Genomic DNA, 56,709 nt, shown 5'->3' on the forward strand with positions numbered 1-56,709 from the left:
GCCGTGAACGTCAGCAGCAGGTGGACCGTGTAGAGCAGGAGCGTGCGCCGCCATGCGCGCTCGATGACGCTGCCGACTTCGCCGCGCGCGACGCTCCGGCCCCACGCCAGCGCCACCGACAGGCCGGCGATGAAGACGAAGGCCTCCGCCGAATCGGAAAAGCCGAAATTGCGCGGCGTGATATGTTCAAAAACATTGCCCGGTATGTGGTTGATGAAGATGACGATCAACACCAGCCCGCGCCAGAAATCGATGGCATTGACCCGTCCACTGCCCCCGCTGCGACCGGTTCTGGCTGAATGAGACAATAGATCACCCTCCGCTTCGTCATGGAATGCAGGCAAACGGCTATGGCCGCCATGTAGCCGGATTATTCTGAAACTCAAACGCGGCCAAACGAAGAGTGTTCCATCCAAGGCCGTTCACACGTGTGCGAGCGCACACGGCGGCGCCACCTTTACGAGGCGTCAGTGTCCGACGGTGCGGGAGAACAGGTTGATGACGAACACCCCCGCGATGATGAGCCCCAGTCCGATGAGCGCCGGAGCGTCGAGCCGCTGCTGGAAGGCCACGAGCCCGATGACGGAGATGAGTATGATGCCGACGCCGCTCCAGATGGCATAGGCGATGCCCACGGGAATGGTCTTGAGCGTCAGCGACAGGAAGTAGAAGGCCGCGGCATAGCCCAGGGCCGTCACGACGCTCGGCAGGAGGCGGGTGAAGCCTTCCGACGCCTTCAGCGCCGAGGTCGCGATCACCTCGCAGATGATCGCGATGCCGAGATAGATATGGCCGGTGCTCATGAAAAACCGCTCATGCAGGACGATGAAAAGCCGAACCGGGGCCCGTCAGGGAATGATCAGTGTGCCGGCGCCGTGGTCCGTATAGAGTTCGAGCAGCACCGAATGCGGCACCTTGCCGTCGAGGATGACCACGCCCTCGACGCCCTGCTCCAGCGCGTAGATGCAGGTCTCGACCTTCGGAATCATGCCCCCGGTGATGGTGCCGTCGGCGATGAGGCGACGGCAGTCGTCGATCGTGAGCTGGGGCAGCAACTGCTTGTTCTTGTCGAGGACGCCGGGCACGTCGGTGAGCAGCAGCAGGCGCTTGGCGCGCATGGCGCCCGCGATCGCCCCCGCGAACGTGTCGGCGTTGATGTTGTAGGTCGCTCCGTCGTCGCCCGGCGCCACGGGCGCGAGCACGGGAATGAGCTCCGCTCCGAGCACCGCATCGAGCACGGCGCGGTTGACGCGCTGGGGCTCGCCGACGAAGCCGAGATCGACCGCCGTTTCCGTCTGCGTCTCGGCATCGACCACGCTGCGCGACACCTTGCGCGCGGTGACCATGTTGCCGTCCTTGCCGCAAAGGCCGATGGCCCGCCCGCCTTCGGCCGCGATCGTGCCGACGAGCTGCTTGTTGATCGAGCCCGCGAGCACCATTTCGACCACCTCGATGGTGGCCTGGTCCGTGACGCGCAGGCCGGCCTGGAATTCCGAGGTGATCCCGAGCCGTTTCAGCATGCTGCCGATCTGCGGGCCGCCGCCGTGGACGACGACGGGGCGCACGCCCGATTGCTCCAGCAGCACGACGTCCTCGGCGAAGTCTTCCGACGCGGCGGCATCGCCCATGGCATGGCCGCCGTACTTGATCACGACGACCTGCCGGTCGTAGCGCTGCATGTGGGGCAGCGCCTGCACGAGGATTTCAGCCTGGGTGAAGACATCCGGGAAGTCGGGGGGAGAGCGGTCGGTCATGTCGGTCTGCTGCCTGCATAAGATAAGATTCACGAGATCCATCCCACGCCGTTCTACAGGACAAGCCGGCCGATGTCGTCCGCGATTTTTCGATCGGCGGATGTCATCTGCGGATATCAGGGCAGCGCGGCGGAATTCCGTTTCGCGGGAATGAGCGCGGCGACGGCGATGGCGAGCCAGCCGGTCAGCAGCAGCGTTCCGCCGGTCGGCGCGGCCATGGGAAACAGCGTCCTGCCCTCGATGGCGCGCAGCGCCAGCTCGCCGGAAAACAGCGCCACGCCGGCGAAGGCGAGCCAGCCGCCGATGCGCCCGACCCCGGCATGCGCCAGCCCGGCGCGCACGAGAAGCGGCACGCCGATCAGCACCGGCGCGTGAAACAGCAGGAAATGCGCGGCGGTATCGAGCCCGCTTCCCGGCCCCGTCACATGGGTGGCCGCCGCCGCGGCCGCCGTTCCCAGAAATCCGAAAACCGCCCCCAGCACGATCAGCGCGCGGTCCATTTCCTGCCTCCCTGAAAGCATGTCGACGACATGTTTATCGCGCGAGCAAAACGCGCCGGGAACTGCGACAAACGGTCTTACCGAACGATGACGGTACAGGAGAAGGGCCTTGCGTCAGCGGATCATCGGCTTTCCGACCGGCAGGACGTCGTAGCCGAAAACATCGAGAAAGATCGCATGCGCCATGACATAGAGCGCGAGAGCGGCGCAAACCATCAGCTCGTAACCGGCAATGACATTGAAGACCGGTGCGCCGAAATGCCCGACGACGAGCAGGATGAAACCGATCAGCAGCGTGATGAAGACGAGTCCGAGCCCGGTGCTGATGCGCATGGCGCCTATCGTCATGATCGCGGTATAGATCGTCCAGACGACGAGGAACCAGCCCACGTCCGAGGCGCTGACCGGAAAGAGATCCATCGCACTGGCAATCTGGATAAAGCTGAAAGCGATCCAGAAGGCGCCATAGGACGTAAAGGCGCTGTAGCCGAAATTGTTGCCGGTCTTCGCTTCCTGCAAACCGGCGATGAGCTGCGCCAGACCGCCGAACACGATGCCGAGCCCGATGACCGGACCGAGCGATACCCATCCGACATTGTGGAATTGCAGAAGCAACGTGGTCATGCCGAAGCCGGCAAGACCGACGACGGCCGGATTGCCATGCTTGTTCACATCAGGCGTGGCGACAGGCGCGGCTGCGACAGGCGGAGACTGTGGAGCGAGGGTCATATTCATCGGCTGTCCATGGAATTGGTTGGGTCGGAAAGGCGGCAGTTCCAGTCCGGGAAGTATACCGGGTCGTGGTGACGGTTTAATTTTGGGGATTCTCGAAGCGGAGCCAATCAAGTCCATTGCCGGCTTCCGGAGGCAGGCGACGGATTGCTATTCACTTCGGGATGATCAATGGGAAGGGACGAAAAGTCTTGTGCCCCGAGGGCGAAAGACAAGCGCGGCCTGCCTTCCGGAGGCTCGGGATCGCTCCTGAATGACACAAGTCATCCAGTCTTCCGGCCGGGAATCTTTTTCCCCTGGGCCGCATATCTTCCCGAGCGGGAAATTGCAGCAGGCCACATGGCTTGCAGGCCATGTGGCTTTCAGCGTATCTGCCCGCCGACGCCACGCAATGCGGCCTCGCACGATGAGATGCCGGATATCGAAAATGTCTACAGATCGAGTATCCGCAGGATAAGCGGCTCCGGCCAGGGGACCGAAATCAGCAGCTCGATACCACCGAAAATCATGATCCACGTGACAGCGATATAGAGAACGATGGTGAGCAGGCTGGCCCTGGCCATGAAGCGAAGATAGGCGAAGACGAAGATGACCATGCTGGCCTGGAAGCCGATGAGGGCAAAGCCGGCAATGAGGGACACCAGCCAAAGGATGGCGGCGTTGGACCGCTCGACGACCTTGGAGCGATCCACATCTTCAGGCAGCCCCAGATCGAGCACGCCCGTGGGAGCAAATCTGACGTTCAGATAGGGAATTTTGGCAATCGCGATCTCCAGGACCGAAAGGACGAGCGCCACGGAAAGAATCCAGGTCGGGAAGATCGCGGAGCGCGTCGGCCAGGGCCGGTCCGGGAAAAGAATCGTCAGCAGCGCCGCCGCGAAGAAGGCGAACATCGCCCATGACATCATTTTCGGAGAGATCCAGAGCGGTATCTTCTTGAGCAGGTCCGTCTTCATGTCGCTGATCCCCCTCAACCGTTTCCTGCCTGAGACGCCTCTTCTCTCGCGCGTTCGCGGCGGTCCGACCGGAAGCCGAAGACGAAGGCCAGGACGATAATCGCCGCAATGACGAGCACGGCGGGCCGCGTGATCCAATCGAAGCCAAATCGCCCGGTCGACAGGAAGTAGTACTGCTCGAGGATGGGTCCGAGAACCACGGCGAGCACGAGCGCTGGCCGGGACCACCCGCCGACCTTCATGCTCCAGCCCAGTATGGAGAACCCCAGCAGGAACAGCAGGTCCATATAGTCCCAGTTCTGCTGGAACGAGGCGAACACGCACACGACGAGGATCGCTGGCACGATGAAATGAGCCGGGACGGCGGCGACCTTGCCGAAGAAGCGGATCAGGCCGATGCAGAGCAATCCGCCCACGATGCTGGAGGCGATCAGGGCCAGCACGATCAGGAGCGTGACGTCGAGATTGCGGGTGAGCATCTGCGGTCCGGGGATAATGTCGTGGAACAGCATGCCCCCCATGAACACGGCCATTGCCGGGCTTCCGGGAATCCCGAATGCGAGCGTCGGAATGAGCCCGCCGGCGCGCATGCTGCTGCTGGCCGTCTCAGGCGCAATCACCCCCCGCACGTCGCCTTTGCCGAACGTCTTCCTGGCATCGCGTTCCGACGTGAGCGCATGGCCGTAGGCAAACCAGTCGACGACCGAGTTGCCGAGGCCCGGAATGACCCCCACGGCGATGCCGACGAACGACGTCCTGATGGCGAGGAACCAGTGACTCGCGACATCCTTGATCGAGGACGTAAGCCGCGACCAGAAACGCTCCCTCTGCTGCTTGCCATGAGGGGAGATCGATGTGCCCTTCACATAGATCTCGATGATCTCGGGAATGGCGAAGAGCCCGAGAGCGAGGGGGATGAACGGCACGCCCTGCGCCAGATAGAAATTGTCGAAGGTCCATCTCAGGTGGGCCGTCTGCGGGCCCACTCCGACCATGGAGATGACCAGGCCGAGCGCCGCGGCCAGGAACCCCCGGATCATGCTGCCCTTGCTGAGCGCGGCAACCATCGTGATGCCGAGCAGACCGAGCATGAAGAATTCGGGTGAGCCGAAGGACAGCACGAAGGGTCGCAGAATCGGCAGGCTGGCGAACAGGATGATGCCGCCGATGATGCCGCCGAACGTGGCCGCGGCGAAGCCGGCCCCCAGCGCACGGTTGCCTTCGCCCCTCTTGGTCATGGGGTAGCCATCGATGATGGTTGCCTGGGACCCCGCGCTGCCGGGTACGCCCATGAGTATCGACGGAAAGATGTCGCTGATGGAAATCGCCGTGAACAGGCCGACCATCATGATGATGGCGACCGAAGAATCCAGATGAAACGTGAACGGCAGCAGAAGCGCCAGGCCGGCGACGCCACCCAGTCCCGGCACGACACCGAAAAACAGGCCAAGAAGGACGCCGCCGGTCAGCGCCACGATATTCATTGGCTCGACAAGCATGGCCATTGCGGCGATCAGTGCTTCGAACATGGCATTCCCCGCTGACCCCGTATCCGCCGGTGGGCGGACGGGAGGTGCTTCTGGGCTGGCGCGGCGGATGTCCGCTTGAAATCATGCCGCCGCTCTATCCCATTGTTGACGCATCGGATCTTTCGAAAAGTGCATACACTTTCCGGTCTGATGCCCCTAACGGTCGAGGCCGGCTTTCTGCCACCAGCTCAGATAGGCTTCGCGAAGCTCCGGAGACATGTTGGCGATCCGGCGGCTCGCAGCGGTTGCGGTCTCGGCATCGACGATATGCGAGGGCGCGCCGTTCACCTCCGTCGAGCTCAGGAATGCCGGGTCGTTGAGGGTTTTCCAGACCGCATCGGCAAGCACGGCGACAATTTCCCGGGGGGTTTCAGGGGCCGTGTACAATGAGAAGAAGACCGTGTTGGCCATGTCGGCAATATCCAGAGCCTCGGCCAGAAGGCCGCTCACCGGCTCGCGGCCGAGCTGCGCATACACTTCCTGGAACGTCGGAACGTCCGGCGTCTGGGGATCGCGCACGATCTTGCCGTCGACTTGCAATCCGGTCTGCCAGAGCGCGACGATGTTGCCCGCGTCGATCTCGGGTTGAATCTGCTGAGTGAATGCGGGTTCGTTCTCGCTGAAGACATCGGCCTCGCCGCGGAAGATCGCGAGCCGGGCTTCGGATGCGCCGCCTGGATACAGAACCCCCCGGAACGTGCTGTCGAGTACCTGCAGCCGGGCCAGCATGTCGAATGTCGGAATGCTGGAGATGTCACGCAGGCCGACGAAGAACTCCTTCCCCCTGTTGCCGACGAGCGCTTCCGGAGACGGAACGCTGCCGACGTTCGAATAGACGACGGCACCGCCGCCGATGCCCCCAAGGGCATCCATCTTGTGCATGTCGTGCTCGGCGCCGACGATATCGGCCAGAACCTGCCGGAACGCCGTCCCGCCCTGGAACAGCAGGGTCAGGCCATTGGGCTTCGCGGTCCGGTAGAAGTTGTTGAGGCCCGTGACGCCTCCGCCGCCGCCCACGTTCTGGATGACGACATTGGGGTTGCCCGGCACATTCTTCCCCAGGATATTGCCGAGCTGGCGTGCATTCAGATCCGTTGCGGAACCGGCACCCGAGGGGACGATGATGGTGATCGTCTGTCCCTTGAAATGGTTCTGTGCGTCGAATTCCGCCTGAGCGGCCGACATTCCTCCCAACGCAGCCACAGAGAACATTATTGTTGCCGACAGCGCTTTCCAGCTTATGAACATCTGGCTTCCCCTTTTTTATATGTATGAACCGATCAACGGCGTAGTGATTGTTTCATTGAATTTCGAAGACTCCTTCCACTTCTACGCATTGACCGCGCGGAAGCTCGAACACGCCGATCGCCGACCGTGCATGCACCCCGTCTTCGCCCCACAGGGAGGCAAAGACGTCCGATGCACCATCGATGACGCTGAACTGATCGTGGAAGCCCGGCGCCGATTTCACGAAGCCCAGCAGCTTTACGACGCGTGTTATGCGATCCAGGCTTCCGGTCTGATCCGCGATCGACCGCAAGATCGCCAGGGCGCACCCCTGCGCGGCGTATCGAGCCTGGTCGACGGAAACCGTCGTTCCGACCGCCCCCTCTATCCTGTAACCGCCGAATTCGGGCGGCGTGTGCCCCGAAACGAAGAGCAGGTTTCCGGTGCGCACCGCTCCCCGGCGGTTGCCGCTCGCCCACGCGCGAGGCGGCGGCAGCGCAAGGCCCAATGCCTGAAGCTTGTCCTCGATAGTCATGCCGACCTCTCCATCTTCATTGGATGTCCGCTCCCGGAGCGCATGCGCGCTGGCCTCATGTCAGTTCAAGGATGTCCAGCCCGTTCTCGCGATCGATCGTCAGAACGAGCCCGCGCTCATCCACGAAGACATCGTTGGTCTGCGGCGCCTTGCAGCCATCGGCGGGGTTCGGGAGGAACGATGCCACTTCCTTGGGCCGGTCCGGATTGGAGATGTCGACGACCCTGAGCCCTGCTGAGAACCACGCGCAGAATAGCAGGTTATCCGGGCCGATGCGTTCCTGGAACTGGTGCAGCCCCGGTCCGTAGACTTCGTGGCCGTAACGGCCGTTCTCGTCGAGATGCGCTCTCGCCCATGGTGCATCGAAGTCCGTGACGTGGAACTGGGCGATGGGCTTGATATTGCCGTAGTCGCTGACGTCGACAACCCACAGGAAGGCATGGGGCTGTCCGTTGTCGTGCGGGTGTTCCTCGTCCGCGATCACTGCGATGTCCCGTCCGCCGATCTTGTGGGGAACCTTGAGGAATGTGTGCGTGGGTTCGGGGTAGGGCGGATGATAGGTGAATACCCCCACCGTGCGCGGCTCGCCGATGTTCGAGATATCGATGATGCGCGCGCCGCCGTACCAGCAGCCCGCCCATAGCTCGTCGCCGTGGCGCAGGGCATGGTGCAGCCGATGCCGCAGGCCGTCCCAATGCGGCGTTTCGCCACCGGCGATGTGCTGGCCGGGCATCCACCAGCGCGAAACTTCCTCGGGCGCCTCCGGGCTGGACAGGTCGTAGGTGACCAGGATGTTACCCCGGAAGCCCGCCATTTCGGTGCTGATGTAGGCATACCGCTCGCACACGTCGAAACGATGGACGCCCACCCCTCCCGTGGGCTGATGGGTCAGCAGGCGGGGGCTTGTCTTGTCGCTGATGTCGTAGATCCGGAAACCCCCGTCGGGATATCCGCGCCTGGCGACCTCGCGCAGTTCCTCCAGCCGTGTGACCGGGGCGTTGAGCAGGGCGGCCAGCTCGGCGTCGGTCGGATTGCGTCCGTGCTCGGCGATGAAGGCGGCCTGTCTGGCCTCGAGATCAAATCCTTTCCGCAGAAAGTGCCGATCGTGCATTTCCATGTTGCAGATCATCAGATCGCCGACGACCCTCACCTTGTGGGTATGGGAGCGGCTGTTGTCCAGCGTGATCTGTCCGACAACCCGGGGATTGGCCGGATCGCGGATGTCGATGATCGACGTGCCGGTCGGAGGGCTCAGATGCCCGACATAGGCATATCCCCCCGCGACCGTCACCTGACCGCCGCCGGGGATATCCAGCCGCGAGACGCGGCGCATTCTGTTCTGCTGCTCCAAGGGCCCACTCGCCTCCTAAACGTGACCGTAGCGCGCGAGAGCCTCAGCGAGGGACATGCCGCCGTTGAGGCTTTTGCGGATTTCGACTTCCTTGCGGGTCAGGGCTTCAGACCGCGCGAGAACTTCTTCAACGATGGTCGCCGGGATCACGAGGGCGCCGTCTTCGTCGGCGAGGATGAAGTCGCCCGGCTCCACCTTGACCCGCGAGATGGTCGCGCCGCGCACGAACACCGGGCACTGCCATCCGTTGACCTTCCAGCGCGTGATGGACTGAATCGGTGTGCGGTAGCGCGCGAAGACCGGAAACTTGCGCTCGCCGATCCAGCGCACATCGCGGATGCCGCCGTCCACGAGGGCGCCGACGCAGCCGCGCTCCTGCATGCCGATGGCGATCAGTTCGCCGAAATAGCAGATCCCTTCGCCATCGCCCGACCAGACGGAAACGTCACCGTCTTCGAGGCCCGCGCAGGCCTGCATCTTCTCGGCGTCCCCGCCGAGCGGGAACGGGCTGTGCTGGCCGCGGATCGTGTACGCCCAACCCGCAACCTTCCCGGCATCCGCCGGATGGGGCAGGAAATCGGAGGCCAGTCCCTGATCGAAATAGCCCATCTCGTCGAGCACGTCGCCGACATTCGAGGTATCGACAGCCAGAAAACGTTCGCGAATATGTTGCTTGGTAATCTTGTCCATTATGCTCCCCGGATGATCATGAGCGACGTGGGCTAGATCGACGGAATGTATTGTCTGCTTTCCTGTCGCGTCTTCATGCGAAGTGGAGACCGGTTCGCATGAAGAAAACGCACCAAACCTAAGAGTTAGAACGTTTCCATGAAACGATGAGAGGTTCTAGGTGCCCACGCGAAGCGGGGCATTCATCTTGCGCAGGGCCGCGACCACGGAGAGCGCCGTGATGCGTCCGGTCTTCGGATTTTCGGTGGGAATGTTCTCGATCGACAGCTTCAGTTTGGCCGAGTCCGAGTCCACCTCGATATCGTGATAGTTGCGATTGAGATTGGGGTCCGCCCAGATTTCGAGTTCCGTGCGGTCGGGCCCGATACCGGCCAGGGAGAGCGCGACGGCGACGTTGAGATTGGCGGGAAAGCCTATCGCCGCTTCCCGCGGTGTTCCCTTGAAGACGCGCACGGGTTCCGTAATCGAGCTGATGTCGATGCCGTTCTTGACGAGATGGGGCGCGCCGAGCAGGCCGCGTACCGGCTTGCGCGTCAGCATCCGTACCGAATGGATCGTCCCCTCGGCGGCGGCCGTCACGGCATCCAGGCCAAGGAGAGCGCCCGTCGGGACGATGATCTGGCCACCTTTGCGGCGCGCGAGATCGACCATCTGCATATTGCTCAGCAGCGCTCCCGAGCTCAGCACAAGCGCCTTCTTGCCCGCGCGCAGGAACGGCTCCACAACCTGGGTGAAAATGGCGGACGGCGCACATTCGACAACGAGATCGGCAAGCGCCTCGAGTTCGCCGACGGGAACGAACGCGATATCGCTTTTGAGATGGGAGAAGCGTTCACGCGCCGCATCGAGATCCCGCGCCGATATGGCCGAGAGAACGCAGCCGGGCACGCCGGCGTCCAGCGCCTCGATGAGAGCTCCGCCGGCAGCACCCGCCCCGGCAACCGCTACCCTGATTTCCGCATTATTGTTTCGCACATGTGTCATGCGCATCCTCTGACATAAGGAACTGTCCACAATGCCTGGGACAAGTTTCTCCGCCCCAGACTCCGCTCAGGTTAAAGAGCGGAAACGCTACCCGACAAACGATTTGTCTGAGCGCCATGCATGATGTTAGATCATGCATGGGAGGGTTTCATGGCTGCTCGCGACCACCTGCCTTCGCTCAACCTTCTGCGCGGCTTCGAGGCTGCGGCCCGGCATCTGTCGTTCACAAGGGCGGCGGATGAGCTGAACGTCACCCAGGGCGCGATCAGCAGGCAGATTCGTGAACTCGAGCTGTTCTTCGGAAAGCCCTTGTTTGTGCGCATGACGCGCAAGATCGCGCTTACCCGCGACGGGGAGACATTCTTCGAGCACGTCCGCTCTGCCCTGGACAAGATCGACGAAGCCACGCTGGTGATCCTTCACCGGCCCGCGCACCGCCATATCAAGCTCAATATCCTGCCGACGCTGTCGACGCATTGGCTGATGCCGCGGTTGTCCCAGTTCACCAAGGACTACCCCGGGGTGGAGGTGACGCTGGTGTCGTCGATCGATCCCGTCAACCTTGCCGACCGGGAGGCTGATATCGCCATCCGGGTCGGGCCGCTGCCGGGGCAAACCTATGACAGGCTCCGGCCGCGCATTTCGCTGAACATGGTTACGCACTGGTCCGGCGTTGTCAGCGACGAGCTGTTTCCCGATATTCTCGTCCCGGTATGCGCGCCGCAGCTTCTCAGGGGACGGTCACGGATGGCGCCGCAGGAACTGGTCGACCTGCCCCTCATCCAGACGACGACCCGTCCCCATGCCTGGGTTGACTGGTTCGCCGCCCATGATCTTCCGACCGGCAACATCGACTATGCGATGGAGTTCGGGCATTTCTTCATGACCCTTGATGCTGCGCGCCAGGGCATCGGCGTCGCGATCATTCCCACCGTTATTTTCGCCAGCTATGCTCATCGCGCGGACCTCGTGATTCCGCTTGGTCTGGAGTATGTGAAAGGCACGCCCAGTGCCGGCACATACCAGATGCTGACTTTCGCCGATGAGCTCGGGCGCCCGGAAGTGCAGAGCTTCCGGGCGTGGATACGCCGGCAGGCCGAGCTGCTGATGCGTCATTCCGAGGCCATTTTTGCCTGACCGGCAGCGCCCGGTCGGGTCTCCGTCCAACCCTTCTGAGGAAAACGAGATGCTTCGACTGTCCAATCCAGCCCTTGAGCGCATGCGCCGTGATGAGCCTGCGCTCGGCATGATCGTCCGGCTGTCGCGCACGGCCGAAATCGCCAAGGTAGCTGCCGCGAGCGGGCACGATTTCATCTTCATCGATGCGCAGCACGGCCCGTTCTCGCTCGAAACGATATGCGACATCGCGCAAGCCGCCACTGCCCATGGCGTGGCGGGGCTTGTCCGGGTTCGCGGCAGCGACGATCCCGACATCGGCCGGATACTGGACACGGGCGCGGCGGGAATTGTCGTTCCCGACGTGGAGACGGCGGAGCAGGCGCGGGACGCTGTCAATGCGGCCCGCTTTACGCCCCTTGGCCGGCGCTCGGTGTCGGCATCCTATGCCGCATTCGATTTTCGTGCCGTGCCCGGGAGCGAGGCAACACGGGCATTGAACGAGGCGACGCTGGTCGTCTGCATGATCGAAACCCTGAAAGGCATGGAGAATATCGAAGCGATCGCTGCCGTCGACGGCGTGGACGTGCTGCATCTCGGCGCCAACGATCTCCTCGCCGATATGGGACTGCACGGCCAGTTCGACGCTCCGCAATTTGCCACGCTCAAGAACCGTTTCCTTGACGTATGCAAAGCCCACGCCAAATGGAGCGGATTTGGCGGCGACAAGGATGTTGAACGGCAGAAGGATGCCATCGCAAAGGGGGTGCGCTTCGTGACCACTCACACCGATCTCGGCTTTCTGGTTGCCGCCGCTTCCGCAAAAATAGCCGAACTTAAGTGCTCCTAACAAAACCACCTGATCAGCAGGTTCTACGAACGCACCTCGATCATCGCCACCACGAATCTCGCCTTCGGCGATGCCAAAATGACGACGGCTTTGCTCGACAGGCTGACCCGCCACTGCGAGATCGTCGAGATCCGAAACGGATTCCTGGCGCTTCAGGAGCCGCTCCCAAAGCTGAAGCAGGTCCCCCCATTGTCGTCCGGATCGGTCCCTGGCTGGAAGATCGGCAGTTCGACGACCGGTTCGGCTCCGCCGTAGTTCCGATATCGACGACGGCAGACGGCAGCGCCGGCTCGACGACTTTGGCGGCATAATCCCTTGCTGCTGTCGCGCCAGAGCGTTCCACGCCCAGAGCGACGAGGCTCTGCGTCAGCGCATGGTCGAGGGCCGCGACGGGAAGCCGCGCGCCATGACCGTCCACTGGATGCCCGGAATTCGCCGAGGCTGCGGGGATCGCTGCTGCTGACTGGGTGAGCCTGAGCAGATGTCGTCGGTTCAAGGGACAAATGATGGCCGGCACGGCTCACCATCGATAGGTCAGCCTTGCGGTGACCTCACGCCCAGCCCCGTAGAGGCAATACCCGCTGTAGGTACAGGCGGAAACATAGCGCTTGTCGAACAGGTTCGATGCGTTCACGCTGAGCCTGACCCCTTCCCATTTTTTATCCAGAGCGCCGAATTCGCAGAAGGGACTTCGATCGTGTTGCTGATATCGTAGGTTTTGCTGACATAGCGAGCGCCGACACTTATACGGGGGCCGCTTAAGGGCCCTTCCGCAAACGCGTAATCGGTCCACAGCGAAGCTGCGTGCCTTGGTGTGCCGTACGGCACATTGCCGACGTCATTGTTCTCGCTCTTGGTAATCTCCGCGTGAGTGTAGGTATACCCACCGACCAGGCTCAGGTTGTCCCAGACCTTCGCCACGGCGGAAACTTCGATGCCGCGAGACCGGATTTCACCTGTCTGCGTATTGAATCCGCTCGGAACGCCGGGCCGTGGCCTTGCCCCTGAAAGTTGGTCCGGTGTGAGAGTTAGAGTTTCGGCTATTTTGGGCTTTGAAGGGAGCACGGAATGGCACGGAAGGACTACACGGCCGAGCAGGTCATCGGGATGTTGCGGGAGGCGGAAATGCGACTTTCGCAAGGCGAGAAGACGGGTGCGATCTGCCGCAGTCTCGGGATATCGGAGCAGAGCTATTACCGCTGGCGTCGTGAGTATGGCGGTCTGAAGGTGACACAGGCAGCACGCCTGAAGGCCCTGGAGAAAGAGAACACCCGCCTCAGGAAGGCGGTATCCAACTTGACGCTGGATGCCCTGATCCTGAAAGAGGTCATTGAGGGAAAGCACTGAGCCCTTCGCGACGATGTGCTGGCGTTGCTGACCGATCTGTTCGCCCGGCATGGTCCGCCAGCGTATATCCGATCGGACAATGGCGCAGAATTCACCGCAGCCGCTGTCCGGGCCTGGCTTGGCCGCATCGGCGTGAAGACGCTCTACATTGAGCCCGGATCACCTTGGGAGAACGGATACTGCGAAAGCTTCGGCGGCAAGCTGCGCGACGAACTGCTCAACGGCGAAATCTTCTACACATTGAAGGAGGCGCAAATCCTGATCGAGAACTGGCGTCGGCATTACAACACTAGCAGGCCACACAGCTCGCTCGGCTATATCCCGCCAGCACCGGAAGCCATCTTGCTTCGCCCCGAGGGCCGGCTCTCTCTCCTCAGGTCAGCCAATCTCGGCGACCACAATCGCCGGGACTCTAACCTATCCGGTGAACCTCCCTCGTGGGGCAGGCCAATGGCGCTCAATGCCGCCGCCGCCGGGTTGGGCGTTGCCATAGCGGATGTGGTTCTGGCAGAGCAAGCCATCTGCGACGGACATCTGATCATCCCGATTCGCCGGGCGGTGCCCACAGGTGTTTCCTATTTTCTTGTCCGCAGACCCGTGTTGAAGCGTCGGCGACAGGTGCGTGTCGTCGAGGAATGGCTGATGGAAGAGATTGGTCAGGCCAGATCCGTTGTCGCCGGTTTTGCCAACGAAAAGCGGACTGATCTTCGGCGCGCGACAATATCGGCTGCGGTCCGCATCGGATCATAGCCCGCCGTTCAACCCAGAGTGATGACGACGTTCACGCGAAAATGGCAGTGAACTTCGGCAGCACATTTTTCATGCGGAGCGAAAGGGTGCTTCTCTACTTTGCCCCACCAGCGGCTTCCATAATGGCGTGCCGGTTAGTGAAGCACCTTCACTAACCGGCCGCGGTGCTCGGCCGGATCAAGTTTTCATGCAGCTTGGGATCGCACTTGTAGAATTTCGCCGCCATATGTCTCAGGGAGTGGAAAGCCTTCGCCATCCTGCAAGATGTCGGACATATCCGGAGGTCGACCGGGCGCGCCAGCGGGACCTGATCACATTCGGTGGACAGAGCTATAGGGTATCCAGCGTCAAGCCAGAGGGGGCAGGGCTTATCGCGGGTTGTCCCACGGCTGTCCGAAGTCAGATAGCCCCGCAGTTGCCCAGCGGAGGCCGGTGGCGGGCGCTTGCGGTTTCGGCCCCCCCCCCGGAAAGATGGTAACGGTCGCCGGTGAGGCGCGCGCAGGCCGATGCTCCGCTGATCGAGTCCCGCGCCATGGCACACTGAACGCATGATTTGCCGGACTGTCTATGCTATTAAATGAATGAATGAGCAATCTGCGCAAAATTGCACGGATCACTGTCATGAAATTCGCCATAGTGGCGGTGATCATCGGCGGCTATGCAATTTGGGTGTGGACTACTCGCTAGATTGGCCGGAGTTTCCACTCAAGTCGACCCGAAACTCCGCACGTTTTCCCATGCGCGCGGGGTTACCGGGGACGAAATGGATAGCCGTATCGCACGCCTGGTAGCGGAAAGGCGCCGCGCGCATGGATTGGAGGCTTGAGTTCGGCGAGGACGTCGAGCGCGATTCCGCACTGATTTTCGACCATCTTTTCGAAAGCTATGTCGTCCTCGGAGAGGGCATTGAGAAGGCCCTGGCGAACGCCGAACAGCGACTGCTGGATATACGTGCCGACGCCGACCGCATCTGATAGCCCTCTTGCACGGTGAGAAGCACGACGACTTGCTGCCGAGATTGCGCCAGCTGGCCGTTAAGTGGGTTATATTCTGACGGTGCATGATGCGATCGGCCCCAAGGCTGCCCTCCCTGGCCTCTTTCAGATGCTTAAGCGCGTCACACGCAAGAGCAAGGCGCCATGTCCACCGTCGTCTGGTCCAAAATCCTCTAGATGACAGCCTCTTCCAGAAATGGTTCGTTGAGGGGAATGCGCTCGTAACGGAACGGGGTCAGATCCAGTGTCCGGAAGCCGCCCTCGACGATCAGCTCCGCGACCGCGCGGCCGACCGCCGGCGACTGCTGCAGCCCGTGCCCTGAGAACCCGTTGGCGAACATGAAGTTCGTCACGTCTGGGTGAAAGCCGACGATGCCGTTGTGGTCGAGCATGTTGTACTCGTAATGACCCGTCCAGCTCTGCATCACGCGCAGCGCGTCAAAGGCCGGAATGCGGTGCCACAGCGCCGGCCAGATGCGCTCGTCGAATTCCTGATAACGGGTGTCGAAATCGTCGTAGTCGGCAGGCCCGTCGTCGAGGGGGGTGTTGCCCGTCAGGAACAACTCGCCCTCCGGCCGCACGAACGCACCGGACAGGTCGATGACGTTCGGCATGCGGCCGGGGATAGGCGTGGTGCTGGCGAACACGAAGCTGTAGCGCTTGTGCGGCGCGACGGGAATCGACAGGCCGGCCATGGCAGCGACCTGCTGGGCGCGTGGCCCGGCTGCGTTGACAAGAACACCGCACGCAATGCTCTCGCCTGTCGAAAGCCGCGCGGCGGTCACGCGTCCGCTATTCAGTTCGAGGCCGGTGACCGCGTTGTCGATGTACTCGATACCGCTTGCACGCGCGGCCCGGCGCAGGCCGTTCAGCAGCCCCATGGAATCGAACCAGCCCTCCGCGCGCGACCCCCATGAGCCGCCGGCGAGGTCCTCGACATTGAGCCAGGGGAAGCGATCCTTCAGCGGGCCGGGTTCCAGGAAGAGGGTATGAGCGCCAAGACTGCGCTGCAGTTCGACGCGCTCGCGTGCCGCCTGCTCTCCCTCGGGAGAAATGCAGTAGAGATAGCCATATTCCTTGAAGCCGAGGTCGGGTGCCGGCTCATCCTTGTAGAACGGTGCCATCCGCTCCGTGAACCCGCTGATGAACTCGACGCCGAACTGGCTGATCTTCACGTTGATCGGATTGGAGAACTGCTGGCGAATCGCGCTGGTCGACAGCGCGGTCGACGAGAACTCGTAGGAACTGTCGCGCTCGACGACGAGGACGGAAGCGCGCTCTCCGAGCTTCTGGCTGAGCCAGTACGCGATTGAGGAACCGACGACGGCGCCGCCGACGATGACGATATCGTAAGACATACGGGAAGGGGATTTATAGGGAGGGATGGCCATCGCCGCAACTTTCAGAAAGAAAAGGATGCGATCAGATTGTCCGCGCTGCGCGCGAGAAGGCCGAGGTCGGAGCCGACCGCAACCATGGTGAAGCCGTCGCAGAGATAACGGTCGGCATCGGCCTTGGCCGGCGCGAGTATTCCGCTCGCCTTGCCTGCATCGGCGGCAGCCTGCCGGACCGAGGCGATGGCGTGCTGCACGTGGTCTGCGCCGGGATTGCCCATGGCGCCCATGTTGGTCGAAAGATCGCCCGGCCCGACGAAGAGCGCATCTACACCCTCGATGGCGGCAATTTCGCGCGCGTTGGCAACGCCGGTCTCGCACTCGATCTGCACGGCCAGAAGCCGGTTCTCGGATGCATTCCGATGATAGCCGGCGATGCGGCCGAACTGATTGGCACGATGCCCGACGGAGAAGCCGCGAGAGCCGCCGGGGGCATAGGTCATGGCCGCAACGATGTCGCGCGCCTGGGCTGCGGTGCGCACGTTGGGCACCATCAGGCTGCGCGCACCGATGTCCATGAACTGCTTGACGAGGATCGGGTCGTCCGACGGCAGCCGGACCGCCGCTTCGCATGGAAAGGCGGCGGCGACCTGAAGCTGCACCATGATGCTGCGCAGGTCGTTGGGGCCGTGCTCGCCGTCGACGAGCAGCCAGCCTGCGCCGGATCCGGCCATCACCTCGGTCGTCAGTCCCGACGCCAGGGAACACCACAGCCCGATGCAGGGCTTGCCTGCGCGCAGCGCTGCCTTCAGCACGTTCGGACGTTCTTGCACTTTTGCTGTCTCCGTGTCGCGAACCCGATTGCAATTTGTATGATGTCATATATCATACTTGGACACACTGCAATAGTGGTCACCGCATTCGAAAAAGGACAATCGCAGTGCAAATCGGTTTCATCGGACTGGGTGTCATGGGAGCGCCGATGGCGCGTAACCTTGTCGCGGCAGGTCACCGGATCGTCACCTCGCTCAACCGCTCGCCACTGCCGGACGGCTTGGCAGCGGAGGTCGTCGCCAACCCCCGCGAGGTGGCGCGCGCGAGCCAGATCATCATCACCATGCTGCCCGACACGCCTGATGTGGAGCGGGTGCTTGGCGGCGACAGCGGCGTCCTCGCCGGTCTCTCGGCCGGCGCGCTGGTGATCGACATGAGTTCGATCAGCCCCATCACCACCGCGGACTTGGCCAGGGCCGTGCGGGAAAAAGGCGCGGGCTATCTCGACGCGCCTGTGTCCGGCGGCGAGGTCGGGGCCAAGGCGGCGAGCCTGACCATCATGGTCGGCGGCCCTGCGGCCGAGTTCGAGCGTGCATTGCCGATATTCGAGGCTCTTGGCAAGAATATTACCCTCGTCGGGGAGAAAAACGGGGCGGGACAGATCTGCAAGATCGCCAATCAGATCATCGTTGCGCTGAACATCGAGGCTGTGGCCGAGGCGCTGGTCTTCGCCAGCAAGGCGGGTTGTGATCCTGCGACGGTACGCAGGGCACTGCTGGGCGGATTCGCCGCCTCGCGCGTTCTCGAAGTGCATGGCGAACGGATGATCGAGCGCACCTTCGCGCCGGGTTTCCGCATCCGGCTGCACCAGAAGGATCTCGGCCTCGCGCTGGAAAGCGCCCGTGCGCTCGGCGTTTCACTGCCCAATACCGCAACCGCCCAGGAATTGATGAACGCGTGCGGGGCACGCGGCGCGGCTGATGCCGATCACTCGGCACTGGTGCAGGCGCTCGAAGCGCTGGCGAATCATCCTGTGACTGAAACCAGAGGAGCTGCCTGATGCGCGGAACCGGTAAAGCAGATGTATTCGTGATGCTGGCCCACCCTGTGGGTCATGCCAAGAGCCCCGGGATATTCAACGAGATTTTCGAGCAGCGCGGCCTCGACAGCCTGATGGTGCCGCTGAGCTGCCGGCCGGAGGACTTCGACACATTCTGGGCCGGCCTCACGGCGGCCGAGAACGTTCGCGGCGTTATCGTCTCCGTGCCCTACAAGACGGCCGTCTTTCACCAATGCGCGGCTGCGCACGACAGGGCGGCGCGGGTCAGGAGCGCCAACTCCGTCCGCAGGCAGGCGGACGGAAGCTGGTATGCGGACAATTTCGACGGCGTCGGCTTCATCGACGGCCTCAAGGCCGGCGGGCACCGCATCGCGGGGCAGCACATCCTCCAGGTCGGCGCCGGCGGCGCGGGAGCGTCGCTCGCCTATTGTCTGGCCGAAGAGGGCGCGCGCGAGATCCGCCTCCACGATATCGACGAAGCGCGTGCTTCGGAACTTGCCGGCCTCGTGGCCAGGGCGTTCCCGGCTTGCCGCATCGCGGTCGGGCCCGCCGATCCTTCCGGTGTCGACATGGCGATCAACGCAACGCCGACGGGTCTGCGCGCAAGCGATCCGCTGCCGCTCGACGTCAGCCGGCTGACTCCTGAAATAACGGTCGTGGACATCATCATGGAACCGGCCGAGACTGCGCTTCTGCGCGCGGCGAAGGAAATCGGATGCCGCATCCAGCCCGGCAGGCCGATGATGGACTTTCAGGTGCAGGCCATGTCCGACTTCTTCGACATCGACCGGGCGAGGAGCGGCCATGACTGAGGCGCGTACCGTCGTCGTCATCGGCGGCACTTCTGGCATCGGCCGTGCCATTGCCACCCGCTTCGCGCGGGAGGGGGAGAAGATCGTTGTCGCTGGCCGGGATGCAGCGCGCGGCGGTGAAGTCATCGCCGAATGCAGACAATACGGTGCGGCTGCGGCCCGCTTCATTGCCGCCGACGTTGCCGAGCCTGCCTCGGTCGAGCTGCTCGGCGTCGAGACGGAGGCCGCCTTCGGCATCCCCGACGTGGTGGTGAATTGCGCCGGCATCCTGCAGAGCGGCAAGCGTGTGCTCGATCAGGATCTCGACGAGGACGAGCGCCTCTGGCGCATCAACTATCGCGGCACGCTTCTCGGCTGTCAGGTTTTCGGCCGCCTGATGGCTGGCAGGGGCAGGGGCGCCATTCTGAACGTAGGGTCGCTGGCGTCCTTCGCGCCCCTGTCGCTGCCGGCCTACACGCCGGGCAAGCATGCCGTCCTCGGCCTGACGGGCATCCTCGCCGCTGAACTCGGCCCGCAGGGCGTCCGCGTCAACGCGGTCGCGCCCGGCTACACGCTGTCGGACGGGCTGAAGGCGAAGATCGCCGCCGGCGAGCGCGACCCCGACGCGATCCGCGCGACGACCGCCTTGCGCCGTTTCGTGGATCCCGAGGACGTGGCCGAGGCGGCGCTTTTTCTGTGCTCCGAGCGCGCCGCCTCGATTACCGGCGTGACGCTGCCCGTCGACGCCGGCTGGCTGGTGCAGGCGCCGTATGCGCACTACCTGCGCGGCAATCCGATCCGCGCGACAATGGACCCGTGAGAAGGACAATCATGACGGATATTCGGCGCTTCGGCTTCGATGCCTGCATCCATCACAGTGCCCTCTGCAATGGCATGCTCTGCCTGATCGGCCCGGTGGCGCGGCCGGGCCAGTCGGTGAACAGAGGTGCGGGGTTCTTGTTGAACTGATCGTGGCGGCCGTAGTTTGAGTGCGCCTGCCGGTTGGGGCATCATCCCGCATCCGGCGCCGAAATGGGTGGAAGAATATTGATGACCAGACGCAAGCCGCTGTCGACTGTCGTTGCCGAAAGCCTGACCGCGGAGATTCGCTCGGGCGCGCTGCGGCCCGGTGCGCAACTGCCGACCGAGGCAGAACTCTGCTCCGAATACAACGTCAGCCGGACCGTGGTGCGCGAGGCTGTGGCCCGGCTTCGATCCGAGGGGCTGGTCATTCCGCGTCAGGGGCGTGGCATGTTTGTCAGTGACACGCCAGCGTCGCGCAACTTTTCGATTCCCGACGAGGCGCTGAAGACTCTGCCCGAAACCATCTCCCTCCTTGAACTGAGGCTGAGTGTCGAAGTAGAGGCCGCCGGGCTTTGCGCCGAACGGCGCCTCCCGGCGGAAGCGGAAGCGATCCGCGCGCTCATGGAGCAGGTCGACGCTCAACATAGCGACCCAGGCTCAGTGCAGATTCACTATGACTACGATTTTCACCTGGCGATCGCCAAGGCGACGCGGAACGAATTCATCCACGGCTTCTTGAGTTACCTTCGGCCGATGATCGTTCCGCACCTGCAACTTGGCTACGTAGTGGCACCGGAAGTGAAGGATTCATATTATAAGCGAATCCACAAGGAGCACAGGGCGATCGTCGATGCCATCGACCGGCAGGACGATCGCGCCGCGCGCCTGGCCATGCGCAAGCATCTGTACAACAGCCTGGAGCGCGTGCGCGCTCTTGCCCGGGCATCGGGCATCGCGACGACGGATCCGGAGCGGGAGGCGGTTGCCGCCTCTCTTTTCGCAGATATGAAACAGCCGACAACGTCGAGCCGATAGTGGACAGCGGCCCTGATCCCAATTCGGAGGCGACAGCCGGCGTCGTTCGTGCGCGCGAAAGCCACGTTTTATTATGAAATGTCCGCTTTCGGCTCCTTGCTCGTTTCGCGTCGCGCGTTCCTCCCATATTCTTCAGCTGTTACCGCAGGTGCCGTCGAGATAAGCAGCGACCCGCGTCGTTGTGCTCATACGAAAGATTATTTTTCTTTTTCGCTGTTTTTTCTTGGTTGCCCCATCCTGCTTTTGGTCACACGATTGCAAGCAGTTGGGCGATCCCCCGCCGCGTATGGAATGCCCAATCGAGCTGAAGCATGCTGAAGGCGCCAAGTTCCACCGGACGACCGGCTTAGCTGTCGCCCTTGAGCAGTACGGCGGCCGATTGCAGTTGCAAATCCGGAGGTAATTCTGTGACTGTGCTGATCCTGTCAAATGCGTCAATTGTTGGGACTTCCGGCGACCGCTCCATGCCAGCTATGAGCGTTCTGATAGAGGATGGCGTGATCACCGAGGTGTCGGAAAAGGCAATCAAAGCAGAATCAGCCACAGTCATCGACTGTCGTGGTTTGACGCTTTTGCCGGGCCTCATCGACTGCCATGTACACGTCATCGCGAGCAATATCCGGTTGGCCGTCAACGCCACGCTCCCGGATTCGCTCGTAGCGGTGCGGGCGGCGAATATCATGCGCGGCATGCTGGAGCGTGGTTTTACCACGGTTCGCGACCTGGGCGGCGCGGATTTCGGCCTCGTGCAGGCCGTGGAGGAAGGAACAATTATTGGTCCGAGGCTGGTGATATGCGGCAAGGCGCTTTCCCAAACCGGCGGACATGCCGACATGCGTGACCGCTGGGATGAGCGCGCCACAGGAGATTTTACCCGCAAGCTCGGCAGCCTCGGCCGCCTATGTGATGGTGTTTCCGAAGTCCGTCGCGCTTGTCGAGAAGAGATCAAGGCGGGGGCCAAGTTTATTAAGATCATGGCAAATGGCGGCGTCGCCTCTCCCAACGATCCGATCTCCTTCGTACAATTTTCCCTGGAAGAAATCAGGGCCATCGTTGATGAGGCCAGTAACGTCGGAACCTATGTTGCTGCCCATACTTACACGGATGAATCTATTTTACGATGTGTCGAGCAGGGGGTTCGCAGTCTGGAACATTGCAATCTTGTGACGGATGCGACTGCTACACGAATGGCAGAACTGAACGCGTTTGCTTGTCCGACACTTGTTACACTTGAGGCGGGCGTGAAGCATGGCAAGCAACTCGGAATGCTTGAAGAGAATTACCGGAAGATAGATGATGTGCGCCTCGCGGCATATACAGCTCTCGATCGGCTCCAGAGGGCCGGCACAAAGACTGCTTTCGGTACCGACCTGACGGCTGAACAACTGCACCCCTATCAGGCGGATGAGTTCCTATACCGTCGGGAGGTTCTTTCCTCCCGTGCCTTGATCGACTCGGCCACGACAGTTGCAGCCGAACTTCTCAACATGGAGGGCGCGATCGGTGTGATAGCGCCGGGTGCTCACGCCGACATCATTGGCGTGACGAGCGATCCCCTGAGAGACATCGAAGTTCTTACCAAACAAGAAAACATGCCGTTAATCATGAAGGGCGGACGTTTCGTGAAGGAGTTCAGACCAAGCACCGGTCACTGATATCGAATTGGCATATAAAAACTCAGCATACAAAAAACGAAGGGGAACTACATGTCCAACTTACGCATTCAGGATGCTGCGCTCAGCCGCCGGCAGGTTCTCCGCGGAGCGTCCGCGATGGCTGCGGCTTCGTTCATCGGCTTGCCCACGGCAGCGCGAGCCGACGGACCGTTCCGCATCGGTGCTCTCAATTCCGTGACTGGCGCAGCAGCGGCTTTTGGAACGGGCGTCCAGAAGACGATCAACGCGCTCGCCAGGGAGATCAATGAACTTGGCGGTCCGGCAGGCGTTCAGTTTGAAGTTTTCTCCGAAGACAGCCAGACATTGCCGGAGCCTGCACTGCTCGCGGCCAAGAAGCTTATCGAAGTCAACAATGTCCGAGCCCTTCTCGGTGTCCAAACCAGTCCCGAAGCTCTGGCCATCATCCCGGCCAGCAATGCGGCCGGTGTGCTGCTTTTCCACACCGGTGCGGCTCCCAAGCTGCTTGTTCAGAACGAGAAAGGGCTCGCCTTTGCCTTCTGGCCGAGCAGCGTCTGGTATGGAAGGGCCTATTTCGACTTCGTCAACAAGGAAGGTTTCAAGACGCCTGCGTCACTTGTGCTGACCAACGACGCATCGATCGGCAACGCCCGCTCCTTTGGCGAAAGCTGGGGTGCCCAGTATGGTTCTGAACCGCCAAGTGTACGGTACCAGCCCAATCAGCCCAGTTACAGGGCGGAAATCCAGCAAATAATGTCTTCCGATCCGGACATCATCCTGCTCCACGGCTATGAACTGGATGCGACGATTGTGCTTCGGCAGCTCTTCGAGGTCGGCTATACTGGGAAAATCATCACACCGGAATTTGCTGCAACCTCACGCTTGATCAGGGCGGTCGGCAGTGAGCCGGTGGAGGGCATCTATGTTCTCAAGTTCATTCCCAATACGGAATCTCCGAGCTACCAAGTCTTCCAGGAGTTCGTATCCCGTGTCGGGGGGGACTATATCGAGGGCAACGTCTATGCGGCCATCGCGTACGATCAGCTAAATCTGCTTGCCCTGGCGATGGAGAAGGCCGGTGCAGGTGCAACGAACGCACAGATAGCGGCCGCTATACCGGAAATCAGCAACCCCGATGCGCCGGTCGTCACCAGCTTCCAGGAAGGACGTGAAAAGCTGCGCTCTGGTGCCGAGCGCGTGAATTACGAGGGCGCATCCGGTCCGTGCGATTTCGATGCCGAGGGAACCACGCCTGCGGTTTTTGGGGTCTCTATCATTAGGGACGGCGTCGTGCAGGGCCTTTGAGGCTCTGTGGCGCCAATACGCTCATGTTCTACGTCAATCTCGCGCTCGCGGGCGCTGTACAGGGGCTTTTGCTTGCCACAATCGCCCTGGCCGTAACCTTGTGCTTTTCGGTCGCGCGCTTTTCCAATGCCGCGACCGGGGACCTTATGACCGTGGGGGCTTATGCGGTCGTAGCCTCGCAGATGATAGTCGGAACTTCGCTTGCCGGCGGCATCGCTGTATCGGTCATAAGCGTCTGCCTTATCAGTCTGGCCTCATATTGGCTGGTATTCCGGCGGTTGAGTCACTCGTCACCCATCATGGCGCTGATCGCGTCGGTGGGATTGGCTTTCCTCATGCGTGGCATTGTTTCGTTCTTCGCTGGTCACGGGCAATATCCCATTGATTATCCGATACGCAAGGCGCTCGTCTTCCAAGGTATACGGATCGTGCCGATCGATATCTGGATATCGCTATCCTCAATCGGACTGCTCGCCATTGTGTTCTGTATTCTCTACCTGACGCAGATCGGCCTGCATGTGCGGTGCTTGGCGGATAACAGGGAATTGGCCCGCGCCAGCGGCATCAAGACGAACAGGGTGATGGTCGTTCTTTGGGCGCTGGTTGGTGTTGTCACCTCATTGGGTGGCGTGATGACGGGTATGAAGACCATCGTCAATCCGGAAATGGGTTGGAACCTGTTGCTGCCGGGCTTCGCTGCAGCGGTATTGGGGGGGCTGGGCAACCCTATCGGTGCGGTGGTCGCAGCTGTCCTGCTGGGCGTGTCGAGCGAGATGATCACGCCGCTCGTCGGGTTCGTCTACAAGACCGCCTTTTCCTATGCGGTCTTGATGATAATTCTGATTCTTCGTCCCGAAGGCATTTTCGGGCGTGTCGAACAGGTGCGGTGATGACTCATTACCTGCTCACTCTGATTTCGATCGGCGGCATCTACTTGCTGATGGCTCAGGCACTGAACTTCCAGTACGGGTTCTCCGGGTTAGCCAATTTCGGCGTCGTAGGCTTCTTCGCGACAGGAGCATATTGCTCCGCCGTTCTGACCCTCTATGGACTGCCTGTCGCCGCAGGGATCGCGGCAGGCGCGGTGCTCGCAGGAATCCTGGGACTTGTGATCTCGACACTGTGTCTGGGCCTGAGGTCGGATTACCTGGCCATCGTGACGTTGGGGTTCAGCGAGACTGTCCGAATAACAGCGGTCAGTGAAGAGTGGCTGACGAACGGAACGCGCGGTCTCGCTGGCATTCCGTCTATGTCGTTGCCCATCCTTGATGCCAATGTCGCGAATGCTGCTATCATCGTGACCGCGAACGTTGTCGTCGCCGTAGGGCTTGTGTTGTTGATCAAGAGCCCGTTTGGCAGAACCATCCGTGCCGTTCGCGACGATGAGATCGCCGTGGAAGCCATTGGAAAGATGCCATTGGCATTCAAGCGACGGGTCTTTGCGCTCGGCAGTGCGATTATCGGTGTCGCCGGCGCACTCTATGGCCACTACATTGGTTACATCAGCCCGGATCAGTTTCTGCCGTTGACGACGTTCTATGTCTGGATCGCGGTCATCATGGGTGGTGCCGGGCGACTGTCTGGTCCTCTCCTGGGTGCGCTGATACTTACGCTGTTCCTGGAGGGGTCGCGTTTTTCACGCGATTTCGCGATCGGCATATCGGAGGTCGAGATGGCCAGCATCCGTTTCAGCATCATCGGATTTGCCTTGATTGCGCTTGCCATATGGCGTCCGCAGGGGCTTTTGGGGGATTACACCAAGAAATGAGCTTGGTCCTGACAAACCTGAATAAGGCCTATGGCGGACTTGTTGTCGTGAGAAACGTCAGCATGGAGGCGCCCGCGGCGCAACTCACCGGGCTAATCGGCCCGAATGGGGCGGGCAAGACGACGCTATTCAGCCTTGTCAACGGCGTGCAGTCTCTTGATAGCGGCACGGTCTCACTCCACGGCCACGATCTGACGGGCCAGCGCGCCTATCGCCGTGCCAGAGCCGGATTGGGCTGGACGTTTCAGGTGCCCCGTCCGTTCTCGCATCTGACCGTCCACGAAAACCTGTGCGTTGCGGCAATGAATCAGCCGGGAGACAGCGTAGGCAAGGTCCTGTTTACCAGACGCAACGTCATCCGTTACGAGAAGGAGCTTCACGAGCGAGCGGATGGCGTTCTTGAGTTCCTTCGATTGACCAGGGTGCGCGAACAATTCGCCCGTGATCTTTCCGGCGGTCAGAAGAAACTGATGGAACTTGGCCGCGTCCTTATGCTGGAACCGAGTTTCATCCTTCTCGACGAACCCTTTGCGGGCGTGAATCCCGCTCTTATCGAGGAACTTGCCGAGCGTATCTGCGAAGTGAAGGAGCGGGGCATCGGCTTTCTCATCATCGAGCACAATATCGGCGCGCTGTCCCGGTTAGTCGGGCGTATGATTGTCATGGACCGCGGAGAGATCATAGGGGACGGGGCACCTGATGTTGTCCTGGCTGATGAGCGAATCCGCCTCGCCTACATGGGAGGCGAAGCATGAGCCTGCTCTCCATCCAAGAGTTGTTCGGCGGTTACGGCGAGGGCGATATTCTCAAAGGGGTGAACATCCATGTCGGGGAGCAGGAAATCGTCACCGTCGCAGGGACGAACGGTGCCGGCAAGTCGACGCTGGTCAAGGCCATCATGGGCCTGCTCACGCACGTCCGGGGCAAGATCATCTTCGATGGCATTGATCTGCTGGCTTTTAGTGCCGAAGCACGCGCTGAATTGGGGATCAGCTATGTGCCACAAGTGGCCAATGTCTTCAGCACTCTCACGATTATCGAGAATCTGAGTTCGACACCCGTCCCCGCTAAAGAACGGTCGCGTCGTATCGAAGAGATGTTTGCGCAGTTTCCAGCACTGAGGGAACGTAAGCGGACACTGGCACGCGCGCTTTCCGGAGGCGAACGCCAGCAACTCGCGTTTGCCCGTGCACTGATGACACAACCGAAGCTGATCGTCCTGGATGAGCCTACTGCGGCTCTTTCGCCGGCGTTGAGCGACCAGGTTTTCCAGCGGGTAGTTGAACTGCGCCGCCACAATTGCTCAGTGCTGATCATCGAGCAAAGAGCACGTCAGAGCCTGGCAAAGAGCGATCGGGGATACATTCTGGATCTCGGCAAAGTTGCGGCCTCGGGTGCGGCGCCGGATCTTCTGGCAGATGCATCGCTTGCGGAAATGTTCCTTGGCATCCATCGCGATGAGCACTCGCCTTGATCCGCCAGAACGACCTGAAAGTGCAGTAGAAGCCTGAGGAGAAAATCGAAGGGAGGCCCTCTGACCTACACATGGTGATGTTGTTCAAGGTTGTGAGGATGGCTTCTATCGTGCCGATTGGAAGCTAAGCGTTCACTCCTCCTGGTTTTCCGGATTCCTTAGCGTTGCCCAAGACACGCAATGCGCGACAGACAAAAGGGGAATAGGTGTGCAGACAGCCTTCATCACGGGTGCGACGAGCGGAATAGGGCGCGCCATTGCAGTCTCGCTGAGCGAGGCCGGTTATAATGTTTATGCGGTCGGCCGCAGCAGATCGGCTCTGGAAGAGTTACGCGCCGAGCGGCCCGGCATTACCCCGGTTGCCGTCGACGTCACCGACCGCGACGCGATCGAAGCGGCAGTGACCGGCCTGCATATCGACGTGCTGATCAACAATGCCGGCATCATGCCTCCGCTCGGAAACTTCGCTGACATGAAGGTTTCTGACATTGATGCTGTTCTGGAAGTCAATCTCAGCGCGGCGATTCTGCTGACTCGGTTGATCGTCCCGCAGATGCGGGAACGGCAATCCGGCCATATTGTCTTCACAGGATCGTCGGCGGCCCATGCCGCGTTTCCTAATGTTGCCGTCTATTCCGCTACCAAGGCGGCGATTGCTGGCTTTGCGGCCGCGCTGCGCGCGGACCTTTCGCAATACGGCGTCCGCGTGACCGAGATCGTGCCCGGCCGCGTGGAAACCCAACTCTACAAGGACATACTCGAGGCTGAGGCGCGTGCTGCCATGTATGCCGGCAACCTCGCCGTGCAGCCCGAGGATGTGGCCAGAATGGTGGTCGCCCTGCTCGATCTACCTGCATGGGCTGACGTGACCCGTTTCGACATCATGCCAACCCGCCCGACCACGCCGAGCGGAAGCAAGTGAGGAGATGGATATGAAGGATCTTTCGGTACTTATTGTCGGCGGCGGTTCCGGTCTCGGTGCCTTGCTGGCCCAAATGGCTGTCGAAGACGGGGCCGCCAGGGTCGGCATCGTTGACATCAATAGGCAGGCCGGGGAGGCCGCGCTCGAGCCGGCGCGTGCGAAGGGCCTCCAGACGGCCGTTGCCGAAGGTGACATCCAGGTCGGTTCGCAAGCCCATGCCGCCTTCGATGCTGTCGCATCGGAACTGGGGCGAATCGACACGTTGATCAACTGCGCCGCAATCTATCCGCGCCGCCCGCTCCTTGAGATCACGGATGTCGAGTGGGATGCCTCCAACGGCATCAACATCAAGGGTACCTACCACATGATGGTGGCCGCCGTCCGGCACATGCAGGCGCAGGAGCCAAAGGATCAGATCCGGGGACGCATCGTCAACCTGACATCGGTCGATGCCTTCAAAGCTCACCCGCAGAACGCCCACTACGCCGCGACCAAGGCCGCGGTCGTCAGCCTCACGCGTTCCTTCGCGCATCATGTCGCCAAGGACGGCATTCTGGTCAATTCGGTTGCGCCGGCCGGCATGGCGACGGAACGCGCCCGCGCACTCGGCTTCCTTGAGGAGCTTGCCAAGGCCAGCCCCCTGGGCCGCGGCGCGCAGCCGACCGAGATCGCCGAATGGGTGCTGATGACCGGCGGCCCGAAGAACACATACATGACCGGCGAGAACGTCATCGTCTCCGGCGGGTACATCTATGCCTGATCGCATCAGGCCCCCTGCCGGTCGGGCAACCGATACCGCCGTGTATCCGGCGGTGACACCCTGAACAGAAGGAGGGACAGACGATGAGCGGTAAGCTGCGCCTTCCCCCGCTCAACGCCCTGCGGGTCTTCCATGCGGTCGCCCGTCACAGGAGCCTGCGTCAGGCCGCCGACGAACTGCTGGTGACGCCCCAGGCCGTGGGGCAGCAGATAAAGCTGCTTGAGGATACGCTGCAGGTTACCCTGTTCGAGCGCAGGGGACGCTCGATCGAGCTGACGGAGTCGGCGATTCTCTTGTCCCACTATGTGGAGGCCGGCTTCAACGAGTTTGCGGAGGGGGTGCGGCGGGTCACGAAGGCCTCCTATCGCAACCGCATCAACCTCAATGCCAGCCCCTACTTCGCAACCCGCTATCTCCTGCCGCGTCTGTCCTCCTTTCGCGAGATCCTGCCGGGTGCCGACCTGCGCCTGACCACGATGATCGACATACCGGACTTCGCCCGCGACGACATAGACATGGCAGTGCAGTGGGGTTACGGCGACTGGCCGGAGTACGAGTGCACGTTGCTTGTTCCCGACCCGAAGATCATCTGCTGCACCCTGCAAATCAGAGAACAGATATCGACCCCTGCAGATCTCACCCGGTTCACCCTGCTCGATATGGTCAAGTCCAAGCGCCTTTGGCCGGACATTCTGCGTTTTCTCGGCGTCGAACCGGCGGACGGCGGCAGAAGCATCGGTTTCGACAGCGCTGCCTCGATGCGCCGTGCCACCTTGCAGGGCATCGGTGTCGGTCTCCTTTCCGTCGCCGACGCGGAGGAGGATCTGCGCTCCGGCGCTCTGGTGGCTCCGCTCGGATGCGACGTGCTGGCCGGCATGAATGCCGACGAGGTTCCGGGCTTCTATCTCGTGCTTCCGCGCGGGCATCTGCGGGTGAAGAGCGTTGCCGCGCTTCATCGTTGGCTGATCCAGCAGGAGTGGAGCGTGTTGTGAGGACTTTGCGATTTCGGATTCCGATGCGGCATCGCCGCCGGGTGTTCGGAAAGTGTTCAGGGTCAGCCCCGGCCGCGCACCCAATAACGTTTCTTATTCAGAGGAGATCACAATAATGGAGACGAAGAAGACCATGAAGATCTTGAAATCGGGAGCCATGGCGCTTGCACTCGCCATGACCCAGTTTGCGCCTGCCGCCGAGGCGGCCGGCGGCAAGACGCTGGAAACCGTCAAGGCGCGTGGCACGCTCCTGTGCACCGGCCATGACGGTTCCTATCTCGGCTTCGCCGAGGTCGACGACAAGGGCAACTGGAAGGGACTTGACATCGACCTGTGCCGCGCCGTTGCTACTGCGGTCCTGGGCGATCCCTCGAAGGTGACCATCATCCCGATCAGCTGGGCGCAGCGCTGGCCGGCGCTCCAGTCGGGCGAGGTCGACCTCGTCATCAAGGCATCGGGCGCGACGCTCAGCCGCGATACCGACCTCGGCCTCCAGTTCTCGTTGTCGTATTATCTCGGCACGACCAAGATCATGGCGCACAAGGAGCTGGGTCTCGCCTCGCTCAAGGACGCCGATGGCGGCACGATCTGCATTCCTGCCGGCACGACCCAGCAGCAGCAGATCGCCTCCTATACCGCCAAACTCGGCATCAAGCTCGAGCCAGTCTTGATCGAAAAGACCGAGGAACTGGAGCAGGCCTATTTCTCCGGCCGTTGCGACCTCTATACCCAATGGGGGCCGGTGCTGGCGATCGCGCGCGTCGCAAAGGGCAATGTCGAGGAGCACGATATCCTGCCCGACGTGCTGGCGCTTGAGCCGGAAGTCGTCGTGATGCGCCAGGGCGACGACAACTGGGTCGATATCGCCAACTGGACGCTTTCCGTCCTGTGGTTCGCCGAGCAGGAAGGCATAACCTCGCAGAACGTCGACGAAATCCGCGCCAATCCACCGAGCCCCGAAATCAGCAAGCTCCTGGGCGTGACGCCGGGCATGGGCTCGGGTCTCGGCCTTCCCGATGACTGGGCCTACAAGGTCATCAGGAATGTCGGCAATTATGCCGAGATTTTCGACCGCAACCTCGGTGCGGGCTCGCCCTATAAGATGGATCGCGAAATGACGGCGCTGTGGAACGCCGGCGGCGTTCTCTTCCCCTACCTGATCGACTGACGGATCAGCCCCGCCCGGCGTTGCGGGCGGGGCTGCCTCCGTTTCGGAAAAAGCCTGTCAGGAGAAAGCCCTCATGTTTGCCTTGTTGCGCCGCCAGAAAGTCCGCAATGCGCTATTGCAAGCGCTCTTCGTCGGGACGATAGCCTATATCGTCATCGGGGGCTGGCTGAACGCGCAGCAGACAATGCAGCAGCAGCGCATCGTGTCCGGCTTCGGCTTCCTGTGGAGGTCAACCGGCTGGGAAGGTAATTTCTCCTTGCTGTCGGCGACCCCGAACGACCCCTATTGGTGGTTTTTCGTCATCGGGCTCGTCAATACGCTGTTTCTCGGGACGGTCGGGCTCGTGCTGGCCACGCTGGTCGGCCTGATGATCGGTCTGGCGAGAATATCGTCGAACGAGATGCTCCGGCTTCTGGGGCGCATCTACGTCGACTTCTTCAGAAACATCCCGCTGATCCTCCAGGTTTTCTTCTGGTACGCTTTCGTGACGCACCTGCCGGCACCGCGCGGCGCCTATGATTTCGGAGGCCTGAAGCTCAGCAGCCGCGGCATCTACGCGCCCGTTCCCAATGTGGACGGGGGATATCTGCTGGCATCTGCTGTCTGCCTGCTCGCGGCGATTGTCGTTCCCCTCTGGCTGGGCGGCACCCGCCGGATCGCCCGTCCGCCTGGAGAAAGGCGCAGCCTGCGTCTCGTTGCGTTCCTCGGCCTTCTGGCGCTTGCCGTACTGGTTTTCGTAGCCGGCCGTGTTCCGGGCGAACCGCTCTTCAGCGTGCCGCAGTTGCAAGGGCTGAACCTGCGCGGCGGCGTGCGCATCTCGCCCGAGTTTTCGGCTCTCGTCATCGCGATGACGATCTACGGCGGGGCCTATATCGGCGAGATCGTCCGCGGCGGTTTCAAGGCTGTCGGTCGCGGGCAGGTCGAGGCCGCCGAGTCCCTCGGCCTGACGCCGTGGCGGATATTCTGCCACGTTCGTCTGCCGCTGGCCTTGCGCGCTATGCTGCCGATCCTCGCCAACCAGTACATCTGGCTCATCAAGGCGACCACGCTCGGCATCACCATCGGCTTCACCGATTTCTTCATGGTCGTGGCGATCACCATCAACCAGTCGGGCAATACGCTGGAGGCCATCGGAATTCTCATGGCGGGCTTTCTTCTCATCAACCTGTCCCTGGCCGCGCTGTTCAATCATGTCAACAAGGCCATTGCCCTCAAGGGCAACCAGTTGCGGAGCTAAGGGATGACAGCTCTCCAAACTGCCGCCGGCTATCGGCTTTCGAGCCTGCGCAAGCGCTTTTTCCCGACACCGCTGCAGGCAGCGCTCTCGCTCGCCTCGCTGCTGCTGCTCGCCACTCTCGCGTGGAGGATACTCGACTGGGCGATCCTGTCGGCTGTATTTACCGGCGAGGGCGGCCCCGCGGCCTGCGCGGGGGCGCAGGGAGCCTGCTGGTCGGTGATCGCCAATCGCTGGCGCATCATCATGTTCGGTCTCTACCCTTACGAGGAACAGTGGCGGTCGGCGCTGGCCTGTCTTGTCGTCGTCGTCATGATCGTACTGAGCTGCCTGCCGGCCTTCTGGACCGGGAAGCGGATCGCGGCCGTCTGGATACTGGGCGCGGTGCTGTTCTACGGTCTCATGAAGGGCGGCGTCTTCGGACTGCGTTACGTCGGAGAAGAGGCATGGGGCGGCCTTGCTCTTACCCTGTTCATCTTCGTTTCCACCTGCCTGATCGGTTTTCCGCTGGCGATCGCCCTGGCGCTTCTGCGGCGGACCGAGCTGCCGTGGATCTCACGCGTGACGGGTCTCGTCATCGATTGCGTCCGCTCACTGCCGCTGATCTCGATCCTGTTCGCCTTCGCGGTCGTGGTGCCTTTCATGCTGCCGAACTGGTTGCAGGGCGACAAGCTCTATCGGGTGATCGTCGGCTCTGCGTTGTTCTTCGCCGCTTATCAGGCCGAGATCGTGCGCGGTGGCCTGCAGGGCGTCGCACACGGACAGGAAGAAGCTGCCAGGGCGCTCGGCATCCGCTACTGGCATCGCATCAGCCGCATTCTTCTGCCGCAGGCGATGCGCAATGCGCTGCCGGCGACGATCAACCAGTTCGTGATCTCCTTCAAGGAAACGTCGCTCGTCATCGTCGTCGGCTTCTTTGAGATTCTGGCGTCGGGTAATGCCGCCTATGGCACCGGCGAGTGGACCTTTGCCTATGTCGAGGTCTACGCGTTCATCGCCCTCATCTATTTCGTCTTCGTTTTCAGCCTGTCCCGCTACGGCGCCTTCCTCGAGTGGCGCACGGCGATCGGCACACGCTAGGAACTCGTCATGACCCAGATCCTGCCGCCAGAGACGCCAGCCGTCCAGATCGAGGCAATGAGTAAGCACTATGGAGCGTTCAAGGCTCTGAGCAACATAAACCTGATCGTGCCCAGGGGGCAGAAGGTGGTCGTGTGCGGCCCTTCCGGTTCCGGCAAGTCGACGATGATCCGCTGCATCAACCGGCTCGAGCAGCATGATGAGGGCCGCATTATCGTTCTTGGCACGGAACTGAATGACGACGTCGCCCGCATCGACGAAATCCGCCGCGAGGTCGGCATGGTGTTTCAGCACTTCAACCTTTTTCCGCACATGACGGTGCTGGAGAATTGCGTACTGGCGCCGACGCTGGTGCGCAATATTCCCCGTGCGCAGGCCGAAGCCACCGCGATGCGGTATCTGGAGAAGGTCCGCATTCCGGAGCAGGCGTTGAAATATCCGGGCCAGCTTTCCGGCGGCCAGCAGCAGCGCGTGGCGATTGCGCGCGCGCTGTGCATGCAGCCGGAAATCCTTCTCTTCGATGAACCCACGTCGGCGCTCGACCCGGAAATGATCAACGAGGTGCTCGATGTCATGGTCACGCTCGCTTCCGAGGGCATGACGATGATCTGCGTCACTCACGAGATGGGCTTTGCCCGCCGCGTTGCCGACCGGGTGATCTTCATGGATGCCGGCGAGATCGTCGAGGAGGGACCGCCCGAAACGTTCTTCGTCTCGCCGACCAACGAGCGCACGAAGCAGTTCCTGTCGCAGGTTCTGCGGCACTGACGTGGCGAATGAAGGGGCTGCGCCATGACCGACCTTGCTACTCCGCTATCTCAGGTGCTCGGCCCGAAAGGCTGGCTTTCCGGAGAGGATGCCGCGCCCTACAGGCGCGACTGGCTTGACCGCTGCGGCGAGCAACCGCTCGGCGTGGCGCGGCCGGCCTCGACGCAGGAAGTCGCGCAGGTGATGAAAATCTGCGCCCGCGCAGACGTGCCGGTGGTGCCGCAGGGCGGCAACACCGGCCTTTGCTGCGCCAGCGTGGTCGACGGCGGCGATGGCGTCATCCTGTCTCTGGAGCGCATGGCTCGCATCGCTGAGCCGGACCGGGCGAGCGGCTCGGTCGAGGTGGAGGCGGGAGCCGTGCTGGCGACGCTGCATGAAAGCCTCGTGCCTCACGGGCTGATTTTTCCGCTGCATCTCGGGGCGGAGGGCAGTGCCCGGATCGGAGGGCTGATCGGCACCAACGCCGGCGGCAGCCACGCACTGCGCTACGGCATGACGCAGGATCTCGTTCTCGGTCTCGAAGTCGTCTTGGCCGACGGCACCGTCTGGAACGGCCTGCGTGCGGTACAAAAGGACAATGCCGGCTACCAGCTTCGCAAGCTGTTCTGCGGGGCGGAGGGCACGCTGGGCGTCGTCACCCGCGCGATCCTCAAGCTCTATCCTGCCCCCAGACAGCGCACGACCGCACTCCTGACCGCACCAAGCCTTGCTGCTGCCGTCGAATTCGGCGTTCGCGTGCGCACCGAGGCGGCGGAATTCCTCTCCGGTCTGGAGTTCTTTTCCGATACGGGCCTGTCTTTCGTTCTCGACCACCTTGATGTCGGCGGGTTCCCATTGAAGACGCGCGGCGAAACGCATCTTTTGATCGAACTCGGTTCGGCTTCCTCCCTTGTTCCGCTGGACGACATCCTGATGGCCCTGTTCGAGTGGGGGCTCGAACAGGGGCTGGTCCTTGACGGCACGCTGGCGTCGTCGAACGTGCAACGTGCGCATTTCTGGAAGCTGCGCGAGGAACTGCCTGAGGGACAACGGCTGGAAGGCCCGCAGCTCAAGCATGACATATCCGTCCCCCCGGGCCGGGTGGCGGATTACGTCGACGAGGCGCGGACGCTGTGCGACGGGTTGCTGCCGGGCATTCGCGCCAATCCGTTCGGCCATCTCGGCGACGGCAACATCCACTTCAATCTCTCGCCGCCGCCGTCCGCTGCCGATTTCAGCGGGCGGGGCAGGGACATCGCCCAGGCGCTGGCCGTGCTCGCGACGCAGATGGGCGGCAGCTTCGCCGCCGAGCACGGCCTCGGGCGCAGCAAGATCGCGCTCGCCGACAGCCAGCGCAGCACGGTTGAGCGCAATCTGATGGCGACCCTCAAACGCGCGCTCGATCCGGACGGCCTGTTGAATCCCGGCGTCATCGTCGCCCGGCAGGTAAAAAGAATAACTTTATAATGGGCCGGATTTCTTCATTTCGCTCCGGTGCGCGGACGGGCACCCTTCAGACGGGCCGACAGAGCCGGCGATGGCCGGCGGCATACAAGAAAAAGAGGTGAATGATGCGTAATGGCGGTCAGCTTCTCGTCGAATGTCTTCTGGCGCTCGGAGCGGCCAAAAGCTTCGGGGTTCCCGGCGAAAGCTATCTTGCCGTTCTCGATGCGCTGCATGACACGGTGGGCAGGCTCGACTACATTCTGTGCCGCAACGAGGGTGGCGCGGCCTTCATGGCCGCCGCCTATGGCAAACTGACCCGCACACCCGGCATCTGCTTCGTCACGCGTGGCCCAGGCGCGACCAATGCCGCGATCGGCGTCCACACCGCCATGCAGGACAGTGTGCCCTTGATCCTGTTCGTCGGTCAGGTCGGTACTGATATGAAAGGCCGCGAGGCCTTTCAGGAAATAGACTACCGCGCCGCATTCGGCGCCATCGCGAAATGGGCGGTTGAGATCGACCGGGTCGAGCGGATCCCGGAGGTTGTCGCGCGTGCCTGGAGCACGGCGCTGTCCGGCCGGCCCGGCCCCGTCGTCGTTGGGCTGCCGGAAGACGTGCTGGCAGCATCAACCGACGTGCCGCCCCTTGCCGGCGCGGCGCGGATATCGGAGCCGGGCGCGACACTCGAAGCCGTCCAGGAGGCGACGGGCATTCTCGAAGCGGCACAACAGCCGCTGATCCTGATCGGCGGGGCAAACTGGAGCGATGCCGGGCGGGCGTCGCTGAAGGCGTTCGCAGAGTCATCCGACATTCCCGTCGTCGCTGCGTTCCGCTTCCAGGATCAATTCGACAATCATTCGCCGGTGTTCGCAGGCGAGGCCGGTGTCGGCATGCCGCCGCACGTGCGCCGCCTGATCGGCGAGGCCGACGTGATCCTCGCCATCAACGTCCGCTTCGGCGAAATGACGACGGACGGCTACAGCCTGTTGTCGGTTCCCTGCGCCCGTCAGACGCTGATCCATGTCCACGCCTCGGACCGCGAAATCGGCAAGATCTATCAGCCCGCCCTCGGCATTCAGGCCGGCCCGAATGCCTTCACCGGCGCGCTGACGCCGGTCTCCGGCCCATGGGCGCAGTGGCGCACGACGGCGCGGGCCGACTACGAGAAGGCCTTCGACGCGCCGGCGCAGCCGAGCCCCGTCGACATGGTCGCGGTCATGCAATGGCTGGGCGAGGCGTTGCCTCCCGACGCCATCCTCACCAACGGTGCCGGCAACTTCACGGTCTGGCCGAACAAGTTCTTCCGCTTCGGCGAAAAGGCGCGACTGCTCGCGCCCCAATCGGGCGCGATGGGCTACGGATTGCCCGCCGCCATCGCCGCCAAGGTCGCGTATCCCGGGCGCGTCGTCGTGTGCTTCGCCGGCGATGGCGATTTCCAGATGAACTGTCAGGAACTCGGGACCGCCATGCAGGCAGGCGCGCAACCGATTGTCCTCATCCTCAACAACGGCATCTACGGCACCATCCGTGCGCATCAGGAGCGCAACTTTCCCGCGCGCGTTTCCGGTACGACGCTGCGGAACCCCGATTTCGTCGCGATCGCCCGCGCCTACGGCTTCCATGCCGAGCGCGTCGTCACGACCGCCGATTTTCCCGCGGCATTCGAGCGCGCACTCGCATCCGAGAGCGGCGCGGTTCTCGATCTCGATATCGCCGCGGAGGCGCTCACGCCGCGCCAGACCCTTTCCCAGATGCGCGCCGCCGCGCTCGCTTCGCTGAAGGCCAAGGAATGACCAGACGAACAAGTGACAGCCGCCCAAATAGCATTCGTCTTGGAGCGGATATAGGAGGCACGTTCACCGACATCGCGCTCGATGTCCGGGGCACGATCTATTCGACCAAGGTTCTGACCAATTACGCCGCACCCGAACAGGCGATCCTCGACGGCATCGAGGAGGTGGTGAAGCAGGCCGGCATCGCCTTCGGCGATCTCGACCTCGTCATTCACGGCACGACGCTTGCCACCAATGCGCTGATCGAGCGCCGGGGTGCGAAGACGGCTTTCGTCACCACCGAGGGGTTTCGCGACGTCATCGAGATGCGGACGGAAAACCGCTTCGAGCAATACGACATCAACCTGCGCCTGCCCCCGCCGCTGATCCCGCGCGAACACCGCTACACGGTCGCCGGCCGCATCGGTGCGGAAGGGCAGGAGCTTCAGCCTCTGGACGAGGCGGCGCTTGAGGCGATCGCCGACAGGATCGCGGCTGAGGGTTTCGGGGCCGTCGCCATCGGCTTCATCCACTCCTACACCAACCCCTCTCATGAGAAACGGGCACGGGACATCCTTGCCCGCAAGCTCGACATTCCGATTTCGCTCAGCGCCGAGGTCTCACCCCAGATGCGCGAGTTCGAGCGGTTCAACACCGTCTGCGCCAACGCCTATGTGCGTCCGCAGATCGGTGAGTACCTGCTGCGCCTGCAGGAGCGGCTGAAGCAGATGGACGTGAGCGCGCCCGTCTTCATGATTCACTCGGGCGGCGGTTTGATCTCGGTCGAGACGGCGTCGGAATTTCCAGTGCGGCTCGTCGAATCCGGCCCCGCTGGCGGCGCGATCTTTGCAGCCGACATCGCCCGCCGTTTCGGCATCTCGTCCGTCGTGTCCTACGACATGGGCGGCACCACAGCGAAGATCTGTCTCATCGAGGATTTCACACCGCGTACGGCCCGCACCTTCGAGGTCGCGCGAACCTACCGCTTCTGCAAGGGATCAGGCATGCCGATCTCGGTCCCCGTCATCGAGATGATCGAGATCGGCGCGGGTGGCGGCTCCATCGCCTGGATCGACGCCATGGGCCGCATCCAGACGGGGCCGGAAAGCGCGGCGTCCGAACCCGGCCCCGCCTGTTACGGGCGTGGCGGCGAAAGGCCCGCCATTACCGACGCTGACCTGCTTCTCGGCAAGATCGACCCCGACAATTTCGCCGGCGGCGCGATCAGGCTCGATCGCGGCGCTTCGGAAGCCGCCGTCGGGCGCCATATCGGTGATCGGCTGTCGCTTGGCACCCTGCCGGCTGCTTTCGGCATCTGTGAGGTGGTGGACGAGAACATGGCCAATGCCGCGCGCGTTCACGCGGTGGAAAACGGCAAGAACATCTCCGACAACATCATGATTGCTTTCGGCGGTGCGGCGCCGCTGCACGCCGCAAGACTGTGCGAGAAGCTCGACATCGACCGCTGTCTGGTGCCGGAAGGCGCAGGCGTCGGCTCGGCCATCGGCTTTCTCAAGGCGCCGTTCGGCTACGAGGCGCTCGCTTCGCGGCTTGTACGGCTGGCGCGCTTCGATGCCGATGAGGTCAACGCGCTGCTCGACAGTCTGAAGACGACGGCGGAAGGCTTCGTGCGGGCTGGCACCGATGGCCGGATCGTGCGCGAGATCACCGCCTTCATGCGCTATGCCGGGCAGGGCTGGGAGATCCCCGTTCCCTTGCCCGACCGCGCTTTCAACGCCCGCGATGCGGCATGGCTGAAGGATGAGTTCCGTTCCCATTATGCCCACTTCTTCGGCCGCGCGATCGATGGCCTCGATGGGCTGGAGATCGAGGTCGTCACGTGGTCGGTGAAGGCGCAGGACGAGCAGGCAGCACCTTTGCGCCACGAGATCACGCTCGGCCATCGCACCGTTTCGTCTGCGATCGCACGCGACGTCTTCGACCCGGCGACGGCTTCGATGCAACCGTCGCTCATCATCGAGCGCACCGATCTGCGGCCCGGTGACCGGGTTCCCGGACCAGCCGTGATCGTGGAGCGCGAAACCTCCACGGTCGTTACGACTCCGTTCGACGCCGTGTTGCAGGACGACGGTTCCATCCTGCTCGTCCGCAAGGAGATCGAGGCATGAGCGACATTGGCAATATCCGCATGCAGGTGATGTGGAACCGTCTGGTATCCGTTGTCGAGGAGCAGGCGCTGACCCTGCTGCGCACTGCTTTCTCGACTTCGGTCCGTGAATCGGGCGACCTGTCGGCCGGTATCTTCAACCCGCAGGGCGAGATGCTGGCCCAGGCCGTGACCGGAACGCCCGGCCACGTCAACACGATGGCCGAAGCGGTTGCCCATTTCATGACCGCGATTCCACGCGATGAGATGTTCGAGGGCGATACCTACGTCACCAACGACCCTTGGCTCGGCACGGGGCATCTGCACGATATCACCATGGTATCGCCGTCCTTCCTCGACGGCAGGCTCGTCGCCTTCTTCGCCTGCACGGCCCATGTGGTCGATGTCGGCGGGCGCGGTTTCGGTGCGGACGGCAAGTCCGTCTACGAGGAAGGCATCCAGATCCCGATCATGAAATTCGCCGAGAGGGGCGTGGTCAATCGCGACCTCGTGCACCTGCTGCGGGTGAACGTGCGTGAGCCGAACCAAGTGGTCGGCGACTTCTATTCGCTCGCCGCCTGCAACGATGTCGGCAGCCGCCGGCTCATCGACATGATGCGCGAGGCCGGGCTCGCCTCGCTCGACGAACTTGGCGACTTCATCTTCTCGCGCACCCGGGAGGCGATGCTTACCCGCATCGCCGGCTTGCCAAAGGGCAGCTGGTCCAACGAGTTGACAACCGACGGTTATGACGAGCCGGTGAAGCTTGCTGCCGCCGTGACCATCGGCGAAGACGGGCTGCATGTCGACTTTTCCGGGAGCGATCCGCAGAGCCGCTGGGGCATCAACGTTCCGATCATCTACAGCAAGGCTTATGCCTGCTATGCACTCAAGTGCGTCGTGGCGCCGGATATTCCCAATAACGCGGCGTCGCTTGCCCTGTTTACGGTATCCTCGCCCACCAACATTCTCAACGCCGCCCGTCCCGCGCCGGTATCCCTGCGCCACGTCATCGGGCACATGGTGCCGGATCTGATCCTCGGTGCGCTGGCCCGCGCGCTGCCGGACCGGATTCTCGCCGAGGGAGCGGCGGCCCTGTGGAACATCCATATCTCGGTTCGTCCCGTCGCCGGCGTGGAAGGCCGCCACGCCGAGGTGCTGATGTTCAATTCCGGCGGCATGGGCGCCCGCCCGGGGCTCGACGGCCTGTCGGCCACGGCTTTCCCTTCCGGCGTCCACACCATGCCGATCGAGGCGACTGAGAATACCGGCCCGATCGTCGTCTGGCGCAAGGAACTGCGGCCCGATTCCGGCGGAGACGGCGAGTTTCGCGGAGGCCTCGGCCAGATCATCGAGATAGAGGCGCTCGACGGGCATGAGTTCGACTTCTCCGCCATGTTCGATCGCGTCCGCCATCCCGCCAGGGGAAGGGCAGGGGGAGCGGCCGGCCGCGCGGGCGTCGTGCGGCTCGACGACGGCACGCTGATGCGGCCGAAGGGTTGGCAGCACGTGCCGGCCGGCCGCCGCCTCGTCCTCGAACTGCCCGGCGGCGGCGGCTACGGCCCGGCCGAGCGCCGCAGGGCCGAGGCGCGCCAACTCGACCTGACCAGAGGATACATTACGGAGGAAACCAGATGAGCTACATCGCATCCCGGCTGTCGGTCGTGAAGCCGTCCGCCTCCATGGCCGCATCGCAGGCGGCCAAGGCGCTGCGGGCGCAGGGGATAGACGTCATCGATCTTGGCCTCGGCGAGCCGGATTTTCCGACCCCTTCGCACATCATCGACGCTGCCTTCGCGGCCGCAAGGGCGGGTGAGACGCTCTATACCGCTGCCGCCGGCACACCTGCCGTGCGCGAGGCCGTTGCCGCCAAGTTCCGGCGCGAGAACGGGCTCGATTATGGCGCGGACGATATCGTTGTCGCCAACGGTGCCAAGCAGATCATCTTCAACGCCCTCCTGGCAACGCTGGAGCCGGGCGACGAGGCGATCCTGCCTGCCCCCTATTTCGTTTCCTACCCGGAAATGGTGAAGCTGCTCGGCGGTTCGCCGGTGATCGTGGAGTGTCCGGAGACGACGGGCTATCGTCTGACCGCGGAACGGCTGGAGGCGGCGATCACGCCGCGCACCAAATGGCTGTTCCTCAACACGCCCGGCAATCCCACCGGTGCAGTCTATTCCGAAGCCGATCTGAAAGCGCTCGGCGCGGTTCTGGCGCGGCACCCGCAGGTGCTGGTGCTGTCCGATGAAATCTACGAGCACATCATCTTCGACGGGCGTCCCTTCGTCTCCTTCGGCAAGGCCTGCCCGGAACTCAGGGACCGGAGCCTGATCGTCAACGGCGTCGCCAAGTCCTATGCCATGACGGGCTGGCGCGTCGGCTATGCCGCCGGGCCCGCGCCACTGCTCAAGGCGATGGCGACGATCCAGAGCCAATCCGTCACCTCCGTCTGCTCGATCGCCCAGGCAGCGACCGTGGCTGCCCTCAACGGTCCGCAGGACGAGGTGGCGCGGTTCCGCCATGCCTTCGAGCGTCGGAGAAATCTTGTGGTCGAGGGTATCGCCGGTATCGACGGCCTGACGCTCGTCGCTCCCGAAGGGGCGTTCTACGCCTATATCGGCTGCACCGGCCTGATCGGGCGCCGCACGCCGGACGGCACAGTGTTGGAGAACGACGTCGCAGTGTCCCACTACCTTCTGAACCGGGGGCGGGTATCGCCGGTTCCCGGCCTTGCCTATGGCCTGTCGCCCTATTTCCGCATCTCGACAGCCACCGCCGACGAGACCCTGACCGAGGCCGTGTCCCGCATCGGGACCGCCGTGGACGAACTGGAGTAAGCCGCCATGGCACGTTACGAACGCATTCTGCTCACCGGCGCAGCTGGCAGGCTGGGCACCGAACTGCGCAAGGGGCTCGCGCCTCTCGCCGACAAGATCAGACTGGGAGCGCGCAAGGGCTTCGATGACCTCGCCCCCAACGAGGAGCGGGCCGTTTTCGATCTTGCCGATATGGAAGCCACTATCGAGGCGACGCGCGACTGCGATGCGATCGTCCATTTCGGTGGCGCCTCGCTGGAATCGCCGTGGCAGACCATTCTCGACGCCAATATCCGCGGCTCCTACCACATCTACGAGGGGGCGCGGAAGCACCGCGCGCGGCGCGTCGTCTACGCCTCCTCCGTGCATGCCATCGGCTATCACGAGCTCGAAGCCCACATCGGTGTCGACGCGCCGGTGCGACCCGACAGCCTTTACGGCGTGTCGAAGAATTTCGTCGAGAGCCTGAGCCGCCTCTACTGGGACAAGTTCGGCATTGAATCCGTCTGCCTGCGCATTTTCTCGTCGTTCCCGGAACCGGTCGACCGGCGCATGCTCTGGTCGTATCTGTCGTTCGCCGACTGTATCCGGCTCGTCGAGGCATCGTTGACCGCGCCGCGCGTCGGCCACACCATTTCCTTCGGCCTGTCGGACAATAGGGTGAAGACGGTGGATAACAGCGGCGCCAATCATCTGGGCTACGTTCCGCGGGACAGCTCGGAGCCGTTCCGCGAGGCCGTCGAGGCAAAAACGCCGGTTCCAGACCCGCAGGCAGCCTCGGTGAAGTATCTCGGTGGCTGGTTCTGCGAACTGGGTCATCCTGACGACGAGAGGTGAGATCGGCGCTCCCGGTGGGCGGTGTCGAGGCCGGGCGTATCGGGCGCATCTTTGAATCGCTTAAGGAAAGATATGCGACTGAAAACTAGGTTCCTCGATAGTGTCTTCGGGGAACACGGGTCTCCGATTCCGATAGGTCAATAAACCCGGTCTGTAGTTAGATACACCCGGCGTATCGACAACGATGCAAGTGCCAAGTTTTTCAAAGGATATCTTGAAATGATAGCCTGATTTCGCAACGATAAGATCGAATTCGTCGAGCTTAACACCCTGGCTATAGAAGGCTGCCGGATCTTGAGTGAAGCCCGGAATGCTCGTAACAAGCAAAGTCAGATTGCCTCGACGCAGGATTGCGGTGCCTCCCAACATTCCTGGCTCACCGGCGAGAAACGGCCCTTCATGTATGAAGTGCCCATCTCCCAGGTTTTCGATCAACCAGCTTCCCGTAACAGGGGGAACGTCTTTCGAAAGCCTGCCTCCAATCGGCTCCGAGTAGATCGCGCCGCAGCCGAGGCTCTTTGCATTTGAAACAGCTATTGGCTCTGTCAATGGAACGACGGCTCGCATGGACGGCCAGTGCTCCAACAATGCGGAAATGATAGCAGTACCATCGCCGGGTGCTCCGGCGAGCACCCGGTCTCCCTGATCGCCAATGATGACCGGTCGAACTGTCCGCTCCTCGGCGAGACTTCTCAAAACATCATCCAAAGGCGCAAAGTCCGGCGTAAATTCATGCCGGCGCTCCCACAAATGACGCGCAAGCCTGGTTGCCGTCTCTTTTCCGAGGGCGGCATCGTCGTTTGAGATTACCGTCACACATTGGCCGGCCAGTGCCACGTCGAGCAGCGTATGTGTATTGTAGATCGATATATCGACAATAGACGGTTCTTCTGAAAGAATCTCGCGCCGGGAATTGTGTATGTCCGCCAGGGGTCCGGCGGCCGTTTCCATCTTGCTTCCGAACATCAGCGGAATCCACACTGCTGTTGTGACCGGTTTAATTTCCTTTTCGATCGCTCGCAACATGAGTGCAACGGCTCGTTCGCCAGCAATATGATAGTCGGTATGCGGGTTTTCCTTGCATGCAACAACGACATTCGCGGCGGCGAGCATCGCAGGGGTAACATGAGCGTGCAGATCGAGGCTGACAGCAATCACCGCCTGCGAACCGACGACATGGCGCAGCGCACCGAGAAGATCACCCTCCGGATCGTCGAGAGACTCCGTAATCATGGCGCCGTGGAGTTCCAGATAGACGCCATCAGGTTGTGCGCTGGCTGCCGCTTTCAGAATGTCATTTTTTAATGCTGTATACACGGCATCGAGGACTGGACCTCCGGGAGGGGCCACGGCGGATAAAGCGGGCACAATCACCGCACCCTCTTTTTCCAGTTCACTGATCGCGCCACCTAGCGAGGAATTTGTTTGCCGCGCTGCAACCACCAGTTCCCGGCCACGATGCACGACAAAATTCTCCTGTGACGTCCTCAAGGACGTAAAGCTATTGCCCTCATGAAAGATTCGAGCAACGAGGATGCGAACCATGGAGGCCACCCCATTTTTAGGAAAACACAGTGAAATCACGTCTGACTATTTAGACATAAGCAGAAAAGGGGATCGGTGAGGTACGGCCACATCCTTAGATCGTCGCAAGCGGCGTAACAGGCGAGCCCGCAGCGCCCGGCAATCTCAGCGGAGGCGCTGAGAGAAAGAACCGGAATCTGCCGCGTTTTCCAAGACTCTCCGCGAGCTCCGCCAGATGCCACAGTTCGCCCAACGGCATTCCGAGCTTGAACAGGCAGTGCTCATGGAGCGGAGCGGCGGCGCAGGGAAGCTGTGCCGGGGCGGCGGGAAGCGCCTCTATAGCGTAGTTGTCGGCAACGAGCGCGGCGATCTCGGCTTCTCCAATCCACGCCAGAAGTTGCTCGTCCCGACCCTCGAGTTCGATCGCGTTCGCCCGCAATCGCTCCAGATCCGGTTTGCCTGCCATTTCGACCAGAAGGTCGGCGAATCCCGTGCGGAGACAAACTATATCTCCCGGCTCCACCACAATTCCATCGATTTTCAAAACCGTCATCAGATCAGTGTAGGTGACGCGCCTTGCCGTCCCCCCGAAATGCTTGGTGAGATCGACAAGCACGCCTCTGCCCTGAATTCCCGCGACAGCCATGGCATCGATACCGATCGGACCTGCTGATGACCAGGTTCGCCCATCCGGCGCTACTCCCGCCACGACATCGGTTCCACCTCGATACCCATTGTAGTATATAGCCTCTGCGGTGCCGTCGCCATCTGCATCAAAAAGGGCACCGCCATGTGCAAGGCCATCCCATTGCGTCGAATATTGACAATAAAGCATCACGTAATCGTCGCTGATGACGTCAGTTGCGCCCGATGCCACATCGCGTAGCAGAAAGTTGTAGTTTATATTCTTCCCTCTCCTTGTGGGGCGTAGCTGCGGCGGATGCCTTCGAGGATTGAGGATGCTGCCGCCCGGCAAGTCCAACGGTAGGCTCAGGCAGAATACGATTCCCTCCCGGATTTCACGCGCCGCAGCCAGCCTTCTTTCATCGGTTATGAAATTCAACGTTCCCAGCCGATCGTTCACGCCGAAGCGGCCCCAATTGGAGCGCTCCGGCCGCTTCACCCACCGCTGGGCACAGCCCGATTTCTGCTTGTCAGTCACGCGTATCACCGTGCAATCCAGGTATTCCACCGCTTGAGGATCGTATCGTTGTTCTGGCCGAGCCATTCGTAGTCGATAGAGACGATACCTGGCAGGTTTTCCTGATAGGTCGGCTGTTCCTTCTGCTCTTCCGGCGAATAAAGTGCCAATGCTGATCTCGTTGATGGCGAAATCGCGGCGGCGCGTCCGTAAGCGACCTGAGCCTCCGGATTATCGAAATACCAATTCAGAAAGCGGATTGCGTTCTCCTTGTTTGGAGCATCCTTGAAGATCGACCAATGCGCCATGTTAAGGGTCGCGCCATCCCAAATTCTCTTGAGAGGAACACCTTCATTGCGGAGAAACTCGGTGCGTGTGTTCCATATGAGCCCGAGCGATACTTCCTTTTCCCGGAAGGCGCGCTGGATCTGATCGCCTGTACGCCACCAGACTGCGATGTGGGGACGAATCTCATCAAGCTTGGCAAACGCCCGATCAAGGTCGAGCGGAAAGAGCTCATTCGCCGGTACACCGTCTGCCAGTAATGCTCCGACTAATGCGCGCCAAGGATCGCCGAAATTGGAGAGAGCACGTGGCCCGGGAAAATTCTCTACGTCATAGAAATCCTTCCAGTCGGACGGCAGAGGTCCCTTGAAAAGGTCCTCGTTGGCGACAAGCAAAGTAGCGCCGAAACCCGAGAGCACACCATAGCGATTGCAGGTGTCCGGGAATCCATCAGTCTTTGCTTTCGGGACCAGTGCACAATCATTCCCCAGATCGAGGAGCAGTGAATTGCGCCCCGGCACCCATACATCGCCTGACCCAACTTCCATCAAATCCCACTCCACGCCGCTGGAGTCCGCCATGGCGCGGAGCAGGCCCCAGCGCTCGCCAAGCGCGCCGGCTACGAACGTGACTTCGATACCGGTTTCCTTGGTAAAGGGAGCGAATACATGCTCACGCAGGATCCGTTCATACTGACCGCCAGTCGCTGCCACCACGAGCTTCTTGCTGTCCTGGGCAAATGCAGGTGAGGCAAGTAAAAGTGCGGACATCGCACCCATGAAAAATTTCACGAGCCCGCAAGAACCGCGGGGACGATGCCGATCGCACGTATTGATACAATTTTTTTTCATGGATTGCCTCCAACTCCCTCGATGGAATTATTTGATGCCTGCACGCGGGAACGCTACGGTGTAAATTCACCGCCATTGATATCGAGGATCGCGCCGTTCACGAACCCGGCTTCCGGTGCAACGAGGAAGGAGACGGCCCGGGCGATGTCCTCCGGTCGACCGAGACGTCCGATCGGGATGCGTGCCAGAGCTTCCTGGTTGACTGCCGAATCCGGGGAACCGGTCATGTCCGTTATGATGCGGCCGGGGGCGATGATGTTCGCGGTGATGCCAAAGCGCGAATATTCGCTCACGATGGACCGGCTGAGGCCAGTTAGGCCACTCTTCGATGCCACGTAGGCAGCACCGGCGATACGGGGCGTCGCGCGGCTGGCAAGCGAGCCGATGAACACGATGCGGCCGTAGTGGCGTTCGACCATGGCCGGCAGAACGCATTGGCAGCAGACAAGAGCGCCGGTCAGGTTGACCGTCAGGACTTCGTGCCACTCGCCGAGGTCGACTTCCGCCAGGGGGATGCGCCCGCCGCTGCGCTTGGGTGAGTATCCCGCATTGCAGACCAGCACGGACGGGGCTGCCCAATCCGCCGTGACATCGCGGAAGAAGCGACATACGGCGTCGGTATCGCGCAGATCGACCGCCGCCGACCGTAGCCGGTCCGCGCCGTGGGAACCGGCCAGAGCGGCGGTCGCGTCCGCAACCCGTTCCGGCTGGTGGCTGAAGAAGGCGACGCGGTAACCCGCATGCAGAAGCGCGTCAGCCACCGCAAAGCCTATGCCGCTCGATGCGCCGGTGACCACGGCGACGGGCGTCGCTCCATCGGTGCCGATCATGGTGCACCCTCCCCATAGGCCGACCCGGTCTCCGAAACATCAAGCGTCCCGTCATAAAGGGATAGGGGCGGATGCGCATCCGGGTCGGTCAGGATTTCGATGAGCCATGGGCGGTCCGAGGCGAGCGCTTCATCGAGCGCAGCGCCGATATCACCGGGCATCGCGACGACGGTCGCGCCGCAGCCGCAGGCGCGTGCGATGGCCGCGTGATCGACCGGGGCGAAGTGGCAGGCGCTCGTATAGGTGCCGAACTTCACCGTCTCGGCATCCTTCTGATAGCCGAGAATGCCGTTGTTGAGGACGATGACGGTAACGGGCACCCGGCTGCGCACCATGGTCTCGAGCTCGGCCCAGCTATGGGCGAAGCCGCCGTCGCCGACGAGTGCCACGACAGGCGCTTCCGGGCGCGCGACCTTGGCTCCGACGGCGAGCGGCAGCCCCCAGCCGAGGCCGGCGAGGCCACGCGGCGTGATGAAGCGCTGACCGGCTTTGCCCGCGCGAAGCTGACCCAGTATCCACATGGAGGAATAGCTCGCGTCGGCCGTGACGATCGTCTCGGGCGTGAGCCGGGTCTGCAACTCCTTCATCACCCGTTCGGGCCGAATGGGGTTGCGATTGCTGCCCGCAACCGAGGCGCGGTCCGCCTCGAAGGTCGCCCAGGCGGCTGCGATCCGTTCTTCAATTTGCGTCCGGGCAGCGCGGCGGCGAGACAGGTCGCTGCGCTCGATGACGGAGCAGAGGGCTTCGAGTGTCGCCGCTGCATCGCCCGCCAGCCTCAACGCTTCGTAATTGCGGCCGATTTCCGCCGGATCGACATCGATGTGGATCACACGGGTGCCGGGTGTGATATGGCGCCAGCTATCGGTGCCGTTCTGATTGGTGCGGGTGCCGATGAGAACGACGACATCGGCCTCGTCCAGAATGGGTTTAGTGTGCCGCCCGAGAGAGCGCGGCCCCGTCAGCGATCCGAGCACGCCGCCGGAAAGCGGGTGGAATTCGTTGACCGCGCCCTTGCCCATGTTCGTCGTGAAAACGGGCAGATGCGCCATCTCCTGCAAACGGGCGAGCGCGGCGACGGCGGCGGGGGATATCGCCCCGCCGCCTGCGATCACCACTGGCGCACGGGCGGCGGCAATCAGTTCCGCCGCATCGCGCACGATGCTGTCAGCCGGACGGGTGCGGTCAACCGGCCAATAGCCGTAACTCCCATGGCGGGCATGCTTCGGTGCGGCCGCCGGCTCGCGCAGGAGATCCGCGGGGAGAAGGAGCACGGCCGGCCCCGGCCGGCCGCTGCCGGCGGCAATGAAGGCCTGGTCGATATAATCATCGGCGCGGTCCGCCGTGATCATGCGACGCACCCACTTGGCGCATGAGGTGAAGAGCGCGAGGTGGTCGAGTTCCTGAAAGGCGTTACGGTCGAACTGCGGCCGCTCGACTTCCTGCACCAAGGCGACGACGGGCACGCTCGCCTTGAGCGCCTCGGCGAGCGGGGGAACGAGCAGCGTGGCGGCCGGTCCATTCTGGGCGGCAACGACGGAGATCTTGCCGGAGACGCGGGCAAATCCATCGGCCATGGTGCCCCCCATGTTCTCCTGTCGATAGGCAAGCTGGCGAATACCGATCGCCTCACACGCGAGAATGACGGCGGACGGCAGACTCTGCCCGAAAATCACCTCGACACCATGGCGTTTCAGGGCGTGCGCGATCGCCTGTGCAACGGTCTCTGCCATGGTCATTTTCCTTCCAGCGCGTCGATGAGCTCTGCACGCTCGTCGAGGAAACGGTCGAACACATCGCTGATGAACGCGATATTGTCCTCATTCATCGGCGTTGACAGGCAGGCCGCCGCCGCATTGGGAAGGACGATGCCGTTGGTGGTGAAAAATCGGCCGAGTTCCTTCATCATGGAAGCAGCCTGCGGGCTGAGGAAGGCTTCGCGGAATTCGCGTGGAGGGGTGCGTCTGGGGTGGATTCGGAAGAGGGAAGCGACGCCGGTAACGCTCAAGGGGGCGTCACGACGCGCAATCGCCTGCCGGAGGGTATCCCGTAGCTGGTCGCCCAGCCGCTCGAGACGGTCAAAGGCCGCGCGATCCAGCGCATCCATGGCGGCGAGCCCCGCTGTCATGGAGAGCGGATTGGCGGAGAAGGTGCCGCCTTGCGGCAAGGCGGGGCGGCTCGCTCCGGCGTCGAAGACGCCCATCACATCCTCGCTGCCGCCAATGGCGCCGATGGGAAGCCCACCGCCGATGATCTTGCCGAGCGTAAAAAGGTCGGGAATGAGTCCGTAGCGTGCGGAAGCTCCCTCGAAGCCCTGGCGCAGGTTGAGGACTTCATCGCTGATGACGAGGATGCCGTGGTGGCGCGCCGTCTCCTGAACGGCGGCGATGAAATCGGGAGTCGGAGGGGTGAGCCCGCCACGGCTCGGCATGGGGTCGATCAGGATGGCGGCGAGATGCCGGGCATGGTCGGCGATGCGGCGGCGCGCGCCATCAGCATCGTTGAACCGCAACACCACGACGTCGTCGAGCACGGCCTGCGGCATGCCGCGGTAGTAAGGGGTGGAAGCTGGATGCGCGGGATCGCCCCAGGTCTGAGGCGTTATGTGCTGGCTGACCTCAACCCAGTCATAGGCGCCGTGATAAGCGCCCTCGATCTTGGCGATGCCCGAGCGACCGGTGAAAGCGCGGGCCGCTTTGATGGCAAACATGACCGCTTCAGTGCCCGTATTGACGAAGCGGATACGCTCAAGATGCGGGATGCGGGCGCAGAGCAACTCTGCCAGCGCAATCTCGATTTCTGTGGGATTGGCGAAGCAGCTCCCGCTTCTGAGCTGCCGGGTAACGGCATCGATCACAGGCGGGAAGGCATGGCCGTGGATGAGTGTCGTGAAGTTGCCGTTGAGGTCGAGAAAGCGGCGGCCGTCGACGTCAACCAGAAACGCTCCTTCCCCGTGATGCATGTAACGCGGGACGGGGTCGCGCTCGATGGTGACCCTTGCTGTCCCATCCGGAAACACCTTGCGCGCCCGGGTGAAGGCTTCATTGGAGCGAGGGCCGATGATGGATGAGGACAGAGCAACAGTATCGGACACGCGGATTTCCTCCCGACGGATTGATAACTGGCGTTATGATAGATTTTTTGAAATTTGATGCAACAAAAATCAGGAATAAAAAATCTGCCTTGTCAGGGGCTGGGCTGCTCGCGCCGGGACGTCAGGTTGCTTGCGAGTTGACCAGTTCGCTCAGCCGGCGATAGCCGTCGCGCAGGTCGTTTTCAATGGCGGCGCGAACGGTCGCGGGGTCGTGGTCCCTGAGGCCGCGCAAGGCCCACATATGATTGGACACGCCGTGCCGGTTGACGGCAAAATCCGGGTACAGATCGTTCAGAGACGGGCCGATGCGCAACCATTGCGATTCGATCATCGCGACGAGGCGTGGCATTTGCGCCCGCTCGTAAATGCGGAAATGGAACTCCTTGTTGAGGCGCAGTACATCTCTGTAGCGTGCCTCATCCAACGCGCTATTGAGCTGTTCCTGCGTCCTTTCCAGAAAGTCGATATCCGCTTCCGCTACATGGGGCGTGCCCTCGAAGGCGGCGAGTCCTTCGAGGGCAAGGCGAATCTTTGTCACCTCGTCGAGTACGGCCATGGTGAGGCGGGGGACGATCACGGTCTTGGGGCCGAGATTGAAGAGCGCCCCTTCTCCGATCAGCCTGTTGATGGCGTCGCGAGCGGGCGTCGTGGACACCTGCAGGGCTTGCGCGACCGAGCGCACGGTGAGTTTGACGCCTGGCCGGAATTGCCCGCCGATGATGGTTTCTTTCAGGCTTTCATAAGCCAGTTCGCCAAGGCTGCCCTGGCGATCGAGGGGGATAAGGGAGGCGGAAGCCGAATTCTGATGCATGAAAGACCATATACGTTCTCGGCGAACAAAATGCCATTAAAATTCCTTATTGACAAGCGACAGGCAACCATAAATGATGTATCAAATTCCAAAATTTGAGCCATCGACGGGATGGAGGGGTAACGCGTGATCGGTGCTGGCAATAGGATCATCGGGAGCGAAGTATCCATCGAGCGGATATCGAAAAATTACGGAACCGTGTCGGCGGTCGAAAGCGTATCGTTCGCCGTTGAGCCGGGGGAGTTCGTGTCCCTGCTGGGGCCGTCGGGTTCGGGCAAAACGACGCTTCTCATGATGATCGCGGGTTTCGAGTTGCCCAGCGCCGGGCTTATCCGCGTCGGCACGCGCGATCTGACGTATGTGCCGCCGAACAAGCGCAATATCGGCATGGTCTTCCAGAAATATGCGCTCTTTCCGCACATGACCGTTGCTGAGAACATCGGCTTTCCTCTCAGGATGCGGAAGGTCGACCGCGCGGAGATCGCCCGACGCGTCGATACGGCACTCGCGCTCGTCCGCCTCGAAGCCTACGGCAGCCGCATGCCGAGCCAGCTTTCCGGCGGCCAGCAGCAGCGCGTTGCGGTCGCCCGCGCGCTCGTCTTCGAGCCGCCGGTGCTGCTCATGGACGAGCCGCTCGGCGCTCTCGACAAGAAGCTGCGCGGCGAAATGCAGTTCGAGATCAAGAGCCTGCAGCAACGCCTCGGCCTCACGGTCATCTACGTGACGCACGACCAGGAGGAGGCGCTCACGATGTCCGACCGCGTTGCGTTGATGAGCGAGGGCAAGCTCGCCCAGATAGGCAGTCCACTTGAACTCTACGAGGATCCGAAAACGCCCTTTGTCGCTGACTTCATCGGCAAGATGAACTTTCTGCATGGCGAATATCTCGGATCCGATGCAGCGGGAGCAGTTGTACGGCTTCCGGGAGAAGTCGATATTGCCGCCAACAGGCTCAACGGTTCTTCCGATCTTTTCACCGCCGGCAAGAGGGTGAAGATTGCGGTGCGCCCGGAACGGCTCAAGCTCGCGCCCAGAGGGGAGGGCGGGCCGTTCGCTATTCCCGTGATTGTCGAGGCTGCCATCTTCGTCGGGTCGTTCCATGTCGTCCTGGTTCGCATAGCCGGCGTGGAGGAGCCGCTCCACGTGCAGTTGCCGGCAAGCGGGGCCGGGCCCGTCTTTCGTGGGGGCGACAGCGTTGACCTCGTCGCCGAGCGTGAAGCCGTGCGCCTTTTCCCGACGGAGCTCTGAGCCATGGTCGAGGCCGCTACCCCCACCCCTGTGACCGGGCGACAACGCAAGAGCGGTTTCCTTCAGCCGGCCTCCGCTCGCACCTACTCCACGGCGCTTTCGCTCGCACTCATTACGCCGCTTCTCCTACTGCTCGCCTTCGGCTTTCTCTATCCCGTCGGGCGCCTGATCGCAGGCAGCTTCGGCGACACGACGTCCACTTTCGCCAATTACGAACGCATCGTCGCGGAGCCGCTCTATCTCACCATTCTCTGGCGCACGTTCGAGATCGCCTTCGTCGTCACGGTCGCAACCTTCCTGCTCGGATATCCCGTCGCCTATGCGATGGCGCGGCTGAAGGGACGTCTCGCCGTGTTGGTCGCGGCCTGCGTGCTCATTTCTCTGTGGACCTCGGTGTTGGTGCGTTCCTACGCCTGGATCGTCCTTCTGCAAAGAAACGGCATCGTCAATAATGCGCTGATGGAGACAGGGATCATCGCGACTCCCTTGCGGCTCATCTATACCGAAGGCGCCGTCATGATGGCGATGACGCACATCCTGCTGCCCTTCATGATACTGCCGCTTTACGGGGCCTTGCGCACCATCCCCGAAGAATTCCTGCGCGCTGCCCGCAATCTTGGAGCGGGCGCCGCGACGACCTTCTTCAAGGTGACCCTGCCGCTGAGCCTTCCGGGTGTCTTCGCCGGCTCGCTCATGACCTTTATCCTGGCGCTTGGTTTCTACGTCACGCCTGCCCTGGTCGGCGGGCCCCGCACCCTGATGATGGCGACCCTCATCGGTCAGCAAGCCACCGAACTGCTCGATTGGCCATTCGCCGGCGCGCTCGCCGCGGTGCTCCTCGTTTCCACCCTCGTCATCGCCCTGGTTTTCCGGAAGGCGCTTTCGTTCAACAAGGGGTTTGACCGTGTCGGCTGACGCTATCATTTCTTCCCGAACGACATTTCCACGGCTGTCGCCGGCGCGCATCTCCTTCGGGATGCTCCTTTTCGGCCTCACTGTCGGGCTTATCCTCTTCTTTCTCGTGTTGCCGACGTTTCTCGTCTTCCCGATGTCGCTCGGCACGGCCGCCTATATCGAGTTTCCACCGCGCGGGCTCACGCTCAAGTGGTATCTCGAGTATATTCAGGACCCGGACTGGATGGCGGCGACCTTCTTCAGCCTGCGCATCGCCGCGGCGACGACGGTGTCCGCCACCGTTGTCGGCACGCTTGCGGCGATCGCGCTGGTGCGTGGCGCGTTGCCCGGCAAGACCTTGATCCAGGCGCTCACGCTGAGCCCGATGGTTGTGCCGCATATCGTCATCGCGATCGCCGTCTATCTCGTCTTCGCACCGCTGCGCCTGACCGGGAACTTCTTCGGCTTTCTCATCGCCCATACGATGCTTGCCGTTCCCTATGTCGTCATCACCGTGTCAGCGGCCCTGCAGCGTTTCGATCCGATGCTCGAACTCGCTGCCCTCAACTGCGGCGCGAGCCGCACGAGGGCCTTCTTCTCCGTCGTGCTGCCGGACATTTTGCCGGGCATTGCCGCGGGCGCAGTCTTCGCCTTTCTGGCGTCATTCGACGAAGCCACCGTGGCCTTCTTCATCTCCGGTATCGAAGGCAAGACGATTACGCGGAAGATGTTCGAGGATATCGATTTCAATCTCACACCTGTCATTGCCGCGGTATCCACCGTCCTGGTCGTTGTCTCCCTCGTGCTGATGGGCGGCGTCCAGCTCTTGCAGTCGAAGCGCAAGGTCTGAGTGGAGCGCGGCTGGAGAGGGGTCCAGAAGCATAAGAGGGGCCGAACATGAAGAAATTGTACTGTCTCGCAATCGCGGCGTTTGTCGGCATCGCATCCCCTGCTGCTGCTCAGTCGGGGAAGGAGGTGATCTTCGCCACCACCGGCGGCGTGTTCGAGCGCGCGCTTCGGGAAATCTGGTTCGAACCATTTACAGAAGCAACCGGCATCAAGGTCGTCACCGTCACAGCGACCGACGCGGAGCAGCGGACCCGCGCCAAGGCGATGGTTCAGTCCGGCAACGTGACATGGGACATCATCAACAATGTCGACGTGATTGCCGAGTCCGCCGACAATCGTTCATTCACTGAGGATCTTGCGTCGTTCTGCCAGCCGTTTTCCGGTCGGGAGGGTCTGTTGGAGAAAGCCTGTAATCCGGCGGGCGTTCAGCTGTCGCTCAACGCCACGCTGTTGGCCTACAATGAGGAAGCGTTTCCGAAGGATGGCCCCAAGACGTGGACCGACTTCTGGAACCTGACGTCCTTTCCGGGGCCGCGCGCGTTGCCCAATCTCGGCGATCCATGGCGGGTTTTCGCGGCGGCCCTTATGGCCGACGGCGTTCCAGCGGATCAATTATTCCCGCTCGATCTCGACCGTGCAATTCAAAAACTCGATCAGATTCGGCCTCATGTCGATCTCTGGTGGCGAACCGGCGATCAGAGCCAGCAAGGCTTTCGCAACGGTGACTATGTTACGGGCATGATCTGGGGCACGCGTGCCAGCGCGCTCAAAGCGGAAGGGCGGCCTGTCGCAACCTCCTATGCCGGCGCGTTCATGCTGGCGGACACATTGCAGGTCTTGCGCAACGCGCCGAACCGGGAAAATGCGCTGGCGCTGCTGAAGTACTTTCTGGATAGCCCCTTGGTCCAGGCACGCATCGCGGAAAGGTTCGGCATTACCCCGCCCAGCACGGAGGCGATCGCAGTAATGAGCGCGGACGCCCGTGAGAATATCCCGAGTGCGGAAGATTTACGGGCCGTCGTCAAGCATGACCCCGAATGGATCAACGCCCATGCCAGCGAAATGCAGGAACGCTGGAACAGATGGTTACAGCAATGAGCCTCAGAACCGGATGCGAAAGGGTAAGTTAGAATGTCCGCAACTTACCGCATACTCGTGGCTCGTCTTTATCACGAGTCTAACCGGCTCAACCCGGAGCCCACCGGAGAATCCCACTTTCTGATCCAACGCGGCCACGATGCCCTTCGATCGCCTTCGGGTGTGCTCAAGGGCCTCGTCGAAACCCTGGCCGATGCCGATGTCGCGATTGAACCTGTCCTCTCGGCAGGCGCGCCGCCCAGCGGTCTGGTGGATCACGCATTCTACCTGCGTCTCCGGGAGGAACTGGTGGATGCTGCGCGCCGAATTCGGCCCGATGCGATCGGCCTCGAGCTGCACGGGGCGATGGGAACCACCGAGACTCCCGACGCCGAGGGCGACCTTCTGCAAGCCTTGCGCGACGTCGCCGGCCGGAATGTTCCGATCGGCATCGGCCTCGACCTTCATGCCCATGTTACCCGCAGAATGCTCGATACCGTCAATCTCTGCATTGCCTGCAAGGAGAACCCGCATTCGGATACGGTGGAGTGCGGCCAGCGCGTTGCGGAACTGCTGCTCGCCCAACTCGACGGCCGGTTGAAACCGTCCATCGTTTCGGCGCTGGTTCCGATGATTCTGCCGGGCGCATGCGAGACTGCGTCAGGTCCGTTGGCCGAAATTCACGCCAAGGCCCGTGAAGTTGCTTCCAGCCATTCGAACATCAAGGACATCTCGATCTTTAACACGTTCAGGTTCACTGATGATGACGAGATCGGTCAAGTAGTGACCATTCTGAGCGACGGTCCCGATGCGCGCGCCGCCACCGCAGCCGTCGATCTCGCGCAACGCTTCTGGACGGAGCGGGAGCGGTTCAAGGATGATCTGCTGTCGGTCGATGAAGTGTTCGAGCTCGTGGCAAGGGAGCCGGGGAA

55 protein-coding genes and 2 pseudogenes (2 of these 57 only partly in view) are annotated in these 56,709 nt (G+C 62.1%); 35 read left to right on the forward strand and 22 right to left on the reverse strand.

What is annotated here, in order from left to right; translation table 11 throughout:
- From ACUSIJ_RS14600 to ACUSIJ_RS14655, 12 genes are all read right to left on the reverse strand, one after another.
- On the reverse strand, positions 1 to 308 hold the 5' portion of the coding sequence (locus ACUSIJ_RS14600) for an OpgC family protein (protein WP_449309134.1). 859 nt of this gene lie to the left of the window's left edge; 308 of the gene's 1,167 nt are visible here — the first part of the coding sequence; its start codon is at positions 306 to 308; its stop codon lies off the left edge, out of view.
- Positions 309 to 467: 159 nt separating this feature from the next.
- Positions 468 to 803, reverse strand: coding sequence for an SMR family transporter (locus ACUSIJ_RS14605; RefSeq protein WP_449309135.1), 336 nt, complete (start codon positions 801 to 803; stop codon positions 468 to 470).
- 45 nt (positions 804 to 848) lie between these two features.
- A complete protein-coding gene (gene argB / locus ACUSIJ_RS14610) occupies positions 849 to 1,754 on the reverse strand; it encodes an acetylglutamate kinase (protein WP_449309136.1) in 906 nt (301 codons plus the stop codon).
- A gap of 116 nt (positions 1,755 to 1,870) precedes the next feature.
- Positions 1,871 to 2,254, reverse strand: coding sequence for a DUF423 domain-containing protein (locus tag ACUSIJ_RS14615; RefSeq protein WP_449309137.1), 384 nt, complete (start codon positions 2,252 to 2,254; stop codon positions 1,871 to 1,873).
- A 114-nt stretch (positions 2,255 to 2,368) separates the two neighbouring features.
- Positions 2,369 to 2,983: an acetate uptake transporter gene (locus ACUSIJ_RS14620; protein ID WP_449309138.1), complete on the reverse strand. Its 615-nt coding sequence runs from the start codon at positions 2,981 to 2,983 to the stop codon at positions 2,369 to 2,371.
- Between the two features lie 434 nt (positions 2,984 to 3,417).
- A complete protein-coding gene (locus ACUSIJ_RS14625; protein WP_449309139.1) occupies positions 3,418 to 3,942 on the reverse strand; it encodes a hypothetical protein in 525 nt (174 codons plus the stop codon).
- A gap of 14 nt (positions 3,943 to 3,956) precedes the next feature.
- Complete coding sequence (locus tag ACUSIJ_RS14630; RefSeq protein WP_449309140.1) at positions 3,957 to 5,471, reverse strand: tripartite tricarboxylate transporter permease; 1,515 nt, start codon at positions 5,469 to 5,471, stop codon at positions 3,957 to 3,959.
- 156 nt (positions 5,472 to 5,627) lie between these two features.
- The gene (locus ACUSIJ_RS14635) at positions 5,628 to 6,656 is read right to left on the reverse strand and encodes a hypothetical protein (protein ID WP_449309141.1); all 1,029 of its coding nucleotides are present in this window, start codon (positions 6,654 to 6,656) and stop codon (positions 5,628 to 5,630) included.
- A 115-nt stretch (positions 6,657 to 6,771) separates the two neighbouring features.
- Positions 6,772 to 7,233, reverse strand: a complete 462-nt coding sequence (locus ACUSIJ_RS14640) for a RidA family protein (RefSeq protein WP_449309142.1) — start codon at positions 7,231 to 7,233, stop codon at positions 6,772 to 6,774.
- A 55-nt stretch (positions 7,234 to 7,288) separates the two neighbouring features.
- The gene (locus tag ACUSIJ_RS14645; RefSeq protein ID WP_449309143.1) at positions 7,289 to 8,566 is read right to left on the reverse strand and encodes an LVIVD repeat-containing protein; all 1,278 of its coding nucleotides are present in this window, start codon (positions 8,564 to 8,566) and stop codon (positions 7,289 to 7,291) included.
- Positions 8,567 to 8,599: 33 nt separating this feature from the next.
- Complete coding sequence (locus tag ACUSIJ_RS14650) at positions 8,600 to 9,274, reverse strand: RraA family protein (protein WP_449309144.1); 675 nt, start codon at positions 9,272 to 9,274, stop codon at positions 8,600 to 8,602.
- A 156-nt stretch (positions 9,275 to 9,430) separates the two neighbouring features.
- Positions 9,431 to 10,258: an aspartate dehydrogenase gene (locus tag ACUSIJ_RS14655; RefSeq protein WP_449309145.1), complete on the reverse strand. Its 828-nt coding sequence runs from the start codon at positions 10,256 to 10,258 to the stop codon at positions 9,431 to 9,433.
- Between the two features lie 150 nt (positions 10,259 to 10,408).
- Here ACUSIJ_RS14655 and ACUSIJ_RS14660 point away from each other — a divergent pair, with 150 nt between their 5' ends.
- From ACUSIJ_RS14660 to ACUSIJ_RS14670, 3 genes and pseudogenes are all read left to right on the forward strand, one after another.
- Positions 10,409 to 11,395: a LysR substrate-binding domain-containing protein gene (locus ACUSIJ_RS14660; RefSeq protein WP_449309146.1), complete on the forward strand. Its 987-nt coding sequence runs from the start codon at positions 10,409 to 10,411 to the stop codon at positions 11,393 to 11,395.
- Between the two features lie 49 nt (positions 11,396 to 11,444).
- The gene (locus tag ACUSIJ_RS14665) at positions 11,445 to 12,224 is read left to right on the forward strand and encodes an HpcH/HpaI aldolase family protein (protein ID WP_449309147.1); all 780 of its coding nucleotides are present in this window, start codon (positions 11,445 to 11,447) and stop codon (positions 12,222 to 12,224) included.
- Positions 12,225 to 12,230: 6 nt separating this feature from the next.
- Positions 12,231 to 12,399: pseudogene (locus ACUSIJ_RS14670) on the forward strand (ATP-binding protein); the annotation flags it as partial.
- Positions 12,400 to 12,854: 455 nt separating this feature from the next.
- Here ACUSIJ_RS14670 and ACUSIJ_RS14675 read toward each other — a convergent pair.
- A complete protein-coding gene (locus tag ACUSIJ_RS14675; protein ID WP_449309148.1) occupies positions 12,855 to 13,289 on the reverse strand; it encodes a TonB-dependent receptor domain-containing protein in 435 nt (144 codons plus the stop codon).
- Positions 13,290 to 13,292: 3 nt separating this feature from the next.
- Here ACUSIJ_RS14675 and ACUSIJ_RS14680 point away from each other — a divergent pair, with 3 nt between their 5' ends.
- From ACUSIJ_RS14680 to ACUSIJ_RS14690, 3 genes and pseudogenes are all read left to right on the forward strand, one after another.
- On the forward strand, positions 13,293 to 13,571 hold the full coding sequence (locus tag ACUSIJ_RS14680; RefSeq protein ID WP_449309149.1) for a transposase: 279 nt from the start codon (positions 13,293 to 13,295) through the stop codon (positions 13,569 to 13,571).
- Positions 13,572 to 13,583: 12 nt separating this feature from the next.
- Positions 13,584 to 13,916 (forward strand): annotated as a pseudogene (locus tag ACUSIJ_RS14685) (integrase core domain-containing protein); the annotation flags it as partial.
- Between the two features lie 1,214 nt (positions 13,917 to 15,130).
- On the forward strand, positions 15,131 to 15,295 hold the full coding sequence (locus tag ACUSIJ_RS14690) for a hypothetical protein (protein ID WP_449309150.1): 165 nt from the start codon (positions 15,131 to 15,133) through the stop codon (positions 15,293 to 15,295).
- Positions 15,296 to 15,489: 194 nt separating this feature from the next.
- Here the strand turns inward: ACUSIJ_RS14690 and ACUSIJ_RS14695 are convergent, their stop codons facing one another.
- Complete coding sequence (locus ACUSIJ_RS14695; RefSeq protein ID WP_449309151.1) at positions 15,490 to 16,707, reverse strand: NAD(P)/FAD-dependent oxidoreductase; 1,218 nt, start codon at positions 16,705 to 16,707, stop codon at positions 15,490 to 15,492.
- An 11-nt stretch (positions 16,708 to 16,718) separates the two neighbouring features.
- Entirely contained in the window at positions 16,719 to 17,483 is a 765-nt protein-coding gene (locus ACUSIJ_RS14700; RefSeq protein ID WP_449309152.1) for an HpcH/HpaI aldolase family protein, read from the reverse strand.
- Between the two features lie 2 nt (positions 17,484 to 17,485).
- On the opposite strand from ACUSIJ_RS14700, the gene ACUSIJ_RS14705 reads away from it, so the two are divergent.
- The 24 genes from ACUSIJ_RS14705 to ACUSIJ_RS14820 all read left to right on the forward strand — a co-directional run bounded on the left by ACUSIJ_RS14705 (position 17,486) and on the right by ACUSIJ_RS14820 (position 43,176).
- Positions 17,486 to 18,484, forward strand: a complete 999-nt coding sequence (locus ACUSIJ_RS14705; RefSeq protein ID WP_449309153.1) for a 2-hydroxy-3-oxopropionate reductase — start codon at positions 17,486 to 17,488, stop codon at positions 18,482 to 18,484.
- A complete protein-coding gene (locus ACUSIJ_RS14710; RefSeq protein WP_449309154.1) occupies positions 18,484 to 19,296 on the forward strand; it encodes a shikimate dehydrogenase family protein in 813 nt (270 codons plus the stop codon). Before ACUSIJ_RS14705 ends, ACUSIJ_RS14710 begins: the two co-directional genes overlap by 1 nt.
- On the forward strand, positions 19,289 to 20,095 hold the full coding sequence (locus ACUSIJ_RS14715) for an SDR family NAD(P)-dependent oxidoreductase (protein WP_449309155.1): 807 nt from the start codon (positions 19,289 to 19,291) through the stop codon (positions 20,093 to 20,095). Before ACUSIJ_RS14710 ends, ACUSIJ_RS14715 begins: the two co-directional genes overlap by 8 nt.
- A gap of 11 nt (positions 20,096 to 20,106) precedes the next feature.
- Positions 20,107 to 20,244 (forward strand): hypothetical protein, encoded by a 138-nt coding sequence (locus ACUSIJ_RS14720; RefSeq protein WP_449309156.1) that lies wholly within the window; start codon positions 20,107 to 20,109, stop codon positions 20,242 to 20,244.
- Positions 20,245 to 20,325: 81 nt separating this feature from the next.
- Complete coding sequence (locus ACUSIJ_RS14725; RefSeq protein ID WP_449309157.1) at positions 20,326 to 21,114, forward strand: FadR/GntR family transcriptional regulator; 789 nt, start codon at positions 20,326 to 20,328, stop codon at positions 21,112 to 21,114.
- A gap of 407 nt (positions 21,115 to 21,521) precedes the next feature.
- Positions 21,522 to 22,769, forward strand: coding sequence for an amidohydrolase family protein (locus tag ACUSIJ_RS14730; protein WP_449309158.1), 1,248 nt, complete (start codon positions 21,522 to 21,524; stop codon positions 22,767 to 22,769).
- 51 nt (positions 22,770 to 22,820) lie between these two features.
- Positions 22,821 to 24,053, forward strand: a complete 1,233-nt coding sequence (locus ACUSIJ_RS14735) for an ABC transporter substrate-binding protein (RefSeq protein ID WP_449309159.1) — start codon at positions 22,821 to 22,823, stop codon at positions 24,051 to 24,053.
- 23 nt (positions 24,054 to 24,076) lie between these two features.
- Complete coding sequence (locus tag ACUSIJ_RS14740) at positions 24,077 to 24,943, forward strand: branched-chain amino acid ABC transporter permease (protein WP_449309160.1); 867 nt, start codon at positions 24,077 to 24,079, stop codon at positions 24,941 to 24,943.
- Positions 24,943 to 25,821, forward strand: coding sequence for a branched-chain amino acid ABC transporter permease (locus ACUSIJ_RS14745; protein WP_449309161.1), 879 nt, complete (start codon positions 24,943 to 24,945; stop codon positions 25,819 to 25,821). Before ACUSIJ_RS14740 ends, ACUSIJ_RS14745 begins: the two co-directional genes overlap by 1 nt.
- The gene (locus tag ACUSIJ_RS14750; RefSeq protein WP_449309162.1) at positions 25,818 to 26,576 is read left to right on the forward strand and encodes an ABC transporter ATP-binding protein; all 759 of its coding nucleotides are present in this window, start codon (positions 25,818 to 25,820) and stop codon (positions 26,574 to 26,576) included. Before ACUSIJ_RS14745 ends, ACUSIJ_RS14750 begins: the two co-directional genes overlap by 4 nt.
- On the forward strand, positions 26,573 to 27,295 hold the full coding sequence (locus ACUSIJ_RS14755) for an ABC transporter ATP-binding protein (protein WP_449309163.1): 723 nt from the start codon (positions 26,573 to 26,575) through the stop codon (positions 27,293 to 27,295). The genes ACUSIJ_RS14750 and ACUSIJ_RS14755 overlap by 4 nt, the downstream gene beginning before the upstream one ends.
- Positions 27,296 to 27,503: 208 nt before the next feature.
- Positions 27,504 to 28,217, forward strand: coding sequence for an SDR family oxidoreductase (locus ACUSIJ_RS14760; RefSeq protein WP_449309164.1), 714 nt, complete (start codon positions 27,504 to 27,506; stop codon positions 28,215 to 28,217).
- Between the two features lie 10 nt (positions 28,218 to 28,227).
- Positions 28,228 to 28,977 carry an SDR family NAD(P)-dependent oxidoreductase gene (locus tag ACUSIJ_RS14765; RefSeq protein WP_449309165.1) on the forward strand — a complete coding sequence of 250 codons (750 nt, stop codon included), beginning with the start codon at positions 28,228 to 28,230 and terminating at the stop codon, positions 28,975 to 28,977.
- Positions 28,978 to 29,060: 83 nt separating this feature from the next.
- Positions 29,061 to 29,969, forward strand: coding sequence for a LysR substrate-binding domain-containing protein (locus tag ACUSIJ_RS14770; protein ID WP_449309166.1), 909 nt, complete (start codon positions 29,061 to 29,063; stop codon positions 29,967 to 29,969).
- 115 nt (positions 29,970 to 30,084) lie between these two features.
- On the forward strand, positions 30,085 to 31,137 hold the full coding sequence (locus tag ACUSIJ_RS14775; RefSeq protein WP_449309167.1) for an amino acid ABC transporter substrate-binding protein: 1,053 nt from the start codon (positions 30,085 to 30,087) through the stop codon (positions 31,135 to 31,137).
- A 73-nt stretch (positions 31,138 to 31,210) separates the two neighbouring features.
- Complete coding sequence (locus ACUSIJ_RS14780) at positions 31,211 to 32,374, forward strand: amino acid ABC transporter permease (RefSeq protein ID WP_449309168.1); 1,164 nt, start codon at positions 31,211 to 31,213, stop codon at positions 32,372 to 32,374.
- Between the two features lie 3 nt (positions 32,375 to 32,377).
- Positions 32,378 to 33,451, forward strand: coding sequence for an amino acid ABC transporter permease (locus ACUSIJ_RS14785; RefSeq protein ID WP_449309169.1), 1,074 nt, complete (start codon positions 32,378 to 32,380; stop codon positions 33,449 to 33,451).
- 9 nt (positions 33,452 to 33,460) lie between these two features.
- Positions 33,461 to 34,219, forward strand: coding sequence for an amino acid ABC transporter ATP-binding protein (locus tag ACUSIJ_RS14790; protein WP_449309170.1), 759 nt, complete (start codon positions 33,461 to 33,463; stop codon positions 34,217 to 34,219).
- Positions 34,220 to 34,243: 24 nt separating this feature from the next.
- On the forward strand, positions 34,244 to 35,665 hold the full coding sequence (locus ACUSIJ_RS14795) for an FAD-binding oxidoreductase (protein ID WP_449309171.1): 1,422 nt from the start codon (positions 34,244 to 34,246) through the stop codon (positions 35,663 to 35,665).
- A 101-nt stretch (positions 35,666 to 35,766) separates the two neighbouring features.
- Positions 35,767 to 37,437 carry a thiamine pyrophosphate-dependent enzyme gene (locus tag ACUSIJ_RS14800; protein ID WP_449309172.1) on the forward strand — a complete coding sequence of 557 codons (1,671 nt, stop codon included), beginning with the start codon at positions 35,767 to 35,769 and terminating at the stop codon, positions 37,435 to 37,437.
- Entirely contained in the window at positions 37,434 to 39,545 is a 2,112-nt protein-coding gene (locus tag ACUSIJ_RS14805) for a hydantoinase/oxoprolinase family protein (protein WP_449309173.1), read from the forward strand. Before ACUSIJ_RS14800 ends, ACUSIJ_RS14805 begins: the two co-directional genes overlap by 4 nt.
- Positions 39,542 to 41,161, forward strand: a complete 1,620-nt coding sequence (locus tag ACUSIJ_RS14810) for a hydantoinase B/oxoprolinase family protein (RefSeq protein ID WP_449309174.1) — start codon at positions 39,542 to 39,544, stop codon at positions 41,159 to 41,161. Before ACUSIJ_RS14805 ends, ACUSIJ_RS14810 begins: the two co-directional genes overlap by 4 nt.
- Entirely contained in the window at positions 41,158 to 42,360 is a 1,203-nt protein-coding gene (locus tag ACUSIJ_RS14815) for a pyridoxal phosphate-dependent aminotransferase (protein WP_449309175.1), read from the forward strand. The genes ACUSIJ_RS14810 and ACUSIJ_RS14815 overlap by 4 nt, the downstream gene beginning before the upstream one ends.
- 6 nt (positions 42,361 to 42,366) lie before the next feature.
- A complete protein-coding gene (locus ACUSIJ_RS14820; RefSeq protein ID WP_449309176.1) occupies positions 42,367 to 43,176 on the forward strand; it encodes an NAD-dependent epimerase/dehydratase family protein in 810 nt (269 codons plus the stop codon).
- 60 nt (positions 43,177 to 43,236) lie between these two features.
- On the opposite strand, the gene ACUSIJ_RS14825 is transcribed toward ACUSIJ_RS14820, so the two are convergent.
- The 7 genes from ACUSIJ_RS14825 to ACUSIJ_RS14855 form a co-directional block, all read right to left on the reverse strand.
- Positions 43,237 to 44,721, reverse strand: a complete 1,485-nt coding sequence (locus ACUSIJ_RS14825; protein ID WP_449309177.1) for a M81 family metallopeptidase — start codon at positions 44,719 to 44,721, stop codon at positions 43,237 to 43,239.
- Between the two features lie 94 nt (positions 44,722 to 44,815).
- Positions 44,816 to 45,862, reverse strand: a complete 1,047-nt coding sequence (locus ACUSIJ_RS14830; RefSeq protein WP_449309178.1) for a cyclase family protein — start codon at positions 45,860 to 45,862, stop codon at positions 44,816 to 44,818.
- 5 nt (positions 45,863 to 45,867) lie between these two features.
- Positions 45,868 to 46,905 carry an ABC transporter substrate-binding protein gene (locus ACUSIJ_RS14835; RefSeq protein WP_449309179.1) on the reverse strand — a complete coding sequence of 346 codons (1,038 nt, stop codon included), beginning with the start codon at positions 46,903 to 46,905 and terminating at the stop codon, positions 45,868 to 45,870.
- 125 nt (positions 46,906 to 47,030) lie between these two features.
- Positions 47,031 to 47,807 (reverse strand): 3-oxoacyl-ACP reductase FabG, encoded by a 777-nt coding sequence (fabG, locus tag ACUSIJ_RS14840; RefSeq protein ID WP_449309180.1) that lies wholly within the window; start codon positions 47,805 to 47,807, stop codon positions 47,031 to 47,033.
- A complete protein-coding gene (locus ACUSIJ_RS14845; RefSeq protein WP_449309181.1) occupies positions 47,804 to 49,543 on the reverse strand; it encodes an acetolactate synthase catalytic subunit in 1,740 nt (579 codons plus the stop codon). The genes fabG and ACUSIJ_RS14845 overlap by 4 nt, the downstream gene beginning before the upstream one ends.
- Positions 49,540 to 50,904: an aspartate aminotransferase family protein gene (locus ACUSIJ_RS14850; protein ID WP_449309265.1), complete on the reverse strand. Its 1,365-nt coding sequence runs from the start codon at positions 50,902 to 50,904 to the stop codon at positions 49,540 to 49,542. The genes ACUSIJ_RS14845 and ACUSIJ_RS14850 overlap by 4 nt, the downstream gene beginning before the upstream one ends.
- A 115-nt stretch (positions 50,905 to 51,019) precedes the next feature.
- The gene (locus ACUSIJ_RS14855; RefSeq protein ID WP_449309182.1) at positions 51,020 to 51,709 is read right to left on the reverse strand and encodes a GntR family transcriptional regulator; all 690 of its coding nucleotides are present in this window, start codon (positions 51,707 to 51,709) and stop codon (positions 51,020 to 51,022) included.
- Positions 51,710 to 51,856: 147 nt separating this feature from the next.
- Between ACUSIJ_RS14855 and ACUSIJ_RS14860 the strand changes: the two genes are divergently transcribed.
- The 5 genes from ACUSIJ_RS14860 to ACUSIJ_RS14880 form a co-directional block, all read left to right on the forward strand.
- The gene (locus tag ACUSIJ_RS14860; protein ID WP_449309266.1) at positions 51,857 to 52,957 is read left to right on the forward strand and encodes an ABC transporter ATP-binding protein; all 1,101 of its coding nucleotides are present in this window, start codon (positions 51,857 to 51,859) and stop codon (positions 52,955 to 52,957) included.
- Between the two features lie 3 nt (positions 52,958 to 52,960).
- On the forward strand, positions 52,961 to 53,872 hold the full coding sequence (locus ACUSIJ_RS14865; RefSeq protein ID WP_449309183.1) for an ABC transporter permease: 912 nt from the start codon (positions 52,961 to 52,963) through the stop codon (positions 53,870 to 53,872).
- A gap of 61 nt (positions 53,873 to 53,933) precedes the next feature.
- On the forward strand, positions 53,934 to 54,701 hold the full coding sequence (locus tag ACUSIJ_RS14870; RefSeq protein ID WP_449309267.1) for an ABC transporter permease: 768 nt from the start codon (positions 53,934 to 53,936) through the stop codon (positions 54,699 to 54,701).
- Positions 54,702 to 54,748: 47 nt separating this feature from the next.
- On the forward strand, positions 54,749 to 55,798 hold the full coding sequence (locus ACUSIJ_RS14875; RefSeq protein WP_449309184.1) for an ABC transporter substrate-binding protein: 1,050 nt from the start codon (positions 54,749 to 54,751) through the stop codon (positions 55,796 to 55,798).
- 33 nt (positions 55,799 to 55,831) lie between these two features.
- A protein-coding gene (locus tag ACUSIJ_RS14880; protein WP_449309185.1) for a M81 family metallopeptidase crosses the window boundary here: on the forward strand, positions 55,832 to 56,709 show its 5' portion. The gene runs 646 nt beyond the window's last position; 878 of the gene's 1,524 nt are visible here — the first part of the coding sequence; it begins with the start codon at positions 55,832 to 55,834; its stop codon lies off the right edge, out of view.

The sequence above is a fragment of the Pseudochelatococcus sp. B33 genome (genome assembly GCF_053570585.1).

Bases quoted from the DNA above. Each gene is read 5' to 3' on its own strand.
- ACUSIJ_RS14605 (WP_449309135.1), bottom strand. From the start codon at position 803: ATGAGCACCGGCCATATCTATCTCGGCATCGCGATCATCTGCGAGGTG.
- argB (WP_449309136.1), bottom strand. From the start codon at position 1,754: ATGACCGACCGCTCTCCCCCCGACTTCCCGGATGTCTTCACCCAGGCT.
- ACUSIJ_RS14615 (WP_449309137.1), bottom strand. From the start codon at position 2,254: ATGGACCGCGCGCTGATCGTGCTGGGGGCGGTTTTCGGATTTCTGGGA.
- ACUSIJ_RS14620 (WP_449309138.1), bottom strand. From the start codon at position 2,983: ATGACCCTCGCTCCACAGTCTCCGCCTGTCGCAGCCGCGCCTGTCGCC.
- ACUSIJ_RS14625 (WP_449309139.1), bottom strand. From the start codon at position 3,942: ATGAAGACGGACCTGCTCAAGAAGATACCGCTCTGGATCTCTCCGAAA.
- ACUSIJ_RS14630 (WP_449309140.1), bottom strand. From the start codon at position 5,471: ATGTTCGAAGCACTGATCGCCGCAATGGCCATGCTTGTCGAGCCAATG.
- ACUSIJ_RS14635 (WP_449309141.1), bottom strand. From the start codon at position 6,656: ATGTCGGCCGCTCAGGCGGAATTCGACGCACAGAACCATTTCAAGGGA.
- ACUSIJ_RS14640 (WP_449309142.1), bottom strand. From the start codon at position 7,233: ATGACTATCGAGGACAAGCTTCAGGCATTGGGCCTTGCGCTGCCGCCG.
- ACUSIJ_RS14645 (WP_449309143.1), bottom strand. From the start codon at position 8,566: ATGCGCCGCGTCTCGCGGCTGGATATCCCCGGCGGCGGTCAGGTGACG.
- ACUSIJ_RS14650 (WP_449309144.1), bottom strand. From the start codon at position 9,274: ATGGACAAGATTACCAAGCAACATATTCGCGAACGTTTTCTGGCTGTC.
- ACUSIJ_RS14655 (WP_449309145.1), bottom strand. From the start codon at position 10,258: ATGACACATGTGCGAAACAATAATGCGGAAATCAGGGTAGCGGTTGCC.
- ACUSIJ_RS14660 (WP_449309146.1), top strand. From the start codon at position 10,409: ATGGCTGCTCGCGACCACCTGCCTTCGCTCAACCTTCTGCGCGGCTTC.
- ACUSIJ_RS14665 (WP_449309147.1), top strand. From the start codon at position 11,445: ATGCTTCGACTGTCCAATCCAGCCCTTGAGCGCATGCGCCGTGATGAG.
- ACUSIJ_RS14680 (WP_449309149.1), top strand. From the start codon at position 13,293: ATGGCACGGAAGGACTACACGGCCGAGCAGGTCATCGGGATGTTGCGG.
- ACUSIJ_RS14690 (WP_449309150.1), top strand. From the start codon at position 15,131: ATGGATTGGAGGCTTGAGTTCGGCGAGGACGTCGAGCGCGATTCCGCA.
- ACUSIJ_RS14695 (WP_449309151.1), bottom strand. From the start codon at position 16,707: ATGGCCATCCCTCCCTATAAATCCCCTTCCCGTATGTCTTACGATATC.
- ACUSIJ_RS14710 (WP_449309154.1), top strand. From the start codon at position 18,484: ATGCGCGGAACCGGTAAAGCAGATGTATTCGTGATGCTGGCCCACCCT.
- ACUSIJ_RS14715 (WP_449309155.1), top strand. From the start codon at position 19,289: ATGACTGAGGCGCGTACCGTCGTCGTCATCGGCGGCACTTCTGGCATC.
- ACUSIJ_RS14720 (WP_449309156.1), top strand. From the start codon at position 20,107: ATGACGGATATTCGGCGCTTCGGCTTCGATGCCTGCATCCATCACAGT.
- ACUSIJ_RS14725 (WP_449309157.1), top strand. From the start codon at position 20,326: ATGACCAGACGCAAGCCGCTGTCGACTGTCGTTGCCGAAAGCCTGACC.
- ACUSIJ_RS14735 (WP_449309159.1), top strand. From the start codon at position 22,821: ATGTCCAACTTACGCATTCAGGATGCTGCGCTCAGCCGCCGGCAGGTT.
- ACUSIJ_RS14740 (WP_449309160.1), top strand. From the start codon at position 24,077: ATGTTCTACGTCAATCTCGCGCTCGCGGGCGCTGTACAGGGGCTTTTG.
- ACUSIJ_RS14745 (WP_449309161.1), top strand. From the start codon at position 24,943: ATGACTCATTACCTGCTCACTCTGATTTCGATCGGCGGCATCTACTTG.
- ACUSIJ_RS14750 (WP_449309162.1), top strand. From the start codon at position 25,818: ATGAGCTTGGTCCTGACAAACCTGAATAAGGCCTATGGCGGACTTGTT.
- ACUSIJ_RS14755 (WP_449309163.1), top strand. From the start codon at position 26,573: ATGAGCCTGCTCTCCATCCAAGAGTTGTTCGGCGGTTACGGCGAGGGC.
- ACUSIJ_RS14765 (WP_449309165.1), top strand. From the start codon at position 28,228: ATGAAGGATCTTTCGGTACTTATTGTCGGCGGCGGTTCCGGTCTCGGT.
- ACUSIJ_RS14770 (WP_449309166.1), top strand. From the start codon at position 29,061: ATGAGCGGTAAGCTGCGCCTTCCCCCGCTCAACGCCCTGCGGGTCTTC.
- ACUSIJ_RS14775 (WP_449309167.1), top strand. From the start codon at position 30,085: ATGGAGACGAAGAAGACCATGAAGATCTTGAAATCGGGAGCCATGGCG.
- ACUSIJ_RS14780 (WP_449309168.1), top strand. From the start codon at position 31,211: ATGTTTGCCTTGTTGCGCCGCCAGAAAGTCCGCAATGCGCTATTGCAA.
- ACUSIJ_RS14785 (WP_449309169.1), top strand. From the start codon at position 32,378: ATGACAGCTCTCCAAACTGCCGCCGGCTATCGGCTTTCGAGCCTGCGC.
- ACUSIJ_RS14790 (WP_449309170.1), top strand. From the start codon at position 33,461: ATGACCCAGATCCTGCCGCCAGAGACGCCAGCCGTCCAGATCGAGGCA.
- ACUSIJ_RS14795 (WP_449309171.1), top strand. From the start codon at position 34,244: ATGACCGACCTTGCTACTCCGCTATCTCAGGTGCTCGGCCCGAAAGGC.
- ACUSIJ_RS14800 (WP_449309172.1), top strand. From the start codon at position 35,767: ATGATGCGTAATGGCGGTCAGCTTCTCGTCGAATGTCTTCTGGCGCTC.
- ACUSIJ_RS14805 (WP_449309173.1), top strand. From the start codon at position 37,434: ATGACCAGACGAACAAGTGACAGCCGCCCAAATAGCATTCGTCTTGGA.
- ACUSIJ_RS14810 (WP_449309174.1), top strand. From the start codon at position 39,542: ATGAGCGACATTGGCAATATCCGCATGCAGGTGATGTGGAACCGTCTG.
- ACUSIJ_RS14815 (WP_449309175.1), top strand. From the start codon at position 41,158: ATGAGCTACATCGCATCCCGGCTGTCGGTCGTGAAGCCGTCCGCCTCC.
- ACUSIJ_RS14820 (WP_449309176.1), top strand. From the start codon at position 42,367: ATGGCACGTTACGAACGCATTCTGCTCACCGGCGCAGCTGGCAGGCTG.
- ACUSIJ_RS14825 (WP_449309177.1), bottom strand. From the start codon at position 44,721: ATGGTTCGCATCCTCGTTGCTCGAATCTTTCATGAGGGCAATAGCTTT.
- ACUSIJ_RS14835 (WP_449309179.1), bottom strand. From the start codon at position 46,905: ATGGGTGCGATGTCCGCACTTTTACTTGCCTCACCTGCATTTGCCCAG.
- fabG (WP_449309180.1), bottom strand. From the start codon at position 47,807: ATGATCGGCACCGATGGAGCGACGCCCGTCGCCGTGGTCACCGGCGCA.
- ACUSIJ_RS14845 (WP_449309181.1), bottom strand. From the start codon at position 49,543: ATGACCATGGCAGAGACCGTTGCACAGGCGATCGCGCACGCCCTGAAA.
- ACUSIJ_RS14855 (WP_449309182.1), bottom strand. From the start codon at position 51,709: ATGCATCAGAATTCGGCTTCCGCCTCCCTTATCCCCCTCGATCGCCAG.
- ACUSIJ_RS14865 (WP_449309183.1), top strand. From the start codon at position 52,961: ATGGTCGAGGCCGCTACCCCCACCCCTGTGACCGGGCGACAACGCAAG.
- ACUSIJ_RS14870 (WP_449309267.1), top strand. From the start codon at position 53,934: ATGCTCCTTTTCGGCCTCACTGTCGGGCTTATCCTCTTCTTTCTCGTG.
- ACUSIJ_RS14875 (WP_449309184.1), top strand. From the start codon at position 54,749: ATGAAGAAATTGTACTGTCTCGCAATCGCGGCGTTTGTCGGCATCGCA.